This is a genomic window from Hydrogenovibrio sp. SC-1 (genome assembly GCF_002848135.1).
Taxonomy (GTDB): Bacteria; Pseudomonadota; Gammaproteobacteria; order Thiomicrospirales; family Thiomicrospiraceae; genus Hydrogenovibrio.
In genome coordinates this window covers 173,015-230,685 of record NZ_PKGB01000001.1, presented here as the reverse complement: position 1 = coordinate 230,685, position 57,671 = coordinate 173,015, and the positions used below count along the sequence as shown (strand labels likewise).

The 57,671-nt window shown below is 40.1% G+C and carries 56 protein-coding genes (2 of these 56 running past the window's edge); 3 read left to right on the top strand and 53 right to left on the bottom strand.

Annotation, left to right across the window (positions count from 1 at the left end):
• The 4 genes from ilvC to orn all read right to left on the bottom strand — a co-directional run.
• Positions 1-62, bottom strand: partial view of a ketol-acid reductoisomerase gene (gene ilvC / locus CYQ88_RS01045; protein WP_101839473.1) — the 5' portion only. The gene continues 955 nt to the left of window position 1, outside the view; the window shows 62 of its 1,017 coding nt (coding positions 1-62); the start codon lies at positions 60-62; its stop codon lies off the left edge, out of view.
• A gap of 88 nt (positions 63-150) precedes the next feature.
• Positions 151-642: an acetolactate synthase small subunit gene (gene ilvN, locus CYQ88_RS01040; RefSeq protein WP_101839472.1), complete on the bottom strand. Its 492-nt coding sequence runs from the start codon at positions 640-642 to the stop codon at positions 151-153.
• Positions 643-651: 9 nt separating this feature from the next.
• Positions 652-2,355, bottom strand: a complete 1,704-nt coding sequence (locus tag CYQ88_RS01035; protein ID WP_101839471.1) for an acetolactate synthase 3 large subunit — start codon at positions 2,353-2,355, stop codon at positions 652-654.
• Positions 2,356-2,630: 275 nt separating this feature from the next.
• Complete coding sequence (gene orn, locus CYQ88_RS01030; protein ID WP_101839515.1) at positions 2,631-3,182, bottom strand: oligoribonuclease; 552 nt, start codon at positions 3,180-3,182, stop codon at positions 2,631-2,633.
• A gap of 134 nt (positions 3,183-3,316) precedes the next feature.
• On the opposite strand from orn, the gene CYQ88_RS01025 reads away from it, so the two are divergent.
• From CYQ88_RS01025 to rsgA, 3 genes are read left to right on the top strand one after another with little or no spacing between them, the layout of a single operon-like run.
• Positions 3,317-4,582, top strand: coding sequence for a M48 family metallopeptidase (locus CYQ88_RS01025; RefSeq protein ID WP_101839470.1), 1,266 nt, complete (start codon positions 3,317-3,319; stop codon positions 4,580-4,582).
• Positions 4,569-4,919, top strand: coding sequence for a 4a-hydroxytetrahydrobiopterin dehydratase (locus CYQ88_RS01020; RefSeq protein ID WP_101839469.1), 351 nt, complete (start codon positions 4,569-4,571; stop codon positions 4,917-4,919). Before CYQ88_RS01025 ends, CYQ88_RS01020 begins: the two co-directional genes overlap by 14 nt.
• Before the next feature lie 30 nt (positions 4,920-4,949).
• On the top strand, positions 4,950-6,005 hold the full coding sequence (gene rsgA, locus CYQ88_RS01015; RefSeq protein ID WP_101839468.1) for a ribosome small subunit-dependent GTPase A: 1,056 nt from the start codon (positions 4,950-4,952) through the stop codon (positions 6,003-6,005).
• 17 nt (positions 6,006-6,022) lie between these two features.
• On the opposite strand, the gene CYQ88_RS01010 is transcribed toward rsgA, so the two are convergent.
• From CYQ88_RS01010 to CYQ88_RS00770, 49 genes are all read right to left on the bottom strand, one after another.
• Positions 6,023-6,622: a hypothetical protein gene (locus CYQ88_RS01010; protein WP_143483744.1), complete on the bottom strand. Its 600-nt coding sequence runs from the start codon at positions 6,620-6,622 to the stop codon at positions 6,023-6,025.
• A 15-nt stretch (positions 6,623-6,637) separates the two neighbouring features.
• Positions 6,638-8,557 carry a S8 family serine peptidase gene (locus CYQ88_RS01005; protein ID WP_101839465.1) on the bottom strand — a complete coding sequence of 640 codons (1,920 nt, stop codon included), beginning with the start codon at positions 8,555-8,557 and terminating at the stop codon, positions 6,638-6,640.
• Positions 8,558-9,328 (bottom strand): type II secretion system protein N, encoded by a 771-nt coding sequence (gene gspN / locus CYQ88_RS01000; protein WP_101839464.1) that lies wholly within the window; start codon positions 9,326-9,328, stop codon positions 8,558-8,560. It abuts the gene before it with no gap.
• Complete coding sequence (gene gspM / locus CYQ88_RS00995; RefSeq protein ID WP_101839463.1) at positions 9,325-9,828, bottom strand: type II secretion system protein GspM; 504 nt, start codon at positions 9,826-9,828, stop codon at positions 9,325-9,327. Before gspM ends, gspN begins: the two co-directional genes overlap by 4 nt.
• Positions 9,818-10,912, bottom strand: a complete 1,095-nt coding sequence (gene gspL / locus CYQ88_RS00990; RefSeq protein ID WP_101839460.1) for a type II secretion system protein GspL — start codon at positions 10,910-10,912, stop codon at positions 9,818-9,820. The genes gspM and gspL overlap by 11 nt, the downstream gene beginning before the upstream one ends.
• On the bottom strand, positions 10,905-11,876 hold the full coding sequence (gene gspK, locus CYQ88_RS00985) for a type II secretion system minor pseudopilin GspK (RefSeq protein ID WP_101839458.1): 972 nt from the start codon (positions 11,874-11,876) through the stop codon (positions 10,905-10,907). Before gspK ends, gspL begins: the two co-directional genes overlap by 8 nt.
• Positions 11,876-12,496, bottom strand: coding sequence for a type II secretion system minor pseudopilin GspJ (gene gspJ / locus CYQ88_RS00980; RefSeq protein WP_101839454.1), 621 nt, complete (start codon positions 12,494-12,496; stop codon positions 11,876-11,878). Before gspJ ends, gspK begins: the two co-directional genes overlap by 1 nt.
• Positions 12,493-12,867, bottom strand: a complete 375-nt coding sequence (gene gspI / locus CYQ88_RS00975) for a type II secretion system minor pseudopilin GspI (protein ID WP_101839452.1) — start codon at positions 12,865-12,867, stop codon at positions 12,493-12,495. The genes gspJ and gspI overlap by 4 nt, the downstream gene beginning before the upstream one ends.
• A complete protein-coding gene (locus tag CYQ88_RS00970; protein WP_143483743.1) occupies positions 12,854-13,348 on the bottom strand; it encodes a prepilin-type N-terminal cleavage/methylation domain-containing protein in 495 nt (164 codons plus the stop codon). The genes gspI and CYQ88_RS00970 overlap by 14 nt, the downstream gene beginning before the upstream one ends.
• Positions 13,349-13,849 (bottom strand): type II secretion system major pseudopilin GspG, encoded by a 501-nt coding sequence (gspG, locus tag CYQ88_RS00965; RefSeq protein ID WP_369827515.1) that lies wholly within the window; start codon positions 13,847-13,849, stop codon positions 13,349-13,351. It lies immediately after the preceding gene.
• A 76-nt stretch (positions 13,850-13,925) separates the two neighbouring features.
• Positions 13,926-15,140 (bottom strand): type II secretion system inner membrane protein GspF, encoded by a 1,215-nt coding sequence (gene gspF, locus CYQ88_RS00960; protein WP_101839449.1) that lies wholly within the window; start codon positions 15,138-15,140, stop codon positions 13,926-13,928.
• Between the two features lie 12 nt (positions 15,141-15,152).
• Positions 15,153-16,610 (bottom strand): type II secretion system ATPase GspE, encoded by a 1,458-nt coding sequence (gene gspE, locus CYQ88_RS00955; RefSeq protein ID WP_101839448.1) that lies wholly within the window; start codon positions 16,608-16,610, stop codon positions 15,153-15,155.
• Positions 16,607-18,685 (bottom strand): type II secretion system secretin GspD, encoded by a 2,079-nt coding sequence (gspD, locus tag CYQ88_RS00950; RefSeq protein ID WP_101839446.1) that lies wholly within the window; start codon positions 18,683-18,685, stop codon positions 16,607-16,609. The genes gspE and gspD overlap by 4 nt, the downstream gene beginning before the upstream one ends.
• A gap of 2 nt (positions 18,686-18,687) precedes the next feature.
• On the bottom strand, positions 18,688-19,536 hold the full coding sequence (locus tag CYQ88_RS00945) for a type II secretion system protein N (protein ID WP_101839444.1): 849 nt from the start codon (positions 19,534-19,536) through the stop codon (positions 18,688-18,690).
• Between the two features lie 130 nt (positions 19,537-19,666).
• Positions 19,667-21,856: a YjbH domain-containing protein gene (locus CYQ88_RS00940; RefSeq protein ID WP_143483742.1), complete on the bottom strand. Its 2,190-nt coding sequence runs from the start codon at positions 21,854-21,856 to the stop codon at positions 19,667-19,669.
• A gap of 76 nt (positions 21,857-21,932) precedes the next feature.
• Positions 21,933-22,922, bottom strand: a complete 990-nt coding sequence (locus CYQ88_RS00935; RefSeq protein WP_101839441.1) for a Wzz/FepE/Etk N-terminal domain-containing protein — start codon at positions 22,920-22,922, stop codon at positions 21,933-21,935.
• The gene (locus tag CYQ88_RS00930; RefSeq protein ID WP_101839439.1) at positions 22,922-25,768 is read right to left on the bottom strand and encodes an SLBB domain-containing protein; all 2,847 of its coding nucleotides are present in this window, start codon (positions 25,766-25,768) and stop codon (positions 22,922-22,924) included. The genes CYQ88_RS00935 and CYQ88_RS00930 overlap by 1 nt, the downstream gene beginning before the upstream one ends.
• Positions 25,769-25,999: 231 nt before the next feature.
• Entirely contained in the window at positions 26,000-27,838 is a 1,839-nt protein-coding gene (locus CYQ88_RS00925; RefSeq protein WP_233188773.1) for a nucleoside-diphosphate sugar epimerase/dehydratase, read from the bottom strand.
• 58 nt (positions 27,839-27,896) lie between these two features.
• The gene (locus tag CYQ88_RS00920) at positions 27,897-28,448 is read right to left on the bottom strand and encodes a sugar transferase (protein WP_101839437.1); all 552 of its coding nucleotides are present in this window, start codon (positions 28,446-28,448) and stop codon (positions 27,897-27,899) included.
• Positions 28,449-28,492: 44 nt separating this feature from the next.
• Complete coding sequence (locus CYQ88_RS00915; protein ID WP_101839435.1) at positions 28,493-29,446, bottom strand: NAD-dependent epimerase/dehydratase family protein; 954 nt, start codon at positions 29,444-29,446, stop codon at positions 28,493-28,495.
• Positions 29,443-30,681 (bottom strand): glycosyltransferase family 4 protein, encoded by a 1,239-nt coding sequence (locus CYQ88_RS00910; protein ID WP_101839433.1) that lies wholly within the window; start codon positions 30,679-30,681, stop codon positions 29,443-29,445. The genes CYQ88_RS00915 and CYQ88_RS00910 overlap by 4 nt, the downstream gene beginning before the upstream one ends.
• A gap of 3 nt (positions 30,682-30,684) precedes the next feature.
• Positions 30,685-31,815, bottom strand: coding sequence for a non-hydrolyzing UDP-N-acetylglucosamine 2-epimerase (gene wecB, locus CYQ88_RS00905; protein WP_101839432.1), 1,131 nt, complete (start codon positions 31,813-31,815; stop codon positions 30,685-30,687).
• A gap of 2 nt (positions 31,816-31,817) precedes the next feature.
• Positions 31,818-32,924 carry an NAD-dependent epimerase/dehydratase family protein gene (locus tag CYQ88_RS00900; protein ID WP_101839428.1) on the bottom strand — a complete coding sequence of 369 codons (1,107 nt, stop codon included), beginning with the start codon at positions 32,922-32,924 and terminating at the stop codon, positions 31,818-31,820.
• 2 nt (positions 32,925-32,926) lie between these two features.
• Positions 32,927-33,961 (bottom strand): polysaccharide biosynthesis protein, encoded by a 1,035-nt coding sequence (locus tag CYQ88_RS00895; protein WP_101839426.1) that lies wholly within the window; start codon positions 33,959-33,961, stop codon positions 32,927-32,929.
• 1 nt (position 33,962) lies between these two features.
• The gene (locus tag CYQ88_RS00890) at positions 33,963-35,111 is read right to left on the bottom strand and encodes an O-antigen polymerase (RefSeq protein WP_101839424.1); all 1,149 of its coding nucleotides are present in this window, start codon (positions 35,109-35,111) and stop codon (positions 33,963-33,965) included.
• A 3-nt stretch (positions 35,112-35,114) separates the two neighbouring features.
• Positions 35,115-36,059 (bottom strand): glycosyltransferase family 2 protein, encoded by a 945-nt coding sequence (locus CYQ88_RS00885; protein ID WP_158235986.1) that lies wholly within the window; start codon positions 36,057-36,059, stop codon positions 35,115-35,117.
• Positions 36,022-37,047 carry a DegT/DnrJ/EryC1/StrS aminotransferase family protein gene (locus CYQ88_RS00880; RefSeq protein WP_233188772.1) on the bottom strand — a complete coding sequence of 342 codons (1,026 nt, stop codon included), beginning with the start codon at positions 37,045-37,047 and terminating at the stop codon, positions 36,022-36,024. Before CYQ88_RS00880 ends, CYQ88_RS00885 begins: the two co-directional genes overlap by 38 nt.
• 86 nt (positions 37,048-37,133) lie before the next feature.
• Positions 37,134-37,562: a dTDP-4-dehydrorhamnose 3,5-epimerase gene (locus CYQ88_RS00875; RefSeq protein ID WP_101839422.1), complete on the bottom strand. Its 429-nt coding sequence runs from the start codon at positions 37,560-37,562 to the stop codon at positions 37,134-37,136.
• Positions 37,550-38,650 (bottom strand): CDP-glucose 4,6-dehydratase, encoded by a 1,101-nt coding sequence (gene rfbG, locus CYQ88_RS00870; RefSeq protein WP_101839420.1) that lies wholly within the window; start codon positions 38,648-38,650, stop codon positions 37,550-37,552. The genes CYQ88_RS00875 and rfbG overlap by 13 nt, the downstream gene beginning before the upstream one ends.
• On the bottom strand, positions 38,643-39,692 hold the full coding sequence (locus CYQ88_RS00865) for an acyltransferase (protein ID WP_101839418.1): 1,050 nt from the start codon (positions 39,690-39,692) through the stop codon (positions 38,643-38,645). The genes rfbG and CYQ88_RS00865 overlap by 8 nt, the downstream gene beginning before the upstream one ends.
• A complete protein-coding gene (locus tag CYQ88_RS00860) occupies positions 39,685-40,935 on the bottom strand; it encodes a glycosyltransferase family 4 protein (protein ID WP_143483741.1) in 1,251 nt (416 codons plus the stop codon). The genes CYQ88_RS00865 and CYQ88_RS00860 overlap by 8 nt, the downstream gene beginning before the upstream one ends.
• Entirely contained in the window at positions 40,917-41,693 is a 777-nt protein-coding gene (gene rfbF, locus CYQ88_RS00855) for a glucose-1-phosphate cytidylyltransferase (RefSeq protein WP_101839415.1), read from the bottom strand. The genes CYQ88_RS00860 and rfbF overlap by 19 nt, the downstream gene beginning before the upstream one ends.
• Positions 41,694-41,709: 16 nt before the next feature.
• Entirely contained in the window at positions 41,710-42,723 is a 1,014-nt protein-coding gene (locus tag CYQ88_RS00850; RefSeq protein WP_101839414.1) for a sulfotransferase, read from the bottom strand.
• A gap of 14 nt (positions 42,724-42,737) precedes the next feature.
• Positions 42,738-43,715, bottom strand: coding sequence for a class I SAM-dependent methyltransferase (locus CYQ88_RS00845; protein WP_101839413.1), 978 nt, complete (start codon positions 43,713-43,715; stop codon positions 42,738-42,740).
• Between the two features lie 213 nt (positions 43,716-43,928).
• The gene (locus CYQ88_RS00840) at positions 43,929-44,969 is read right to left on the bottom strand and encodes a hypothetical protein (protein WP_101839411.1); all 1,041 of its coding nucleotides are present in this window, start codon (positions 44,967-44,969) and stop codon (positions 43,929-43,931) included.
• A complete protein-coding gene (locus tag CYQ88_RS00835) occupies positions 44,962-46,803 on the bottom strand; it encodes a carbamoyltransferase (protein WP_101839410.1) in 1,842 nt (613 codons plus the stop codon). The genes CYQ88_RS00840 and CYQ88_RS00835 overlap by 8 nt, the downstream gene beginning before the upstream one ends.
• Positions 46,804-46,832: 29 nt before the next feature.
• A complete protein-coding gene (locus CYQ88_RS00830; RefSeq protein ID WP_101839408.1) occupies positions 46,833-47,624 on the bottom strand; it encodes a 3-deoxy-manno-octulosonate cytidylyltransferase in 792 nt (263 codons plus the stop codon).
• 25 nt (positions 47,625-47,649) lie between these two features.
• Positions 47,650-48,414 carry an HpcH/HpaI aldolase/citrate lyase family protein gene (locus tag CYQ88_RS00825; protein ID WP_199170134.1) on the bottom strand — a complete coding sequence of 255 codons (765 nt, stop codon included), beginning with the start codon at positions 48,412-48,414 and terminating at the stop codon, positions 47,650-47,652.
• Positions 48,407-49,681, bottom strand: coding sequence for an O-antigen translocase (locus tag CYQ88_RS00820; protein ID WP_101839407.1), 1,275 nt, complete (start codon positions 49,679-49,681; stop codon positions 48,407-48,409). The genes CYQ88_RS00825 and CYQ88_RS00820 overlap by 8 nt, the downstream gene beginning before the upstream one ends.
• Positions 49,671-50,771, bottom strand: a complete 1,101-nt coding sequence (locus tag CYQ88_RS00815; protein WP_101839406.1) for a DegT/DnrJ/EryC1/StrS aminotransferase family protein — start codon at positions 50,769-50,771, stop codon at positions 49,671-49,673. The genes CYQ88_RS00820 and CYQ88_RS00815 overlap by 11 nt, the downstream gene beginning before the upstream one ends.
• Before the next feature lie 9 nt (positions 50,772-50,780).
• Positions 50,781-51,335, bottom strand: coding sequence for an acyltransferase (locus CYQ88_RS00810; RefSeq protein WP_101839404.1), 555 nt, complete (start codon positions 51,333-51,335; stop codon positions 50,781-50,783).
• Positions 51,322-51,720 (bottom strand): FdtA/QdtA family cupin domain-containing protein, encoded by a 399-nt coding sequence (locus tag CYQ88_RS00805; protein WP_101839403.1) that lies wholly within the window; start codon positions 51,718-51,720, stop codon positions 51,322-51,324. The genes CYQ88_RS00810 and CYQ88_RS00805 overlap by 14 nt, the downstream gene beginning before the upstream one ends.
• Positions 51,717-52,589, bottom strand: coding sequence for a glucose-1-phosphate thymidylyltransferase RfbA (rfbA, locus tag CYQ88_RS00800; RefSeq protein ID WP_101839401.1), 873 nt, complete (start codon positions 52,587-52,589; stop codon positions 51,717-51,719). The genes CYQ88_RS00805 and rfbA overlap by 4 nt, the downstream gene beginning before the upstream one ends.
• Positions 52,590-52,591: 2 nt before the next feature.
• The gene (gene rfbB / locus CYQ88_RS00795; protein ID WP_101839400.1) at positions 52,592-53,728 is read right to left on the bottom strand and encodes a dTDP-glucose 4,6-dehydratase; all 1,137 of its coding nucleotides are present in this window, start codon (positions 53,726-53,728) and stop codon (positions 52,592-52,594) included.
• A 7-nt stretch (positions 53,729-53,735) separates the two neighbouring features.
• On the bottom strand, positions 53,736-54,428 hold the full coding sequence (gene pgl / locus CYQ88_RS00790) for a 6-phosphogluconolactonase (RefSeq protein WP_101839398.1): 693 nt from the start codon (positions 54,426-54,428) through the stop codon (positions 53,736-53,738).
• Between the two features lie 20 nt (positions 54,429-54,448).
• Positions 54,449-55,516 (bottom strand): 3-dehydroquinate synthase, encoded by a 1,068-nt coding sequence (locus CYQ88_RS00785; protein WP_158235985.1) that lies wholly within the window; start codon positions 55,514-55,516, stop codon positions 54,449-54,451.
• Positions 55,509-56,258, bottom strand: a complete 750-nt coding sequence (locus tag CYQ88_RS00780; RefSeq protein ID WP_101839396.1) for an SDR family NAD(P)-dependent oxidoreductase — start codon at positions 56,256-56,258, stop codon at positions 55,509-55,511. Before CYQ88_RS00780 ends, CYQ88_RS00785 begins: the two co-directional genes overlap by 8 nt.
• Positions 56,259-56,264: 6 nt before the next feature.
• Complete coding sequence (locus CYQ88_RS00775) at positions 56,265-57,194, bottom strand: phosphoglycerate dehydrogenase (protein WP_101839395.1); 930 nt, start codon at positions 57,192-57,194, stop codon at positions 56,265-56,267.
• On the bottom strand, positions 57,184-57,671 hold the 3' end of the coding sequence (locus CYQ88_RS00770; protein WP_101839394.1) for a Gfo/Idh/MocA family protein. The gene runs 520 nt beyond the window's last position; the window shows 488 of its 1,008 coding nt (coding positions 521-1,008); its start codon lies off the right edge, out of view; its stop codon occupies positions 57,184-57,186. The genes CYQ88_RS00775 and CYQ88_RS00770 overlap by 11 nt, the downstream gene beginning before the upstream one ends.

Genomic DNA, 57,671 nt, shown 5'->3' with positions numbered 1-57,671 from the left:
ACGGCCACTTTCATGCCCTTAATAATGGATAGATCACAATCTTTATCGTAATAAACTTGCATTGTTTTTCCTTAAATTGAGTTAAAAAATTTTATTGTTAAAAACGAATCATTGCGATAACCGCATAATTCTATTTGAATATTCTGTCTATTATAAATGGAGTGACTTCTCACCGCGCATTAATCCAACTGCACCTGAGCGCACAATTTCAACAATCAGTGCATCATCTATCGCATCGATAAACGCATCCAGCTTCTGGATTTCACCCACTAACTGGACGGTATAAATTGTTGAGGTAACATCGACAATTGTGCCTCGAAAAATATCGGCTAAGCGCTTAATTTCTTCCCGCATCACACCAGTGGCCTTTAATTTGACCAGCATCAGTTCACGCTCAATGTGCTCTCCTTCCGTGATATCCACGACCTTAACCACATCAATCAAACGATTTAAGTGCTTTACAATCTGCTCCACTTGTTGATTAGTACCACTAGTCACCAATGTTAATCGAGACAAGGTTTCATCATTGGTCGGCGCAACCGTTAAGGCGTGAATATTATACCCTCGCGCAGAAAAAAGACCGGAAACGCGTGATAATGCGCCTGATTCATTCTCGATTAACATCGAAATAATATGCTTCATCGTCGCCTCCTATACCAATATCATTTCGTCAAGGCCTGCACCAGCCGGAATCATCGGATAAACATTTTCTTGTTGATCCGTAATGACATCAATAAACACAAAACGATTTTTATATTTTTCAGAGAATGCCTCTTCCAATTGTTGTTCCATCGTTTCAGGGTTATCGATACGAATACCGACATGACCATAAGCCTCAACCAATTTGACAAAATCGGGCAATGAATCCATATAGGACATAGAGTATCGACGATCATAGAAAAACTCTTGCCACTGCCGAACCATGCCTAAAAAGCCATTATTCAAACACAATACTTTTATTGGCAATCCATACTGTAAACAAGTTGATAGCTCTTGAATATTCATTTGAATCGAGCCTTCACCCGTTACACACACCACGGTTTCTTCCGGGAATGCCGCTTGCACCCCCATCGCTGCAGGCAAGCCGAACCCCATCGTACCCAAACCACCTGAGTTTATCCAACGACGCGGCTTATCAAACGGATAGTATTGTGCAGTAAACATTTGGTGTTGACCCACATCAGATGTCACATAAGCATCCCCTTCGGTGATGCGCCAAACAGCTTCGACAGCTGCCTGGGGTTTAATTTTATGCCCCAACTGATCGTAACGCAGACAATCGGTCGCGCGCCAAGCTTCAATTTGAGACCACCAAGCTTGTAACACCTCATCATCCATTTTTATGCCAGTTTTTTTCAACAACTGGTTCATCTCAGCCAGTACTTGCTTAACTGGACCAACAATGGGAATATCGACCGCTACGTTTTTAGAAATTGAAGCAGGATCAATATCAATATGGATAACTTTGGCATCTGGACAGAATTTTTCTAAATTACCCGTGACGCGATCATCAAATCGGGCGCCGATCGCAATAATCAAGTCGGAATTATGCATCGACAAATTGGCTTCATAGGTGCCATGCATACCGAGCATACCGACAAACTGCTTATCACTGGCCGGAAAACCGCCCAACCCCATCAAGGTATTGGTTACCGGAAAGCCTAATTGGTGCGCCAATTCTGTTAAATCAGCAGAAGCACCACCCAACACCACGCCACCACCGGTGTAAATAATGGGTTGTTTAGCAGCCAGCATCATATCCAATGCTTTCTTAATTTGACCACTATGACCTTTTACAATCGGTTGATAGGAACGTAAACTAACTTCTTTAGGATATTGATAATCACATAACGCATTCTGCACATCTTTTGGCAGATCCACAACCACTGGTCCGGGTCTTCCTGTTGTCGCAATATAAAACGCTTTTTTCAGGGTGATCGCTAAGTCTTTGACATCCTTGACCAAGAAATTGTGTTTAACGATTGGCCGGGTTATGCCGACTGTATCGATTTCTTGAAACGCATCAAGACCAATCATGGCCGTCGCAACTTGTCCTGTAATTACAACCATTGGAATTGAATCCATATAGGCTGTCGCAATACCCGTGACAGTATTGGTTGCACCAGGCCCAGAGGTCACAAGCGCTACGCCCGGCAACCCTGTAGAGCGCGCAAACCCATCGGCAGCATGCACAGCAGCTTGCTCATGACGGACCAGAACGTGTTTCAGTTTTTTAGCATCGGTATCCAAGGCATCATATATTGGCAAAGCTGCCCCGCCCGGATAACCCCATATAAGCTCTACACCCTCATCTTCCAGGTAATGGATAAGAATTTGGGCACCAGTTAATTCCACAACAAAGGTCCTCCGATTGTTCCAAACAGGTCAGGCCTGGCCATATTTTAGCCACTAAAACCCCAATAACCGTCTGGAATAAAAATGAGTCAAAAAAACAAAGCCCTGATATAAACAGGGCCAAACTCCCAAAGTAAAATTTGGGGTAATTGGTAATTATAACCAAATCAACAGCTTTTATAAAGCATCAAACTCGAATTAATCACTGCAAACTCTCAGTATAGATGCCGTTTTACAGCACTCAAAACCACGCTCGTTTAAACCCATTGCACCCATTAGTGAAATTCGGGCAAAAACAGATATTGTCGGTAATGCTTCAGCTCGTCAATGGATTCATAAATATCATCTAATGCCAAATGCGCACCTTTTTTCTGATGACTACTATAAACCTTAGGCGCCCAGCGTTTGGCCAATTCCTTCAAAGTAGACACATCAAGGTTCCGATAATGAAAAAACCGCTCCAAAACCGGCATCTGTTCAATCAAGAATCGCCTATCCTGACAAATACTATTGCCACACATCGGCGACTTACCTTTTGATACCCAAGACTTCAAGAATTCAAGGGTTTCCAATTCTGCGTCCGCCATCGATACTTCGCTTGCTTGTACCCGAGCCGTCAACCCCGAATTGCCATGATGAGTGGTACACCACTCATCCATTCCATCCAAATAATACTGCTCGGTTTGGATAGCGACGACAGGCCCTTCAGCCAAGACATTTAAGTCCAAATCGGTTACCACCGTTGCAATTTCGATAATCTGGTCCGTCTTATGATCCAACCCTGTCATTTCCAAGTCAATCCAGATAAGGTTATTTTCTGACTTCATTGTGTCGCCCACTGCCATATTTAAATTAAGGCTAATATCTTAAACCTAATTGCCATTCGCCACAATCCGAGCGCAGCCATTGAATTTTTTTTCAGAACATGGGATAGTAGCGTTTTTTAAAATGAAATGCTTATATGAACCTCATTACCCCCCTTTTTATTTTTGCTTTGCTACTCAATCTAGTGATTGAAGTTTGGTTAAATATCAAAAACCAATTTCACATTAGTCAACACCAACACCAAGTTCCCGAAGACTTCAGCGACGTGGTTAGTTTAGAAGCGCATCAAAAAGCCGCGGCCTATAGCCGCACTAAACTCCAACTTGGCCGTTTTGTGTTATTTTTTGATGCTGCGATACTCGGATTTATGACCATCGGCGGCGGCTTTCAAGACATTTACCAACTTTGGCTCAATAGCAACTTTTCTCCTGTTTGGCGCGATGTCGGCTTTTTATTATCGACCTTCTGGTTTTTATCACTGTTGCACCTCCCTTTTAGCCTGATTAGCACCTTTAAAATTGAAGAAGCCTTTGGCTTCAATAAAATGACACCGCTCAAATTTATCTCCGATTTACTCAAACAATGGACACTCATGCTGGCAATCGGCTTACCTTTAACTTGGCTGATTTTAACCATTATGAATGCCTATTTTGACCAGGCCTGGTGGTTTTACACCTGGTGTGTTTGGTTAGCATTCAATTTAATTTTACTGTGGGCTTACCCCAAATGGATTGCACCGATCTTTAATAAATTCACGCCATTGGAAGAGGGTGAAATGAAGCAACGCATTGAAGCGCTGCTGGCTAAAACCGGCTTTGAATCGAATGGTATTTTTGTGATGGATGGTTCCTCACGCTCAGGACACGGCAACGCCTACTTCACCGGATTTGGTAAAAATAAACGCATCGTATTTTTTGATACCTTACTTGAAACCCTCTCACCAGAAGAGGTTGAAGCGGTGCTAGCCCATGAACTTGGCCATTTTAAACACGGCCATATTCGCAAACGCCTGCTGGAGTCTTTTGCCCTCAGTTTTATCGGTTTGGCCTTGCTAGGCTGGCTTGCACAGCAATCTTTCTTTTATAGCGGACTGGGCATCACCACTGAAACCCCTGCTGCCGCTTTATTACTATTTTTAACAGCTGTGCCAGTCATGTTCTTTTTTCTCAGCCCCATCAGCGCTTTTCAAAGTCGTAAACACGAATTTGAAGCCGATGCCTTTGCCGTGCAAGCCACTGGAGCTGCACCCCTAATCTCCGCTTTATTAAAGATGTACCGAGACAATGCCAGCAGCTTAACGCCCGACCCGCTTTATTCTAGTTATCATGATAGCCACCCGCCGGCTAAAATTCGAATTGACCACTTAAAACGATTACAGGAAAGCGAAGATGCTGCAAATTAATACAGAGATTCCCTTAAAAGACCAACCTTGCCAACCGATTACAAAGGGCAGCAAGCCCATGATTATTCCGCGCATTGAAACCCTGCTAACGGAACTGGATGATTGGGAAATTCCTTTGGATTACAAAACGCTTATTAAAACCTTTCAGTTTAAAAACTATCACCAAACTGTTGCTTTTGTAAACGCCGTGACTTGGGTTGCGCACAAAGAAGATCATCATCCGGAAATCTGCTTCGGGTATAATCAATGCCAAATCACCCTCACCACTGCGGCCATTAAAGGGCTCAGTGAAAACGACTTTATTTTGGCGGCCAAACTCGATGCGTTACTTGATTAAACCCTCTTTGATAAAACGATTCGACTAGCCATGGCGAAACGTAAACTGAGTCACCAGCAGCACCGTAGAGTGAAGCAAAAACAGCAGACTGAGCGTGACCAATCCTCCCCCTCTCTTCCAGAAACCGCGACCCGCTCAACAGAAGGTCTCGGTGAAAAACAACCAGGCCTGGTCATTACCAACTTTGGTAAACGTCTACTGATTGAAGATAACAATGGCCAATTACATCAGTGCGCTGTGCGACAACATCTCAGTAAATTAGTTGCAGGAGACCGCGTCACCTGGCAAGCCGATTGTGAAGCCAATACAGGCGTGGTGGTCGCCGCCGAACCACGAAGCCATGAACTGAGTCGCCCTGGTTTTCGCGGTCAAAAACGCATGGTGGCGGCGAATATCGATTGGCTTGGCATTGTTAGCGCGATTGAACCCGGCGTTCATCCCGATATGATTGACCGGTATTTAGTAGCCGCGCAACAACTTGATCTCCCTGTGCTCATTCTGATTAATAAAGTTGATTTAATCCAATCCGATGAACAATGGGAACTGTTAGCAGAGCAGCTTCTGCCCTATGTTGAAATGGAACTGGAAATTCTGCCAATTTCCGCAACCCAAGGCGAAGGCATGGATACACTACGGGAACATCTTTGGCAAAAAAACAGCGTGTTTGTCGGCCCTTCTGGCGCGGGAAAATCGTCGTTAATCCAAACGCTGATTCCCGATATTGAAATCAAAACCAATCAGCTATCCGAATCATCCGGCTTAGGGAAACATACCACAACCAACAGCATTTTATATCATTTACCCAGTGACAACGGTGAAGCTGCGGGCAACATTATTGATTCACCGGGTGTCCGTCAATTCAGTCCAACACCTTGCGAGCGCCATGAACTGGAGCAATACTACCCTGATTTCTCACCCTTCTTAGGCCAGTGCAAATACCACAACTGCACCCATACCATCGAGCCTAAGTGCGCCATTAAAGACGCTGTTGAAGCTGGAGATCTGCATTATTCTCGCTATCAAAGCTTCCAGAGATTACGTGAAGAATTTGAACAGGCACTGGATATTCACGCAGGCAAAAAATAAAAACCGATTTGATTGCCTTAGCGTAAATGATAGCGTTGCTCAATAAATACAGGCGTGAATTGGACAATTTTGGGATGTCGTTGTAAAAAGCCAACCGCTTTATCATAGGCATTGGATTGGGCATCTAAAGCGTCATATTGAAAAGTGTAACGATAGGATCCTAGCGATTGAGTTGACCCTGAAGCACGCAAATGCCAACCCTTTTCAGAAAAATCATCCAATTTTGTTGAGGCGACCCCTAAAAATTGCCCGGTAAAGATTGCCCAACGATTTTGGCGCTGATTTTTTAAAACGGGATAAAACAGAATCGGTTGAGACTCTCCTTTCGCAGTTTGAATGGCAAGGCGTTGTGGCAAACAGGCATCTCTATCTAGCGCAAATTGTTGGGTTCGGTAAAGTTGCCAGTTGCCAATCTCACCGACCAATTCGCCGTCCCAGTTGAGCGCCAGTTCACTCAGCGATTGCTGGGTCGCCAACAGTTCCCCTTGAGGCACATAACCCACCGCTTGGTCTGCAACGGCTTCACAGGCAACCAAAGCCGACTTGGCAGGCAAGGTTGCCACCCCAAATCCAATCACGACTGCGAACCACACTACTCTTTTCTTTGTCTGCGTCATGATTTCCTCAAACGATTAACTTGGCTCATGTCCATAGAGTCGCAGTGACCATTCCGTCAATTTTCCTTCTCCAACATGCTGGATTCGGTTTTGGGTATTTTGGTCGACATCGGTCACTTTTAACGTCCAGGTGCCTGCCGTATTTTCACCATAGAATGCATGGGTGGCTAATGGCAGTTCAATCATATCGTAACTCGTACGATAGGCGTTTAGCGGTGTCAGCACAATACTTTTAGTACCAGCAGGTGAAATCAATTCAATTAAATAATCACTGGCATCGATCTTATGATTGTCATTGCCCGACAAGGTCAGATCAACCAATCCTTTAATTGTCACGGTCACCACTGCAGTTTCTGCAATCAGGTTATCAGCAATCGTCACCGTTTTTTGCAAACCTGCCGCATCGAAATTGGCAATTTCATTATTCTGGGTTAATGGCTGTTTCAAAGTTTGAACCGTTTTTAAAGGTGGAAGAGTTTGATTGGAGGCTTGCCATTGCTGCGCCAGTTTTACCGCCTCAACGACCGAAAGCCCGCCAAAGCCGAAGGCATTACTATAGGCGATGCCTGCGGCGTTGGTGACCCAACCTTGCTCAATCGCAACCGTCTGACCGTTGACCGTACGGGTAATCGGGTTTAAATCCGGTTGCAATTGACGCGCTGTCATTGCTAGGAAGTGCTTAATATCACGCCAAGAAGCTTCAGGGTAGGCTTCTAATAACAGTGCAGCCGCTCCAGAGACCAAAGGCGCAGCCGCTGAAGAACCATTAAATGCCGAATAATAATCACAATTTTCATTGCCCGTATTGGCTTCACCCAAGTTGAACCCAATATTCGGTTCAACCAAACCACTACTGCGACTCAACCCCAAACCACACCCCGTCTGATCAGTGGAGACTAAAGCCGGTTGTTGCTCCCCCAGTTCGCCCCCTGGTGCAGCTATCCACAAACTCGATCCAGTATTGCTGTAAGACGAACGCCTTCCCTGAGCATTAAAGGCGCCCACTACTATTTGGTAAGGCGTATTATTTTCGGTTTCTTGGTTGACGTTATAGCAAGTAATGCCCGCAGCAATGGCTTCCCGGCACCAAGTGCTAGAAAAAACCGACCCACCTCGGTATTCATTCCCGCCAGCTTTGACATAAATCGCGCCTCGACCTTGTCGAGCGGTTTCTGACTGGACACGCATGATATCCAACACTTCAGTTACCAGCATGGCCGAATTGGAACCCGGCTCCGGTACAATATCTGGATTTTCCCCATAACTTTTATTAAAAATATGCGTTAGATCAGAGCGCAGGCCTGGGTAAATTTGACGGGCTTGTTCACTGCCTAAGCTAGCACGTTCCACATCAAACTCTCCAGTGGTCAGTAAATTAAAGCCCTGCAACTTCGCCAAGGGCGCCATCCCCCAAATGCCAATACCATTTCCACCACGTGCGGCCGCCAAGCCGGCGACACTGGTGCCGTGCAATCCGGTTATGCTATCGGTTGATGGAGTCGCACTACGGGTTTTAAAATCATAAGAACCGCTGGCCAACATATTGTCCTGCAAATCTGCATGGCTAATATCGACGCCATCGTCTAACACGCCAATAATGGCACCTCGCCCATAAACACCCATTGCATAGTCTTGTGCAGTGATCGTAGTCGTTTCGAATAGTTGAGCATCTTGATTGGCTACGCCACCCAGTCCACTTTTCGCCAAGGCTGATTGCCCCATATTGAGTAACGACCATTGATGCTCAAATAAGGGATCATCGATTGAGAAATTAGCCGGTAAAGGGTCAAGTGACGCGCCACTGGAGTCTTTGAGTATTGAGGACGTCGCTGAGATTGTATTATCTGAAGAAGATGAATCACCCGAGCAGGCACTTAACCCCATCACACACAATAAACTGATCGCTAACCAACGCGATAGCTTTATTGCCTGCATTTACCAACGGCCTCTTGCCTTCAGCACTGCTTGGGTCGGTTGTGTTTGACGCATCATCAACCCCACCCAGTCTGGCATGGATTGAGGAGAGTTAGCCATTAGGGTTAAATCATGTGCAAAAATGTGTTTAGGCGATACCCAGGTTTGTCCAGCTAAATTCCACCCTTTACCTTGCCCTTTAACCGATAATGTCAGTCCGCTTTCATCTAAGCTTGGGGTCGCTTCCACCAACGGCAAGTTCATGCCCATTGCTGAAAAGTCCACTAAGGCCAATTGGCCAGAGACTGCAGTCGGCCAAGGTTGCTGACTTTGGATACTGTCCCAAGGCACAGTAACAGAAAGCGCTTTCAATACCACTTCACCTTGTGCTTGGTCAAGCAATGCCAAAGCGGGAATATCGGCTAATTTAGCCATTTTCACAGCACCGGAAATGGACGTTAACTGTACCGAGTCCAATGTTACAGCGGCTTGCATCGTGAGCTGATTTTTGGGTGCCGACAGTTTCAAATCAACCGCTAGCACGCCGGCTAACATCGCACTGGGCTGCCATTGCCAGTCAATATGGCTCACCGTTTTGCCTTGCCACTGAATAGCAGTTTGGCCCTGCCACCAAGCCCCTTTCATTATTGTTAATGACAAGCCGGGAGGCAATTGTTGTTTAATGCCGGATTGCTGCCAAACCCAGGCGGCGGGTAAATGCCAAATAAAAGACACCAACACCACTAAACTCAAAAGGGTCATTCGACCCCAATACCGTTTTAGCCAGTTCATTTTGGCACCTCAAAGATCAATTGCGCTGACACCACACCCGTTTCAATCGGTTGAATATCGGCAGATGTCGCCACCAGCCCTTGGCGCTCCTGTTGCGACAGCCAACGAAATAACCGCGCGGCATCCACCATTTTAAAGGAAACCACCAGTTTTTGATTTCGCGTTTCCATCTGATCTAACTGTGGGTATAAATTCAATTGGCGCAGTTGGGTTTGCACATACTGCAGCAAGCCATTCACTTCACGTATTTTTTGTACGGGCAATTGCGGTGCGGGAGCCGATAATTTTGGCAGCTGTTCATTTAACCACTGCCACTTCGTTTGTGCTGACAGTAATCGTTGTTGTGATTGTTGCTTCGCATTTTCACTGGGCAACCAAACTGCCAAATACACCAATGCCAAGCCTAAGACGACGGCCAACATCATTAAAGCGCGTTGATCTTTAACACTTAGACTCTGCCAAAGCTGCTGCCATTGCAATTTCAATTCATTAAGAGACATCAATCACCATCTCCGCTGCGATATCGTTGGGTTGCATTTTTTTTATATTGAGCGTCACTTTCGCCTTATTTTGTAATTGGTTGATCAGCTGCTGTTTAAGCTGTTGTAAGGCGTTGCTGTCTTGGGACTTTAACAGTAATAGCAACCGATTATTTTGCCATTTAAACTGTTCGATTTTTACCTGCTTGGCCCGCTGAAAAGGAGATTCAATCAATAACGCCAGAGCAGCTGGCCCTATCAATGCTGTTGGCTGTTGCTGACGCGCTAGAGCGGTTTGTGTTTGCGCCTTAATATTGACAATACGCGTCACATTCGGAAACATTTGTTTAAATAATTGCTCGGTTGCAGATGCTAACTGCTGTCGCTCAGTGTCATATTGACTGGCTAGTAACCAATTTTGCGCCACCCAAAGCGTCAATACCAATACCGATAAAATACCCAGATTCCGTCCATAACGACCTAGGCGACTGACTTGTGACTGGGGTTGAAATCGACCTTGCCTCAAACCAAACGCTTTTATCTCAGTCAAACTCAGTGAACGTGGTTCACCTAGCTGACCAACTAAGGGTTCAAACTGAGGGAGGGATGCCCAGCTTTTTGGCAATGCCATTCCGCCCCATTGTCCGGTGCGAATTAAATAACCCGACTCAGTCTCAAGATAACAAGCCTGCTGGTCTTGGTGATTCATCCCAGACTCAGTTTCCCAACCACACTGGAAACAATCTGCTACCAGCTGTGCATTACTGAGCCCGGCGGCTTGCAATGCCTCGATCCAGTTTTTCATCAGCAGTTGATCGACCACGGCCACTGAGGTTAAACCTTGCTGTTCGCCTGACGTCTCGCGATTTAGGACGGCAATAAAGACCTCATCCAAAGGCTGACTAATCGACTCTTCCAAGGCATAGGGTAAGGCGCGAAGCCAATCAGACTTTCGCTTTCCAGGAACCACCACACCCGTCAATAGCACTTGCTGAGTCGGCACCCACACCACATCAATTTGCATATTTTCTGCGCCCGCAGGCAAATGCAATTGGCCGCTCACATCAAAAAACGCGCTTTGTGTGGATTCTTTGAGATTATTCATCTTTCACCTGACTAAACCATCTTTGCCATAAGGTCACTTTTTTGCTACTTTCTCTGTGTAATAATGCATCAACTTGTTGCTGTACGGAGCCATAATCAAATTGCCCGACCAATAAAAAAAATTCTGTTTCCACCGAAATAATCGAATCGGGCAAAGCCGTTTTTATTTCTTGAAGCTGAAACCCAGCTTCTGCTGCCAAAAAACTGCGAAAAGCGTCCACCTTGTCTGCTGGCTTTAATAAGCGTTTATCTAACCAGGCCTGGGCAATTTCAGGCGTCATCCAATCTGCCAAAGCCAATAAAACGGGTTTTGGCGCGGTATTAATATTAATTTTCGTTATTTTCGGCAAGGCCGATAATGCCGGCGCTAATTGTTTTCGTATTGCAGGGGTAAAGCCTTTTAATAAGGCCAACTCTTCCAACTGCGCCAACGGCTGATTACCGGCACGATAAGCAGGATTCTTTAATAAATAAAAATCCGATTCGGCGCCCATCAATCGCGCATTATTATCAGCATCCACCCAATCGGCTAACACCTCAGCCAACTCAATTGGCAGTTGAGCATTTCGCAATAACCGCTGTGCAATTTGTTGCCAGAGTTTTGCCTTCTGCTCATCCGTTTCCGCCAAGTTATTGACATTAAACCGACCTTGCAAATCTTCTAACCGCCCGGCAACTTGACCACCAGCAAATGGAATGGGCATCATCGGTTGCGCCCATTGCTCGCCCAAATGATCAATTTTATTTAAGCTGGCATCCAGCTTTAAGCCTTTTTTTACCCACGCTTCCAAGCCATTAGCCACCGCCAAAGACTGAGCTTGGTTCAATCGGGTTTCAGCTCGCTGAATATCCAACGCCTGCTGATACACTAATTGGGCGGCGATAATTGAAACAATCGCCACCACCAATAACACCGTAATCAGTGCAAAGCCAGCTTGTTTCTGGGTGCGATTGTCATCCGCCATTAACTGTCTGCTCCACGAATTAAGCGGCGCACCTGTCCCACACCTTCATATTCCAACACAATTTCGACCAGGCCTGGTAATTTTGGCGGAGGCTGTCCGTCTGTTTCCTGTCTAAGCGGCGGCCAATAAGATTGCCATTGCCGCTTTTCATCCATTTGACGAATTCGGAAAGACTTAACCCCATCCAGTAATTCCCACTGCTGAACTTGGGTATCCGGCGCGCGATCTAACACTGGCCACACGCGTCGGTATAACACCTCACCCTCTAGCCGATACCCCACTCGCACCAGACCACTTTCGCCATAAGGCGACGGATAGGTGGCAATCCGCGTCAAAGATACCTGTTGACCTTGCATTTGATAACTGGGCAACACCGATCCCAAACTATCCAGTACGGGTCGGGGCGTCATCTGTGAAAAGTCCTGCTCCATCCACCACAAGGCACGCTGCAGAGCGCTAAATCGTTCATTATTGGCTTCCAACCGACTCTTGACTTGCGTCACTTCATTGACCGCTTGATAAGACAAAATGGCTAGGATCGCAGAAATCGCCATTGCCACCAATAATTCAATCAACGTAAAACCGGCTTGATGATGCCGATAAGAGACCAACGGCTTCATTGTCCCACCACCGACACCAAATTGGCACTGGGATGAGACTCACCCTCCAAAGTCACACTCAAACTGGCTTTTTGAATACCGGGAATCAACGTCGGTTCTAGCTTCAATTCAACGATCCAGTCGGCGTTGGCCATCTGCACGGTTTGCTTTTTTTCTAAACGCTGACCATTTTGTTGAGCCTGCTGTAGCGCAATCATTTGGTTTTGCGCAACCCAAGTAGCCAATACCCGATTTTGCATTGACCCTTGCTGAAACACCGTTTGACTCAATGCCATACTAAGTGCCGACAAAGTGACCGCAACGATGACCAAAGCCACCATTACCTCAATCAAGGTAAATCCTTGATTGCGACGGTGTTTACTCCGTGTCATTGCTCCGACCTTGCAAAGCCTTGAATTTCATTAACGGCGTCCAGCTCAACTGTTTGCTAAGCTGATCCATCCGAATTTTAACCAGGCCTGGTAGAATTTCACCGGTTGGCCAACACAACCAACCGTCGCCAGGCAAACCAAAACGGGTCTGCACTTCCGGTTGTGACTCCCATGTCACCGTCACACCATCAACCCAAGGCACATCATCCATCGCATCCACGGTTTGCCATTGATTTCGGCTCAGAACCCGCATCGTCATCCCTTTTTTATCCACCAACAGCGCATGAATTTTTTGATGGAAAACGGCTTGATCACAGGTTTGCTGCAAAGCGCCTTTTAATTGCAAACTTTGCTGATTGAGTCGAGCAGATTCACTGGGGGTTAAGGCTAAAGTGGCGGCAGATAATACCACTGCCAAAATCACCACCACCACCATCAATTCAATCAGCGTAAAGCCTCTTTGCCGGCAGATTGTGCTCAATTACTCCGTCCAATTGCCTAGGGTAGCATTCACACCTTCACCACCTTCTTCACCGTCGGCACCCAATGTATATAAATCAAAGTCGCCATTTTGTCCTGGACTTAAATATAAATAATCGCGTCCCCAAGGATCTTTGGGCAATTGTTGCATATAGGGTTTCCAATTGGGTGCTTCCGGTTCCGATGTAGGCTGTGATACCAAGGCTTCTAAACCCTGTTCAGTCGTTGGGTAGCGGTAGTTGTCAAGCTTGTAAAGTTGCAGAGCCGAACTCATAGAGGCAATATCCTGTTTGGCTTTCACAAGCCGTGCTTCATCTGGACGATCCATAAATTGCGGGACAGCAATAGCGGCCAAAATGGCTAAAATCACCACAACGACCATCAGCTCAATCAAAGTAAACCCTTGCTGACGGTAGCGTGCCAAAGACTGGGCATCTACTTTTGGCTGGTGGTTAGCTATAGAATTTGATATGGAATTAGTTGTCTGATCCATTACAATCATGTCTTTCATCTCTTTTGTACTCTTTTTAGGCCATTTTAAATGGGTTATTTTAGATCAGTTTGGCTTAATCAAAGCTTTAACCAACCATTGAATTCATTTGGAAAATCGGCAGCATAATCGCCAATACAATGGTTAGCACCACGCCCCCCATCACCACGATCATTAAGGGTTCGAGCAGACTCACCAAAGTCGCTGCTGCCGATTCTACCTCTTCTTCATAGTGTTCGGCACCTTTTAATAGCATGGTATCAATTTGACCATTGCCTTCGCCAGTTTCCACTAAATTCAATAATAACGGCGGGAAAAACCCCGCTTTACGCATGCTGGCGTGCAACTTTTGGCCCTCTCGAACTTCATTGCCCATTTGCAATACCTTACGTTTTAAAGGCAACAGATTCATCACCTCCGCTGAAATTTTTAGCGCCTCCGTAATCGACACGCCACTGGCATGCAATACGCCCAAGGTTCTCGCCCAACGCGCCGCCGATGAATAAATTAAAAACTTTCGCAATGCAGGAAAAGCCAACCAGGCCTGGTCTCGTCGAAACCGCCAACGTTCATGGCGCATAAAAGCCTTATAAACCACACCTATCGAAAACATCCCCAACAAGAGTGCCAACCAATGCTGATCTAAAAAATCACTGCTATTTAATAGGCCTTGGGTCAGTGGCGGTAATTCCTGATCCATATTATCAAATACTGACACCACTTTTGGCACCACAAAAGTCATTAAAAACAAAATAATAGCCACTGCCATCACAATCATCAGCACCGGATAAATTAATGCCGAACGCATTTTCTTACGAATTTTTTCTTGTTTTTCAATCGACTCGGCCATGCGCGATAACACTTCGGTTAAATGCCCACTTTCTTCACCAGCTCGAATAGTCGCAATATAATCATTTGGTAGTTTAAAACCAGACTGCATTAAGGCCTGTGCGTAAGCATGACCTTCTGCCACCTTTTCATACACCCCAGTGGTAAACCGTTTCAGCAGTTTATTGTCTGCTTGATTGGCGACCGATCTGAGGGCATCAGCCAAAGGCATGCCTGCGCCCAACAAGGTATAGAGTTGTCGAGTCATTAACGATAAATCGGCAATGGGCACTTTCGTCGCAAATAAACTCTGACTCGATAACCGCTTACGCTTACCCGCCACTGGACTGACGTCCAATGGGATTAGCCCTTTATCTCGCAACTGCTGACGCACCTGACGTGCTGACTCGCCTTCTTGAGTGCCTTTCTGGGTTTTGCCTTGGGCGGTCAGCGCTTGATATTCAAAACTCGGCATGCCAGCTCATCCTTATTTCTGCACCACACGCAACACTTCTTCAAGTGACGTTTGCTGATCCAGAACCAGTTGCATGGCGCTTTGGTGAATGGATGGCGTTGATTGATGTACATAATCGGCAATGGCTTGATCCGAGTCGCCAGAGTGAATCATTTGCCGGACTTGATTATCGATTTCGACCAACTCATAAATCCCCACTCGCCCTTGATAGCCCGTAAAAGAGCAACTCTCACAGCCGACCGGATGTAAAATATCTGCCGACTCAACACCCAACAATTCACACTCTGTCGCATCGGCCGGTCGCGATTCAGCACAATCTGGACAAATACGTCGCACCAATCGTTGCGCCATCACCCCAATTAAACTGGATGACAATAAAAAGGGTTCTATTCCCATATCTTTTAATCGTGAAATCGCACCGACTGCGGTATTGGTATGTAAAGTTGACAACACCAAATGCCCAGTTAAAGAAGCCTGAACCGCAATCTCTGCTGTTTCGTAATCTCGAATTTCCCCAATCATCACCACGTCGGGATCTTGTCGCAAAATCGCTCTTAAACCCTTAGCAAAAGTCATTTCCGCTTTCGAGTTCACCTGAGTTTGATTGATTCCTTCCAGATTGTATTCCACCGGATCTTCAACGGTCATAATATTGCGTTGATTATCATTCAATCGCGATAAGGCCGCATAGAGGGTGGTGGTTTTTCCTGAGCCGGTCGGCCCTGTCACCAAGAAAATACCATGCGGTTTTTGCAATAGTTTTTTCATTAATGGCAATTGGGAAGCCGGCATCCCTAAATCGCTCAAATCCAAACGCCCGGCACTTTTATCCAACAAACGCATTACGACACGCTCACCAAAACTGGATGGGATGGTAGAGACCCGTAAATCAACCGCTCGCCCACCCAATTTTATGGCAATGCGTCCATCCTGCGGCAAGCGTTTTTCGGCAATATCCAATTTAGCCATGACCTTAATGCGCGACACCAACATATTGGCAAATTGCACTTTCGGCGTTAATACGACCTTGAGTTGTCCATCAATTCGAAATCGCACCCGTAATTGGGTTTCAAAGGGTTCAATGTGAATATCCGACGCGTTCTTACGAATGGCTTCTGCCAAAATCGCATTCAGTAATTTGATCATAGGTGCGTCATCATTGCTATTCAATAAATCTTCTGAAGTTGCGACTTCGGCCATGGCTTGGTCCAGGTCTGCGACCTCTAGATCATCCATGGCTTCCATTGAATCAGACGTTTGATTGGCATATTGGGTTTGTAACTGCTTCTCAAATTCCTCTGGCGACAAGGTTTTGAGTGTTAACGGCGATTCATTTAAATGACGTTGTACTTCCATCAGTACCGAAGGCGGGGTTGAAGGCAAGCAATAAACCACTCGGCCGAGATCAGGGTGCATCGTAGAGAGCACCCCTTGTTGACTGGCAAATGAGAATGGCAAGGCACCACTCATAGATCTTCAAACGCCTTTAAGTTAGACGGAACGGAAGAGTTTTCAACCTTTGGCTCCACAGGGGGTTCTGGGCGAACCGGCGCTGAATCATGCCATTCTTGTTCGGTACGCATTTTGGGACGTAACCCTTCCAATAAACTCTTATCGGTTTTCAAGACTTCCGCTTGTGCTTTTTGCATACTGGAGTACTTCAGACGGCTATAGTAACTACTCATTTCACTATTGCGCACAATCACTGGCCGTAAAAACACCATTAAATTAACTTTTTCACGTTGACTGCTAGTGGAGCGAAACAAGGCACCTAACCCGGGGATATCACCCAAAAACGGCACTTTTGATTCCACTTCGGTTTCTCTTTCAGTCAATAGACCGCCCAAGACAATAATATCGCCGTCACCCACTATGACACTGGTTTTGATTTGACGTTTAGAGGTTTGGATATCAACCGCATCACCTCTAGGTAGTACATCGGAAAGTTCTTGGTCAAGTTCTAAAAACACCTCATTGCCTTCATTTATCTGCGGCTTTACTTTTAAGCTCAAGCCTACATTCTTACGTTCAACAGTATTGAATGGATTCGTGGGGACACCTGCCGTTCCTGCCGTTCCAGATGAGGTATAAGACCCCGTCTGAAAAGGCACTTCTTTACCCACGACAATTTCGGCTTCTTCGTTATCCAATGTTAATAAGGTTGGGGTTGATAAAATATTAGCACCGGTATCACTATCCAATGCGCGAAGCAATGCGCCCCAGCCTCGACCATTAGCACCGATTTCTCCTGCAATCATATTGGAACCACGTTGTAATGCAGATGCTTGCGCCAGAGGATTGCCGATATTACCCAACAAAGCCGGTAAAGTACCGGAAAAATCAATTAAGCCAACCCCATTTGGACCCGCAGCCCCCCATTCAATGCCGAGTTCAGCTTGCTTGGTTTCGGTAATTTCGACTACGATTGCCTCAATCAACACCTGTGCTCGTCGAATATCCAACTGTTTAATCACTTGTTTTAACGCCATCACTACCGCTGGCGGCGCACTTATCACAACGGCATTAACCCGCTCTTCCGCTTCAATACTAATGCGAGATTTAATCGTTTTATCATCCAACTGATTGACCTGTGTCGCCGTATTGGACGAATCTGTTTTCGATACCTCAGCCGCTCCAGCACCAGCAGCAGCTTTTTCTGCTGTAGCACTATTTAATAACGAACGATTGACTGCCATTTTTTGTAAGACGGGTACTATATCTTTGGCCTTAGCATAATGCAAATAGACCACTTGCACCCGTCCTTCCGACGGTACTGACACATCTAAATCGGCAATCAAGGTGCGCACCTCTCGTCGTTTTTCTTTCACACCAGAGAGGATGATGCGATTGGTTCGCTCATCAAATGAAATCGTCAGTTGTGAACTATCAATCTTAGGCAGCATTTTTTTCACCACCTGAACTAGTTCACTGGCGGAAGCATGATTCAACGCAACCACTTCAAACCCTTCGCTTTCATCAATATCCACTCGCTTCAAAATCGCTTTAATGCGCTCAATATTAATGACACTGTCCGTTACTATTAGGCGATTACTATCTGATAACGCCACCAAATGCCCCTCTCGAGCCACCAATGGGCGCAACACAGCGACTAACTTTGTGGCATCCACTTTATGCACGGGTATCACTTCGGTGACCCAATCACTCTCTTCCGCATTGCGGTTTTCATATGGAACCTGATCACGTGCCAAATTAGCGGGCACAATTTGAATCGCTGTTTTGCCTTGTATCGCGACAAAACCATGAACCCGTAAAATCGCCAATAATGTTTCATACAAATCATCTGGATGCATCGTTCCAGGCGCAATCAAAGTCACCTTGCCTTTTACTCGTGGGTCAATAATAAAATTACGCCCGGTGAGCTTGGCAATTGCTTCAATCACGGTCTCGATTTCAGCTTGTTGGAAGTTTTGCTTCAGTGTTACGGCCCCAGCCGATGACGAAGGTGCGGCCATCACAAAGGATGCCTGTCCCAATAAACCCAGCCACAATACACAGCCACAAAAAAGTCGTTTGATGTTTTTCATAGTTAATTAAAATTTACCTGTAAGGTTTTCATTTCGCCCTGACGGTCTACCACCAGTTCAAATTCGCTCATCGTTAGAAACTGTTTCCAAAGAGTAGGATTTTTCGACATTTCTTGAATACTTCGCCCGTTGACCTGTTTCACCATATCGCCTTCTTTAAAGCCTAACGCTTTAAAAAGCGATTTATCATTTTTAGACCAAATTTTAACGCCGACCCATTGGCCCTTTTGATTAATCGGCTGAAAGCGCAAAAACTGTCCAATCGACATCGGTGACTTACGTAAGGTTTCACCAATTTCCGTCAATCGTTGCTGATCAAAGCCTGTTAACGGCTGCGCTTGAATCATTGCTACTGGCTCTGATGTAGTTAAATCCTGGTCTCCGGCTTTTAGAAGCAATTTTTCTGCCACTCCACGGTTATCCAATAAGACACCATTCGCCATAACCTTTACCAATCGCACTTGCGGCATGACCCATTCATTTTCCAGAACCACCTTCGTTTGACCATTTGCATCAATAATAGCCACGGCTTGATTAGCATCCACAATCACGCCCTGCAACGTCCAATTTAGCTTGGTTTTCGCAACTTGTTTCGTATCAGGAGGAGGGGTCGATTTGGATGTTTCTATCGGCGCATAACCAAATAACCCAGATGCTTGACCCTTAAGTAAAGGTGCGGTGGTTTGCTTTGGGTCGAGTTTGACAACAGGATAGTCTGGCACCACCGTCAAGCTGCTGGCAATTAGCTGTCCAAACAACCAAGCGCCGGTCAAACCTAGCAACCACGTTAACAGGTGAGACAGGTGTTCCATCGATATGGTTGAGTCAGAAAATGATAATAAACGTTTCAAAGTGGATTTCCTAAAAAGGTAGCCAAACGAGACAAAAACGACATTGTAACCAAAACCAAGCCGTTTGAAAAAGAAAAGCACCTCAAAATGCTTCTAGTTAGTCGATGAAACCAATAGAAAGCCCACTAAATTAATCAACTGTTTGGTACAAAATCCGTTTAATTCTTTGGTTGAGTTGATGGATGTGCGTGCGCATATAAGCTGGGGTAAACCGGCCAGAATCCATAAAGTGTTGATCTAATATCACCGGTTGCTTGGTTTCTGCGCCGAAATTGACATAACGAACATCCCCCAAGTTTAGATTCACCCCAGTATTATCAGGGTCAGAGATAATGGTTTCTATGCCATACGACCACTTATTTTCTCCACGAATGGTTAAGGCGCCTAATTTTGCAGCACGTTTAGTGGTAAAAGGAATTGTCAAGTTTAACCTTACCTTTTCATAACCCGTATCAGAACGCATTAATGTTGCCTGTAATTGTGAGTCACCCAAATACGATTTAAATGCCAGTTTGGTCGTTAAATCCTGATTCAGATAGACCCCTCTTTCAATAAATGCACCCATGCCTTGTTCAGGCCAGTAATATTCATAACCATAATAGTCACCTGACCAATCGTTGAGGCCAGTGGTTGCCAAAGGCGTATTGCCCATATGACGTGACCAATTACCATAAACTTGATGACGACCTTCGCCAAAATAATAACGGGTGCTGTTAATCATATGATCCGTCTTGTCACCTTCATTAAGTGCTAGCTGATAACTGAATACATTCACTAAGCCATCAATGGGCACCCAGGTCTGCGAGAAAGATAGCTCCTTCCACTGAGAAACCACCCGACTGTCCTCTAAAAATCCACCAGGCCTGAAATGATAGCTATTATAGAGCGGATCAATCCGAGAAATATGGGCACTAGCACCTTGCCATAGAGGCGCACTCAACTCTGACAAAAGCCCCAGAGACTGTTGATAAACACCAATTTCCGAGCCAATCGTAGAAACGATATAGGGCTCCATCTTTAAACTCAGCCACTCTGAACGACCACCAGTCACATCCGCTTGCCAAGTTGGCTCGGCTGTCCATTCAATGCGATTGAATTCTGGCAAATAATAAGCCGCTTTTGAATGATGCTTTTGAAGCTGCCCCAGTGCCCAAGCGGTTCCAAGCTTAACAGACATCATTGGAATTTGTTGATTAAGGATTTCAATTTCCAGATTCAGCAAGTCGTATTGATTCGCAAAAGGCGCTACTATGGCAATGGCTTGTGCCAAGCCATCAAACTGATTCAAGTCGTACAGTCGATTTTGGTACCGTAGTCTTAATATTGATGTATCTTCATCGACTTTTAAAGCAATATGCTCTAGGCCAGCTGCCATCAAGCGATCTTTTAGGGCTTTTAAGTTTAAAGGTCTGTCTAGTGGCACCACTTTATCAGCCGATGACTCGGAGTGACTAATCTGGGTTTTGTTAGCTGAGGCAGAGGGAAGACTATTTGAAGAGTAGTTTTTAAAATTAGGCAAATCACTCAACGAGTGTCTTGAAGAGTATGGGGATGATTGTCGATATCTAGCATCGGTTAACGCTTCTAATTTTGCTTTGGCACCCCCTCCAAGAGGGTAACTGATCGTCATTCCAAAACTAATAGATTCGCCCGCTTGAGTTGAAGCCAGCATAGTATCGAGATTCAACTGTAAATGCGTCCCCGCAATATTATGCAAACGCCCTCGTAATCCACCTCGAGTTGCAACCCCATCATAATCCATCAAAACCGATACATTGTAAGGCAAATACACTTCACCCCCTGCAAACAGGCCAGTTAAATGCTGCGAGACGCCAGACGACTTTCCCTTAACCGCATACCCAACCGTAGTGGCCAAATAGCGTGACGCATGGGTTACCACCCCGTACAAACGTTGATTTTGGATCGCCAGCCCCATCACATCCTGACCACCAATTGCCAATCGCCATTGACCTGACATTTTGATGCCATATTTAAAGTTACCCACCAAGTCACGATTATAAAAATCGCCATAGGCATTGGGGTTCGCTCCCTTAGCATGCAATTCATTCAGCCCAAACTGCACTTCTAATCCCCGCCAAACCCCTGCACTTAGATAATAGTTTTCAGCTTCAGCATCGGCAGGAGCGCCAGGCCTGGTAAAACTATTAAAGGTTCCAGCTAAAGTTCCATGTCTAATCAACTGTGCTGTCGGCACCATGATTAGACCTGTCGTACCATTCACAGTCATGCCAGTGCCATCAAGTAAATCAATGCCATAAAAATCACTAAAAGTGGATGCGAATACCGTTGGTGACAACATCAAACTGATCAACAGCCTTAAGCCAATAGAAAAAACTTGATGGCTTAACCTGTTACTAAAACTTGAAATCACCTGTTTAACAATCCTTCTCTAAAATCATTTTTGCATTACTATCTCTCCTGCCTTTAATCAGTGAAATAAAAACGCCTAAAATCCCACCGAATACGAATGCAACCACAACCATAACAAATCGATTAGGTCCTGACTTAATATCAGGAATTACCGCAGGGTCAATTATTTTAAATACATAATCTTTTTGAGTTTTAGCTAGGGTCATATTTTTTATATTATTCTCTATCAAATTATAAGCAGCCATTCTTATTTCAACTAATTTTGTATCCTTAAGCTGTTCTTGTAGATATTCAATAGTCTTTTGTGAATCTTCAATTTGCTCAAGTCGTATTTGAGTATTGATCCGATTTATAAAAGCTGTCACCCATTTTTGGGCTTGCACAGCATCTATCCATTCAATTGATACGGTGACCATTTCATTCTTGTTGTCCTGAACTATTGACAACATTTTTGAAAGTTTTTGAACTGCACTCCAATCAGAAGGTTCACCTAGTCCCGGTTTATCTATGACATTATAACTCGGCCTAGAAAGACCAACCCAATGCTTTAGGGAGTCCATAAGTGAAGAATTCAACTTCCATTGTGATCTATCAACATCCCAAGATTTTGAAAACAATTCCTTTTTTAGCTGATTTTCAGCAATAAATTCCCTTAAGAATTTTCGTGACTGCATCACAGCCAAAGCAGTTTGTATAGGAGAAGCCTCGCCACTTGGTAAAGAAATCCCAGCCAAACTAGCTAAACCACCATATTGAGATGCCAGTCCAGAGCTTCCCTCTGAAGAGGCTGGCGCCAGTAAGACAGATACAGTATACTTGTTTGGAATTGTTAAAGAGTAAGCCGCCACTACAACAGCCAGGCTTACTGCAAGACCTAATATCAATTTTTTACACTTATAAAGAACAGCCCACAACTTTGCTAAATCAATTTCATCATCATTATAGGATTCAGGATAAATGGGTTCTTGTGAAGTTTGCTTAGACGGTGCTGACATCAATTAAACACTCCTATCGCATTTAAGGTCGCTGCGGTCAACGCAAAATTGGCTAAGATAGAGGAAATACTGGTCCAAGAAACCAGTGGATTCATTCGCTCTATATCCAATGGCACTACAATGGTATCCCCTGGCAAAACCGTAGTTGATAAGGCGGAGTCAAACCAACCATCAGCAAACCTCTCCACTGATCCATCTCCATGCACGATATAAATCGAATCGTTATCCGCCCGCTTGGTCGCGCCACCGCTCCTTCCTAAATATTCAGACACGCTCATATTGGGTTGGTACACTAATGAAGCTGCCCGCGCCACTTCTCCTGTGACCAAAACTTCATAAGAACGCTTGGGCACATACAAGACATCGCCTTCTCGCAATTCCATATTCAAGGTTGAAGCATAACCGACCGGATCGTTTCGATCTAAGGTCACAACCAAACGACCAAGAGCTGGTGTCGACTTTAACCGAGATATCAAGCTTTGTCCTAATGCCAAAATGGACTGTGAATCACCTTTTATCAATCCAGCATCCGCTTTTAAACCCATTAACAGATTTTTCTCCAAGTCATTGGCCATCTGTTGCATTTCCATTGCTTCACGTTGTTTAAGGTTTTCACGGGTAAACACAACATTTTTAGGTTCTGCCCATTCGGTAAAGCCGCCTACCCGCTTTAACAAGTCTTGCATAGTATCACCAGGATTAATTCGATACACGCCAGGATATCGCACTTCGCCTTTTACAGTAACAGACACCGAGGTTTCATTCCACTGGGCAATCGGCTTCAGATTAATTTCATCATAAGGCTGCAATAGCAGATTATGTTGCTCATTATTCTGCAATGCTAACTGTGGGTTAAACATTAATCGATCCGATACTCGTTTTTCACCATTTTCTATACGATAGCGAAACAATTCGGCTTCAGTGCTTAGTGTTTTTTCAGTCAAACCGCCCGCAGCTAATAGAATGTCTGCAACTCGCCCTCTATCATTAATTGGAAATTTACCCGGAAATTTTACAACTCCCGTCACTCCTGCAACTAATGGTGGTTCACCCTTTCTCGACTGACTATATAAATCTCCTAACTCGGCTTCAATAATACCGGACCGGTCGTTTTTATCATGATCAAATAACAAAACTAAATCTTCAGGTTGTAAAACCAATCTTTTGGCTTGATCCAGCTTAAACTGCTCAAAATAAGCTTCTCCCGTTTCAGGACGTTTGCGCTTAATAAGACCATAGTCGCGATCCACATTCAGCCTTAATCCACCAATGGACTCAATAAAGCTTGCCAAATGGGTATTCTCTTGCAATGGGTAGGTGCCTGCAAACTTAACCCCACCTTTGATAGTTACTATGGCTGGCGGTTCTCCTAAGCTTGATTGCTCTCTTAAGATCGATACGACCTCATTCAATGCCGAACGACGTGCTTCTCCTGCTTGCTGAGACAAAACGATGACTTGGTCATTTGAATTCAATGGTAAATCTGAAGCTTGACCAGAAGCAATAGCTTGCCATGAAAAGGTTTGAACCGTCATCGGCTCACCGGGTGCCATTTGTCGTAAAATCAACACATAATTCAAATCGGCCTGACGCTTAAAGGCTTTAATATTAGGCAGTAAATCTAGTACCGTCATCTTCGGTGACCAAGCAAACAATCCATCTCGATAAACTTGACCAGACAAGGAAACGTATCTTTCAAAAGTTTGGTTGCCCTGCGAGACAGAAATCGCATCACCATCTTTCAAGGTAATATTTAAATCTTTTTTAAGGGTCAAATTCAAATCGGAAATAACGGAAAACCCATCTTTATTCAAACGGGTTAATTTAGCTTTTTGCTTCATGGCTTCATGAGTTAAGCCGCCAGCCAGATCAATTAAGTCAGCCACTTTTTTTTCCGACTTCAATTCATAGATAGCCGGACGCTTCACTTCACCACTAATCGAAACCGAACGGGAACGAACTGGAATAAACACTGTATCGCCCGGCTGCAATCGTACATCCTGCTTAGAGTTACCCGAAATCAATAAATCATACAAGTCCAATGATGCAATCAACTTGCCCTGGCGTTTAAGTTGAATATCTCGAAAGCTACCAATATCCGAAATTCCACCACTCACATAAAGCGCATGAGTTAATGTTGCCATTCCACTCACTAAATAGGATCCCGGATTACGCGACTCACCCATGACAAATACACGAAAAGACCGCAGCTGGCCTAAAGTAACACTGGAACTCACGCCAATGCCTAACTTATCAATTTCTTTTTTCAACACAGACACTGCATCTGAAAAAGACAAGCCCGCCAAACTCACAGGGCCGATCTCTGGCAAAGCCACAGAACCATTCCGATCAATCACCAACTGATATTCAGCACTTTTATTTCCAAATAACTGAATTTTCAACTGATCTCCAGGGCCTAAAATATAATCGGTGGGGATGGGAATATCATTGACAGGGGCAAAGGTGGTCGGGTTCCCCGCAAACAAAGAAGCACCAAACACCGGTAATTTCATTTTTTGACGTGCCGGTTCTTTTAAATAGCGACTTTGACCACCAAAATCAGTTTGTTGCACAGCTCTGACTTCAGCTGTTTGGTCTCTCAACACCTCTTTTTTAACAGTATCAATCGGATCTAGCTTCACTCTTTGAACCGTGTCTACCATGGGTTGTGGCATTTCTTGAACACCACCCGCACCTGGCAAGCTCACCCCTTGACTGGCAGCGATAGCCGCTTGCTGACCTGGAGACAAAGATTTAAATTGCGCAATCTGCTCAGGCGTGGGCGTGGCCGCCAAACTAGGCAAAGAAAAGAAAGAAAATAAAAAAACAACCAGAAAAGTTCGCATGAGACGCCTATATCAAAAAAATCAGTCTAGAAAATCCATCAAAAAAACCAAAAACCATTGGGAAACAAAGCATAAGAGAAAGCACACAAAGAGTCAATTTTTTATCCACTCAAATCAATTTACATATTAAAGCTTCATTAACTCATTGCGAGCCGAAGCCAATGAAATGTAACCTAGCGTAGCCTTTACCACCTAATAAATGGTTTGACCCGGCGTTTATACTGCGCCTGATTAACTTGGCTTATTCCCCAAATAATCCACCATCGCGCCCTCGTGTTTAAAACCGGATACAAACATTGTTAAATATTGAAAAACCTTATCCATTTCATAATGCGCTAAAGCAATATCCAGTTGCTGCAAAACTTTCACGAATTCACTATAGCTCAAGAAATCTTCATTTGCTTTCATAATGCGAGGATGTTCCGTGCCACCCACATTATTACCAATCAATAATTCTTCATATAATTTTTCTCCAGGCCTTAGTCCGGTATACTGAATTTCAATATCACCTTCACCTTGCTCATTGACCACACTCAACCCAGAAAGATTAATCACTTTTTGCGCTAATTCTGCAATCTTCACAGGCTCGCCCATATCCAATACAAATACATCTCCGCCTTTACCCATGGATCCGGCTTGAATAACCAAGGATGCCGCCTCTGGAATCGTCATAAAATAACGAGTAATTTCTTTATGGGTGACCGTCACGGGCCCGCCTTCAGCAATTTGTTTGCGAAACAATGGAATGACTGAGCCAGATGATCCCAGCACATTCCCAAATCGCACCATGACAAAACGTGTTTGTGGAAATTCAACTTGCAAGGCTTGCAACGCCATTTCAGCCAAACGTTTACTAGCACCCATCACATTAGTAGGTCGGACCGCTTTATCGGTGGAGATTAAGACAAAGTTTTTGATATGGGCTTGACCCGCAGTTTTTGCTAGTATATGGGTTCCAAAGGTGTTATTACGGAGACCATCCTCCATATTATGCTCAACAATAGGCACATGCTTGTAGGCTGCCGCATGGTAAATAGTATCGACAGAATATAAAGAAAAAAGCCGCGTCAATTTTGTTTCATCCAACACGCTGCCCAGAATTGAGATCAATTCAGTTGATTCAAACCCGTGAATGCGTTTCAGCTCAGATTCAATATTATAAAGTGCAAACTCGCTCATTTCATAGAGGATGACTACCTTGGGTGATCGCCTTAATACCTGGCGACAGAGTTCGGAGCCAATCGACCCCCCAGCTCCAGTAACCATAACTACCTTATCAGTAATGCAATAGGACAAGAGTGATTCCAGTGGAGGTACTGCATCACGCCCCAGCAAATCTTCAATCGCCACTTCTCGAATATCAGAAAAAGAGACCTTACCTGATACAATTTCATCAATACTCGGTAACGTTGAAACCTTTACAGGATATGGTTCAAGCCATTCAATGATATTTTTTCGAAGTGGTTGTGAAAGCGAAGGAATTGCAAGAAAAACCTCTGTCACACCATAGACTTCAATTAATTGAGTTAGGTCACTGCGACAATACACTCTAATCGCATCTATATCATGTTTTTGTAAGTGAAGATCATCATCTAAAAAACCAATCACTTTTATGCCATGAATTTTTTTTATGGCACTCAGCAACTGTTTTCCTGACGAACCCGCACCAAAAATTGCAACTGATCTCGGTTTGCATGCCGTACGTCTATTCACTAACCGATCAGATAAGGCCCAACGAGCTGCCAAGCGAGTAATACCAATAAAAAACAAGGCCAGAAGCCATGTGATAATTATTGCAGAACGAGGATATTTTAAATCAAATAGAAAAATAGCTGCTGCCCACAAAACAAACAGAACCGTTACGGAAGACAGTACCGTCATAGCAAATTGATAACCAATATACCGAATTACGGCACGATATAGTCCTCGTGTTATAAAAATTGGAAGTGCCAAAAAACCAAGCAGCACTATGGCTGGAACATAGCCTGTTATAGGAAAAACCGATTCTCCAAACCTCAACCAAATTGCTAGAACTGAAACAAACCATAAACCTAGCATATCAACTGACATTGATATTATTCGCTTATAAATACGCGGAACAGAAAGTAATTTTCGAGTAAATTTCATCTTATGGCTTCACCCTATCTCCTGAGCCTTTTCCAAGCACCGTCATAAATATATATGTAAAGTAATCTCTAATTGATAAACTTGCAATCATCTTAGCATCAGTTTCAGCGAGTAATTCAGGGGTAGACATATCAACTTCATTTACTTGTGCCAAACCTGTTATCCCTGGCCTAACTAAAAACACTCCCTGTTCTTCACGCGCTTCGGTCAGTTCTAGCTGATTAGGTAACCCAGGTCTTGGGCCAACTAAACTCATCTCCCCTTTCAATACATTCCACAACTGAGGCAACTCATCCAATTTTGTTTTTCTAAGGAAGCGTCCATATTTAGTAATAGAAGCGGTATTGGCTAGGTGCGATGCAACAGAGGCCGTATCGGTTTTCATGGTACGAAACTTAACCAGAATAAATCGCTTTTTATAACGTCCCAAACGCTCTTGACGAAACAAAGGGGATCCAGTATCGAACAATCCAATTATGTACAAAAGGACTAATATTGGAAGACCAATAATCATTCCGAAAAGTGAAAATATAATATCCAACAAACGAAGCATAACATTATCCAATATGTTAAATTGCACTAGCTGATTTTAGATAATCAACCATCCTCAGAGTTTACCATCTTTTTTAATTGATTATCCATACCAATAATGGGCTTCCAGCCTAATAAATCTCTCGCTTTTGAGCTATCGACCCGCAAATCCCCAAACAATTTTTCAGCACTATCACCCTTGCCTATTAAATGTGCAAGAAACCTCATCAAATATACAGGGACAGGAAATAGCCGAGACTTAACCCCATATGCATTTGCTATCTTTCGCAATAAGTTCGAAATAGAAACATCTTCTCCATCCGAAATTAAAAAAACCTCATTTTTAGCTTTTAAAGATCGCTCACGATCTGCACATAAGATCATAAAATCTACCAAGTTATCCAACGCCACCAATGAGCGCAAATTATGAACTGAGCCAAGCGGCAAGGGTACACCTTTTTTAATCCATTTAACCAAGCTACCAAATTTACCAGGCGCACCTAACCCGTATACCAAGGGAGGTCGAATAATCACTACTTCCATACAGGTTTGTTTAGCTATTTCCAACAAACCCAGCTCTGCTTCATACTTTGATAGAGAATAATTATCGTGCGGAAAAGGCACATCATTTTCAGTAAATGGCCAAGTATTCAAGTCACCATTCACTCCAATCGAACTAACAAATACAAAACGCTTAACACCAGCCTCTAATGCCAAACGAGCCAACTCCAAAGTCGCATCTCGGTTCACTTTGCGATATTCGTTCAAAGGATCAGACTCTTTACCATCCATAATATGTGCCCGAGCTGCAGTATGCACTACAACATCAGTATCTTTCAATGTCATCGCGAGGCCACTAGACTGTGACAAATTGGTCAAATCTCCCACAACCTGCTTAACGCCACTCTGCAACTGGATCGACTCATTTCGTACTAAAGCGACAACTTCCGAACCATTATCAATAAAACGATGTAATAAGGCCGAACCCACGAAACCAGTTGCCCCCGTCAAGAAAATCACGACCTATTCTCCTCAGGAGCTAAAACCACCTCTTCAAACCAGTTTTCTAACTGAGTTATCAATCTTTCCCTATCAAATTCCTTTTCAGCATACGCCCTCGCATTTTCACCCAATCTCATCAACTCATTTTGAGACAAACTCTCCATTTTTATTATATTCTCAGCAAGTTGCATAAAATCACCTGAATCAGCAACAAGTCCACATGAAGCTTCATTCACGACCCTAGAACCTTCACCAGTCAACATTGTCAAAATTGGCTTTGCTGCTACCATATAAGTTTGAACTTTACCTGGAATAGTCATCGCAAATGCCTTACTTTCTTTCAGAGAAACTAATAATGCATCTGCGGCTGCATAAAAAGCAGGCATATCAGCCAAGGGAAAGCGTCCTAATAAGATAACAATATCCGATAGTTTTTTTTCCTCAACCAATGCTTTAACACTTTCGAAAGCACGACCGTCACCAACGACAAATATTTTGACGTTTAGGTTCTTTATCTTAATCTCTTCAACCGCTGCAAGTATGGAGGGAAAGTCTTGCGCCTCACCAACATTACCCGCAAATAAAATTTTAAACGCATCCGTTTCCATTAAAGTGCCGACATTTGAATTTGTGGGTTGTAAGAAAACGGATTCTGACCAGCTCGGGAAATACCTGATTTTGCTTTTATCGCTACAATATTGAGCAATATCGTCATAAAAAGCTCTAGATTGACCCAAAATTAAGTTAGTCTTTTTATATGTATAGCTGACGAATTTTCCAATTAAATTTAATACAAACTTAGGCTTTGTAATACCCATGCTCTCTAAACTTTCAGGCCATAAATCCAATATCCACATTACTACTGGGATTTTCTTCCTATTACTAATAATAAGGCCAGGGAGAGCAATAAAAACAGGTGATAGCTGACAAGTAAAAACAACATCGAACTCATCATCTTTTAATCTCTTCATTCCATAAATTGATGCCATCAATGGATAAGACAGATAATTAAGGATAAGTTGTAATTTATTCCGACCTCTTGGAATAATTGGCACACGAACTATACGACATCCTTTGTATTCGTGATACATTTCTGGGCTTTTTTTATACTCAGAGAAAAACACACCTAAAGGATAATTTGGCTTACCTGTCAAAACGGTTACATCGTGACCACGATTAACCAGTTCTTCGCATAAATCGTTGATCCGAAAGTTTTCAGGCCAGAAATATTGGGAAACAACCAGAATTCGCATAAACTAATATTGCTTCCAAACTACGCGGTTCACATAATCGGTATAGCTATGAATAATACGCACCACTTTATCCGAGACGTTTGGCATCGAATAATCATAAACTTGACGAACTAAACGTTCATTATCCCTCGGTTGATTTTCGATAACCGCTAGACTTTGCATAATGCGGTCTTTTTGCAAGCCTGTCATAATAACCGCCGCCTCTTCCATCCCCTCAGGGCGCTCATGTGCTTCACGCAGGTTCAATGCCGGGAAGTTCATAATCGAAGATTCTTCGTTAATAGTACCACTATCCGACAGCACTGCATTGGCGCATAACTGAAGTTTATTATAGTCTTTGAAGCCAAGCGGTTTGAGTAACTGCACCATTGGATGAAACTCAACCCCCATAACATCAACACGTTTTTGGGTTCTTGGGTGCGTTGAAACGATCACTGGCATTTGATAGGTTTCCGCAATCGTGTTCAGTGATTCAACCAAATTTAAGAAGTTCTTGTCTGAATCAACATTTTCCTCACGATGTGCACTAACCACAAAAAACTGATGTTTTTTCAGGTTCAGGCGTTCGAGCACATCCGACTTTTCAATACCTTCGCGATAACTATTTAATACTTCAAACATTGGGCTGCCGGTTTTGATAACCATATCGGCAGGCAAACCTTCCCTCAGTAAATAATCACGGGCAATCGTGCTGTAGGTCAAATTGATATCGGCCATGTGATCCACTAAACGGCGGTTAATTTCCTCTGGCACACGCTGATCAAAACAACGGTTACCGGCTTCCATGTGGAAGGTTGGAATTTTACGGCGCTTAGCAGGCAATACCGACATACAACTATTGGTATCCCCTAGCACCAACAAGGCATCAGGTTGAATTTCGGCCAAGACTTTATCAACCGCAATAATGACATTGCCAATGGTTTCAGCACCACTCGCACCAGCAGCCCCTAAAAAATAATCTGGTTTACGAATCCCTAAATCATTAAAAAATATTTCATTCAGCTCATAATCGTAATTTTGGCCTGTATGCACTAAAACATGTTCGCAATATTCATCTATTTTTTTGATCACACAAGCAAGCCGAATGATCTCTGGTCGCGTGCCAACAACCGTCACCACTTTTAATTTTTTCATTATCAAACCTTAAAATAAACTGTATCGGGGCGGGCTTTATCAAAATTCTCATTCGCCCATAACATTACCACTAATTCATCATCACTAACATTAGTCACATCGTGTGACCAACCAGGGACTGTTTCAACAACTTCTGGTTGCTCACCACTGGTAAAAATTTCACATACTTCATCTGTAACAATATGCCTAAAACCAAATCGTGCTTGGCCTTTGATCACCAAAAACTTTTCAGTTTTAACATGATGATAGTGTCCGCCACGCGTTACCCCTGGGTGGGCAGTGAAGAATGAAAATTGCCCAGAATCTTTAGTCTTCAACATTTCTACAAAAGAACCCCGTGCATCTTCATTTTTCGTTAACGGATAGTTGAATTCGTTGGGAGGTATATAACTAATATAGGTTGCATAAAGTACCCGAGTAAACCCATCACCAACCGGTTCGACCACTAGACTTTCACGGCTCTCTTTAAACTTGTAAAGCTGATCTGCAAGTTCACCTAAAGTTACTTCATAAACTGGCTGAACGTCAATATAGAGTTTATCTTTCGGTAAAGACTGCATCACATCCAAAAACGATGTCACAACAGCACCAATATGAACTAATTTAAGGACAGCAGATGAGTCATTAATTTGAATAGGTAAGTTGTGGCTAATATTATGACAAAACGTCGCTATAACCGAATTGTAGTTCGGCTTACACCACTTACCGAATACATTAGGGAGTCGATAGATATAGACATTATTACCCGTTTCCATATAGAGGCTCAGTAAGTGCATCTCAGCCTTAAGCTTACTTTTGCCATAGGCATTTGGACGCTCTGCCTGGATAGATGAAGTCAGTACAATCGGAATATTTCTTCCTGTTAACTTTATTGCTTGACACAAAGATTCGGTTAAATCTGAATTTCCACTAAAAAACTCTGTATCGTCTTTAGGTCGATTGACGCCAGCCAAATGAAAAATAAAATCAACTTTTTCGACCAGGCCTGGGAGATCTCCTATTGAATCCTGCCTTGAAAAACGAATGATTTCAATCTCAGTATTTCGGGACAAACTCACACACAAATTTTTACCAATAAAGCCTGCAGCTCCGGTTACCAATACTTTCATCACTACTCCTCCGCCAAAACATTTTCACCATGCATAATCGCCTGCATAAAACTGAGTTTTTGTAAGAGTAATTTCATACCTTCAACATCTAATCGTTGTGTGTTGTGTGAATTATAATCCTCCAGTTTCGAGACTTTCTGATCACCTTCTTCTACAAATTTAGTATAGTTTAGATCCCTCAAATCAGGCGGTACACGATAGTAGTCTCCCATATCCTGGGCACAAGCCATTTCTTCTCGGCTGAGTAAAGCCTCAAACAATTTTTCACCATGACGAGTACCAATGATATTAATCGGATGTTCTGGCAGCTCGATCATTTCACGCAAAGCAATCGCTAAGGTTTCAACAGTAGCTGCAGGTGCCTTTTGTACAAAAATATCACCGTTATTTCCATGTTCAAATGCATACAGTACCAAATCAACTGCATCGGAAAGTGTCATCATAAAACGAGTCATATTTGGGTCGGTAATTGATAAAGGAGTGCCAGAACGCATCTGATCAATAAATAATGGAATTACAGAGCCTCTCGAAGCCATAACATTACCATAACGTGTTCCACAAATCACGGTTCTTGATTCATCAACGTTACGAGATTTTGCAACCATAACCTTTTCCATCATTGCTTTGGAAATGCCCATCGCATTTATTGGATAAACAGCCTTATCGGTACTCAAACATACGACTCTTTTTACATTGTTTTGAATAGCCGCTTCAAGCACATTTTCAGTGCCCAATACATTGGTATTCACTGCCTCCATAGGATGAAACTCACAAGAAGGAACTTGCTTCAAAGCCGCAGCATGAAAAATAAAATCAACACCACGAGTTGCATTCAAAACTGAGCGAAAATCCCTCACATCACCAATATAAAACTTCAATTTCGGGTTTGCATACCGTTTTCGCATATCATCTTGTTTTTTTTCATCACGAGAAAAAATACGAATTTCTTTCAAGCCTGAATCCAAAAAACGCTTAAGAACGGCGTTACCAAAAGAACCTGTACCTCCTGAAACTAACAGTACCCTATCTTTAAACATATCAAAAACCCTTAATTCTCAAAAAAATGACAAATTGTAATAGCATCTGAAAAACATAAACCTGTATAGCAAAAAAATCTGAAAACACAGAAAGAGCTATTGAGTGTAATAAAATTACTAAAACAAACCCATGAACCAAACTACGACGCTTAGCATAAGCGTAAAAAATATACATTGGAAATAATGATGCTAAAAAATAAAAGAATAATGACCCGATCACACCAAATGCAGACAAATAATTTGGCATGAATGAAGAAACGTTAAACGCAGACAGAACCAAATCAACTTTAACTGGCTGATCCAATGCATCTCGAATAAAAGAAGGAATTAAACCAAACATAGCTTTATATGGTTCAAAATTTAATAATGAGTATGAGTTTATAACATTTTCAATATTATTTAATGATGATGTTAAATACATGTAAACCCAAATGGTTCCCTTCGGCAACCATTCTGGAAAATTATCAGAAATATTAAATACATCGTAAACTTGCTCCCCTAAGCCTAGGGTACGATTTTCTCCAAACCATGCAAAAATAAAAACAAATAAAACAAAAAAGACCATTAACTTAATCAGTAGCCTAAAGGACAACCCCCTAAAGACAAGTATGACAAAGAAACTTTGAACCAACATCGAAGTCAACCCCCCCCTATTCATTCCTACAATAGGAACAAGAAGTGTTAACAAATAGTACAAAATATAGATCTTTCTATTTGTTCTTAAATAATTGTATAGACTGTACATTGAAAGAGATAAAACTATGGCATTTAAAAAACCGTGAAGACTTGGTATTCCGAAATCTTGATAAGTAATCACACCAAGACCAAAAACAGCCAAAATTGGCAAATCCCTAAAATATACCACTTCTAACAAGAACAAAAATATCCCAAAATATAAAAGCATTTTTATTTTTATTCTTGCATGTAAAGAAAATTGAACAAGTTCTGCTGGCACTATTTTTCGAAGGTACAACCTTCCAGATATAACAACAAATAATAACCAGCTGAGAATAACACTAACATTAGCAGCCACTAAGTAATTTAATGTAAAATCTGATAATGGCAAAAAAATATTACTATAATATCTCGTATACAAAAATAACGATAATGACCAGACAAAAATGAACACAAATGCAGGATTAATTAACATATTTTAAATATTACGACCATACTTCATCCTTTGCATTTTGTTCCACACGCCTGGAAAAAATTTTAAAAGGATAAACAATAGAAAATACTTATAACCCTTAAAAGCACATGGTCGCAACACACGTTCAGCAGACTTCTTATCTTGTATTGACATAAAGTATTGAGCATCGTAATAGGCAGCTCTAGAAAAAGCTTCATCAAATTCTGAAGAATATTCTTCTCTAATAGCAGAGTTTTCTGAAATTATTTTGTTTAATGTGTACCGTCTTTCATCACCCCACCTAGAAATAGACTTATTAGTTAAAGAGTTATCATGTATGCGATATTTAACAAGAACATCATCAATTACTGAAAACTTGTATTTTGCAGCCAACTGCATAAACAGGCAATATTCCTCAGAAGCAGTCACATTCGGATCAAACTTTAGACCTGAATTTGATAAATGTTTTTTTGAAAGCATTGTAGTTACAATTGGAACATCAAATTGCTTCAATAGACTTCCAAAGATAAATCCACTTTTTTGTTTGGGCCTCATTTCGCCGATTGTTATTCCACTAGTATTTATATTTTCCTGCCCTCCATAAACTAGTGCGTAATCTCCAGACTTAATTTCAGAAAGCTGCTTCTCTAAAGTTGAAGGAAACCATATGTCATCAGTATCTAAAATAGCAATGTAATCCCCTGAACAATGAGAAATACCAAAATTCCTCGCTGCACCTAAAGGAATATTTTTTTCTGTCCTAACGACTTTAACCTTTTCACCAAAACTACTAGCTATTTGGGCACTGGAATCAGAAGAGCAATTATCAACAAAAATTAACTCCCAATCAGTGAATGTTTGTTGAAATACACTTTCAATAGCTTCGTTCAAATAAGTTTCACTATTAAAACAATTCATTAAAATTGATACTTCAGGCTTCATAGAACTCTCTAATTTTTGTAATGACATATTCTTGCTCATCTTCTGTAAAATCAACATGACAAGGCAGAGTTAAAATTTTTGTATAGAGTTGTTCTGTTACTGGAAGACAACAATTACATTCATATTTTGTTAATAAGTGATTAGGCTTATAATGAATCCCGCACTCTATTCCACTCGCGAGCAAGAAATCCCTTAATGCATTTCTTTGCTCAACTTTAATCACAAATATATGTGAAATAAGCTCATCATAGTTAAAATCCAGTATTTCAACTTGTTTAATTTCCAGAAGATCGCTTAAATACTTAAAAACAATTAACTGACGCTTAGTTTTAAACTCTTCGATACGGTTTAATTGTTCAATACCAATAGCGGCATGAACATTACTCATGTGATATCGAAACCCTTGGAACTCTACATCAAAATCCCAACTCCTCTGACCAAGGTATCGTTTCTCGGTATCTTTTTTAACACCCAATAAGCGGCTATCTTTTAATTTATCAGCAAGAGTGGTATCTCCGGTAACAATTGCCCCCCCTTCTCCTGAAGTAATATTCTTTATACCATCAAAGCTGAAACAAATAACATCACCTGACACACCTACTTTTTCACCTTGCCTAGAGCAGCCAAAAGCCTGAGCTGCATCTTCAACGACCCTTAAGTTATATTTAGTGGCCAAATCATATACTTCTTCCATCCCTTTAGATGAACTCGCATAGTGAACAGGCATAATAACCTTTGTTCTTTTCGTTATTTTTTGTTCTGCATCGTTAATGTCCAAAAAAAGTGTTGTTGGATTAACCTCACATGAAATTGGTACAGCTCCTGTCGCGGAAATTGCCTGAAAAGAAGCTACATACGTTAATGAAGGAACCAACACTTCATCACCAGCAGATAATCCGAGACACTCTAGAGCCAAATGTAAAGCAGAAGTTCCAGTACTAACGCAAATAACATCAAACTGAGTATCAAGGTAATTCTTAATTAGTTTTTCGAACTCAGAAACTTGTTCACCCATTCCCAAATATTCTGACTGAAGGACTTTAGAAACAGACTCGATCTCTGCATTTGATATCGAACACTTTGACAACCTAACTTTCAAAATCAACTCCAATCATATGGTATTAACTCTAATGCACAGTTTTCAGCCTCATCAGGATCATGTGCTATTGATGCAATATTTAGTAACATATTCCGTGTATTACCGACACCTTTAAAAGCGACCCAAACACCTGGAGGCACAGTCAATCTTTGATAATGACTTAAAGACAATGTCACTTCAAGAAAGCTGCCCTTTGAAGATGAATTAGGCCTTTCGTCATACAGAACAAACTCGACCTCTCCTATTGGCACAACTAAATTCAACACCATTACGGTATGTTTTTTCCAACCTTTGATTTCATTATAATTAATCTCAGAAAAATACGCCTCACCAAAACCACAATACCCTGTGTCCGTTTTTTTAATTGCGTGTAAAACATCTCCCTTCGGGTTAGGAATTTGTCTTAAAGGTGTCAAGATTACTCCGTCCATATTAGACCTTTTCTCTTAGCAATTGATTGATACTCATTAATTTGAGCAATAGTTTTCAAATAAATATCATTCTCATTTTTATAAAAATCATAATACCACTCACTAGTAAATCTAATAGTATCAGAGTAATCTAACGTTGCTTGCCACTTCAAAGAAAATAAAGCTTTATCACAATTCAACTTCAATAAACCAGCTTCATGAAACGGGATATTATCCGTTATTTTAAACGCAGCGTCAGGGTTTTTAATATCCCAGTACTGGCTAAGATCTTCAAGTAATTGCTTTACAGTATGATTTTGTTCTGCTCTTGGACCAAAATTGAATGCTTCACCATTAAGGTCATCTGCCAAAAACAACGCCTGCCCTAAATTCAAATAACCACTTAGCGGCTCTAGAACGTGTTGCCATGGCCGCGTTGCACTTGGACTTCTGATTTCAACTTTGTCTCCTCGACTCCATGCCTCCATGCAATCGACAACAATTCGATCTTTTGCCCAATCCCCTCCACCAATCACATTTCCAGCTCGACCTATACCTAACTTAACATTACAATCTGAGTTATTGAAAAAAGAGTAAAAATAAGATTTAATAATTAATTCAGCAGCTCCTTTTGAACCACTATATATATCCTTCCCACCCATTTTGTCATTTTCTTTGTACCCCCACACCTGCTCAACATTGTCATACGCCTTATCACTTGTAATAACAACAGCAACACACGGGTGGTTAGACACTTTTAAAGCCTCGAGCACATTGGCTGTACCCATAACATTTGAAGATATGGTTTCAATTGGGTCTGAATAAGACGTCGAAACAATTGGTTGTGCCGCTAGGTGAAATACAAAGTCAGGCGTTTCTTTTAGAAGAATATTCGTTAAGCTATCAAGCTCTCGAATATCTTCAAAGTAGTGTTTGATCTTAGCTTCCATTTCAACTTCTTCAAACATTGAAGGTTTCGTTGGAATATCCTTAGATACCCCAACAACGTGAGCCCCTAATTGCAACAACCAACTAGATAACCAAGACCCTTTAAAGCCAGTGTGTCCAGTAACTAAAACTTTTTTATCTCTATATATATCGTTAAACACCACTATTCCCTTTTATGGATATAAAAAATTGATCAAACTTTCTTTTCTGTTTTAGCATCGGCAACTCTAGAAAAAAATAACTTAAAGTAGAGACTGCTAATAAAATCAAGAATGCTATACACAGTCCAAAATAAACGTTATCAACTAATGCCTGTGCTGTTTGGGTTACCGGCCAAGCATAAATATAAAACCCATAACTAAGATCATACTTACTAAACTTTGGAAAAAGATTCTTGACGTAAAAACCTACAAATAATATTAATATAATAAGTAACATTCCTAGAAAAAATTCAGAAAAACTACCTTCAAAAATAAAAATCAAAAGCACGGATACCAATAGGCTTTTCATTCCCTGATTACGGAATAATAATTGGTATGTTGCTACACCCATTAAAAAATAGGCCAACACCCTCAAAAAATCGAATCTAAATCCATTTTCTGACAAAACTCCTAAATTGGTAAGGAAATATAATCCAGCAACAAACAGAAATGCCTTTAGCAAAATTGATATTCTTGGAGTTAAAATTAAAGGAACAATAAATAGATAGCAAAAAAATTCAAATGGGATTGTCCATATAGGTGTATTTACAACTCCTGGCTGTCCAGAACCTAACCATATTCCTGGAATCCCTCCATATTGAATTTGTTGAAGAGGAAAAAAATTAGTAAATATGAAATTAAATGCATTAGACATAAACCGCAAGTCAATATCTACTTTATCAAATAGCACAATCATCAATACAGACAAAAACAATGATAATATAAAAGCAGGAAACAATCTTAATACTCTCGCTCCAATATATGAAATAAAGCTCCTTTTTTCAAAACTCTGAGAAATAAGAATACCACTTATGAAAAAAAAACCATTTACAGAATACCATCCTAGAGAGTGTCCACCAGGATATAGACTCGGTTCATTTAGTTTGTATATTGAAAAAGTATGGCTATAAAAAACAAAAAAAGCTAATACATATCTTATTAACAACTGATTATTATCAAATTGAATAATATTTCTGTGTATTACCTCATGAACTTTAGCCATTACGAGCTTTAACCTTAGTCCATAAGCTATAAATAAAACTGGTTTGTAGTTTTTTATTCTTCAGATCACCCCAAGTCAGATCGCCGCGGCCAAGATAATCGATAAACAATTTTGCGCTATTTGAAAGGGAGTGATTATTTATATAGAATTCGTATGTTTTCCTGGACATTTCACTCATATTTGCTTCCCATTCGACCATTAAATCATCAAAGGTGTGGAAACCATTCTGAAAACAGCTTCCGCCAATTTTTTCTCCCAAACTAAAACCATGGATTTCATAAAAAAATTTATAGCGATATGATTTTGGAATTTCCAAATAACTGTAATCTAATCGAACAGTTGGTACACCTAGTTTTGCGCCATCCAAAGCGGATGTTCCCATCGCAAACAACATGCCTAAGGACAGCATGAACTTATTCAACTCCGAGGGTTTGATATATGAAAGTCTATGAATAGTAAAGTAATTTGATGATAAGTCGATAAGACTCGATGCATATTCTCCATCACCTACTATATAAAACTCTACCTTTTTTTTATTCTCATTAGAAAATCTAAAGGCATCCTTAACCACCCTATTTAAAATTGATATTTTAAAGTCTGACAAACGACCAACCCAACCTAACTTTATAACATCAGAAGGCGCTTCAAAGCTTTCAAAGAATTCGTTCTTTCGAGAATCTTCACTAAATAATGGTAAAAATTGACAGGAATTCAAATGCACTTTTAAACTTTTTTCAAGATTACAAGAAATATTAGCGTCCAAAATGGCATGAGATCTTGTTCTCTCAATAAGATTCAAAAACTTTTTTGATTTTAAGTATTCATTTAATAAAAAGGTCTGCCAAAGTACTTTTGCAATAACCCCACCCTCATACATTTTTGTACGAAACCTTCCTGGCAACACTGGATAAAAGTTTGCCGGCAAAGTTGTAATAAAAAAAACATGAGTATTTGGAGGGATATCCAACATTGGAAAAATTGACCATGGAGTCATCGATTGAAAAATTAGAATGACATTGTCAGGTATCTGCGCAGCTCTATCATCATCGTACGAAATGAGCTCTAGGCCTTCATCATTATTATTGGCCATATCTCCATCGGGGTAATCAACAATTGCCACTTGATAGTTTTGCCGACTCAAATAGTTTGCAAGCCTTAAAAAAAGCATATTTACCCCTCCTGGACCATGTCTGAAGGGAAAGCAAAAAATAAGCTTTTTGGATATTAAGTCCATTGTCGCCATGGTGCCTTATTTTCATTCCACATTTTCACGAGAGTGTGTTTGTCTCTTAAAGTATCCATTGGCATCCAGAACCCATTATGCTTATAAGTATAAATCTGTCCATCTCTTGCTAAATTTTGCAAAGGCTTCTGCTCAAAAACCGTTGAGTCTCCTTCGGTTATATAGTCAAAAACCTGAGGCTCACAGACAAAAAAACCGGCATTAATCCAACTACCGTCACCTTTTGGTTTTTCTTTAAACTCATTAACCCTATTATCATTTGAAATATCTAAAGCCCCAAATCTTCCATCGGGCTGAGCAGAAGTCATTGTCATCAGTTTACCATGAGATTTATGAAACTCTACTAACTTGCCAATATCAACATCGGAAACGCCATCACCATAAGTCAACATAAATGGCTCATTTCCAACAACATTTTGAGCTCTTTTTATTCTTCCACCAGTCATAGAGTCTAAACCGGTATCAAGTAATGTTACCTTCCAAGGTTCACAAGAGTTATTTAGTATTTCCATCTTATTTTTTTGTAAATCAATAGTAACATCGCTTTGATGGAGAAAGTAATTTGCGAAATATTCTTTAATGTAATAACCCTTATAACCAAGGAGAACGACAAAATCATTAAACCCATACTGACTGTAAATTTTCATAATATGCCATAGTATTGGTTTCCCCCCTATTTCAACCATAGGTTTTGGTCGTAAATCTGTTTCTTCACTTAATCTCGTTCCAAAACCACCAGCCAAAAGTAATACTTTCATGTCCTTTTATAACCTCTTATAAATCTATACAATACTGTTTTAATTCTTTTGCGATCATATCTGATTCAATTTTCAAATCACCTTTAGCAGACTTCCACATACCAACACCGTTTTTAGAAACTTGGGGTTTAAAAAAAGTTTTAGCAAGCTTATGCTGATTTTCATCAACACCTAAAAATCTAAATATTTCGCTTTTCGATTCATCATAATTTAAAACCAAGTCTTCAAAATAAACCCTGAGCTTATTGTCACTATTGGTACTATGAAGATCATTTTTCTTCATAGATTTATATTTCTGAATAAAACCAAGAACACCATTGCCAGTTGTGGCATTCCAACCTTTTTTTCCACCTTTAGAATAGTTTTTAGCCGACAAATAAACATCTCGTGGATCTCGATCAACTACAATCTGTTTTAACTCAGGAAAATACGGGCTTGTCGCACCGCACAAAAAAGGTTCAAGAGCATTATGAACAACACGAGTATGAAAAGATGATTTATCAATCGTGTCACAAATTATTAAATTCAAAAATTCTCTGGTTTTTGTGATAAATTCTTCTTCAGTAGGTGAACTGTGGTATATATCGAACTCAGTTGCTTTAGAAAAACCAAGTTTTCTTAATAACTTCCTTACAAAAATCTGCATTTTATTTAGATTTTCGTATGCATAAGGCCACTCCCCTTTCCACTGATCCTCAACTAGAGAGTCTATATATTTTTCCGCTTCTATTGAAAAGCCTGGGAACTGCAAATCATAATTAAATCCAGCTCGGAATAATTTATCTCTAACAAAATTAGAACCTGAAAAAATGTTTACTAAATGCTTAAACCGTCTAATTGCCTCGCTACTTCGGACTGGTGACCAACATTTAACCAAGTCATTATGTAAAGCAATTATCCCGCCGGATGTTCGAATCAGATCAAATTCAACATCACTAGGGGGGACATAAATACCATCAATCTCTCGAAGTAAATCGCTTAAGGCTGATTTCCCACTAAAACTGAAGCCAGACAAATCTACTATTTGCATATTTACTTGCTCTACTACAGCTTTTTACAAACAACAAGCATATGGGAACTAAAGCCACTATCGGAAATAGACTTTTGCATCATATCAAATTGTTCTTCAGAAGCGACTTTCAAGAATTTTCGCCAGAAACTATCATTGATATATTTTGAATTGTTTTTCATTATATCTAGATCAAGCTTTCCTGGCGTTGTAACACCCTCAATAGTAAAGCCGATCCTTTTTAAGAGAAATTTTATTGAACTAGGATTCAAAAAATTTAAATGCTGTGGCGGAGAAATAGACTTTGAGTGTTTACCTAATGTTTGTATATCTACACCTAAACCACTTAATGTAGAAAATATAAAAATATCACCAGAACCCATCAAACAATATAAGTTATCTAAAAATGCTTTCGGGTCATATAAGTGCTCAAAAAGCTCAAAACTAACAAAGCATTTAGTCTGAGCTGATTCAAAATCATCAGTTCTTAAATCTTCTAAAAATGACTCTAAAACCTTGAAACCTTTGTCTCTGCATATTTTAGCTAAGTGCATTGAAGGCTCAATAACAGTCACTGACGCATAATCTAATGCTTCGAGTTCTTCAGCAAAAACCCCATAACCTCCGCCGATATCATAGACATTTTGAATATTGTAGTTTTTTAAAAGTACATTTATTTGCTGAGCTTTTGGTTTCCAGATTTGTTCTCGACGAGATACTTCAGTTTCTTTATAAAATGTAGTAGCCCAAAACTTTGAAGACTTCGAATCAGAGTAAAACTTTTTAAAATACTTAAACTTTGGACGTGGGTTAACATACAAAGTCAAACACTCTTCGCACTCACTAACACCAAATCCATCTTTTTCGTAAACAACAGGAGATGCGCCTGAATTACATGCCGGGCATGGCATTTCTTGCGTTTCGCAACCATTAAATATTTCAGAAACATCTTCTTGGATTAATCCCAAAAATGTATCAAAAATTTTCTTAGGACGGATATCTTCTTCTTTCACAATTCACCTAGTTTATTTTAATAGCCAAGATATCAACCCTATAGAAAATAGTAAAAAACTAACATAATTAAAAAATCATTTAAGAACTAATTTTTTGGATAACCTGACTATTCATAAAAAAATACAATCACCACATTGGGTAGTTATCGTTCTGCTTCTTTTTTTTCTTAAATAAGCTCTTAACAGCTTCATAAAGTTTTATGAAAATTTTCTTCATGTTGTTATTGCCTTTGCTAAAATTATTTTACTCATCAACTGATTACCGTCATCATTCAAATGTACTGCATCGACAAATAAGGTTCTATTCTCATTAAAATCTTCATTTGCATCAACGAATCTTAGATCGTTTTTTTCACCCATCATTCTCAATTGACTACTATAGAATTTGTATAAAGACAAATCCATCTTATCTTTATATACACTCCATGCCGTTCCTTTTTGAATGCGCTCTAACTCATCAAACACTTCAAATTCTTCAGTTGAGGTTTTTTTCTGTGTCCAATTAAAAAAAGGCTGTAACACGAAACTAACATTACATTCTAATTGTTTTTTTAAAGCCGAATATAGAAAAAAATTTCGATTATAATTCTGTACTAGATTGTTCATTTTATCATCGAAAGTTAAACTTTTTTCTTCATTGATTGATTTTTTAAAAAGGCTTAATAAAATATCTGAAATACTTTTTTCAAATAGATACTTTTTATCAGTTCCAGTAATTTTTGCAATTAATCCTACTATAATTCTTCGCTTACATGAATAGACTGCATCTAACGCATCAATCTCTCCAAATCTACGATCAAAACCATCATTAAATTCTGAGACAAGATTAATATATAAGTCATTATTCCCAGATAAAAAAACTATATTATTAACCTTCTTAGCTTTATAAATAAAGCGAATTAAATGAATATACTCTTGGATTGATACACCACCTCGAAGGCCAAAATTTAACCATACCTGCCCTGTTTCTTTAGCCAAATAGGATGAAATTGTTTGTGAATCAGAACTTGCCCCAACACCAAATACTGTTGAACCACCAATCAAAATATTTACATGCTCATATTTTTCAATATCTTCAACTTTAAATATCTCAGTACGACCCTTTGTCCAACGGAAACCGCTTACATCTGTATTAATTACTGAATCGTGATAATCTATCGGCCCTGATAGCATTGCATATGGTGCAAAAGTACCTGCAGCCATTTTGTCATAATTTTCCATACAAGGAAAAAATTTATAACGCTTATTAGTCAAGCTGGAACTCCTCTTTCCAGTTAGTGTCATTTTCTAGTTTTGGTTGATTTTCTTTTAATAAGACATAATCTCCAATCACTAAGATATCCATTTCAGTTCTCATAAAACACCGGTAACTGTCTTCAGGAGTACATACAATTGGCTCACCTCGTACATTAAAAGATGTATTCACCACCACTGAACAGCCGGTTTTTTCTTCAAATGCCTTAATCAAACTATAATACCTAGAGTTTGTTTCAGGATGTACAGTCTGAATTCTAGCCGAATAATCCACATGAGTTACAGCTGGAATTGTACTTCTATTAACTCTTAACTGCTCGATACCAAATAAGTTTTGCTCTTCTTCGGACATTTTAATTGTCAAATCCTCCTTAATAGGAGCAACTAAAAGCATGTAAGGACTATCCACATCAATCTGAAAATAATCAGAAACCTTTTCTCTTAATACTGAAGGAGCAAATGGTCTAAAACTCTCCCTATACTTAATCTTTAAATTCATAACCGTTTGCATTTTTTGACTTCTTGGATCACCTAAAATACTTCTATTACCCAATGAACGTGGGCCAAACTCCATTCTCCCTTGATGCCAACCTATAACTTTTTCATCTGCAAGCCCATCTGATACACAATCAAGAAGACTGCTAAAGTCATCATAATAAGTATATACAGCATCAACACTGTCTAAATATTCAGCGATATCTGTTTTTGAAAAACTAGGCCCCAAGTATGACCCCTTCATAGAATCACTTTTATCATCAGCAACCCTAGGATTTCCAGCCTCTTCATAACAATACCATTGTGCGGCTCCTAGAGCCCCTCCAGCATCACCAGCTGCCGGTTGAATCCAAATATTATTGAAGATATTTTCTCTTAAAAGCTTGCCATTAGCGACACAATTTAATGCTACACCACCTGCTAAACAAATATTTTCCAAGCCAGATAGCTTTTTAGCTGATCTAGCTAATTTAATAACAATTTCTTCTGTAACATCTTGAATAGATCTAGCCACATCCATTTCAAATTGACTAATCTCTGTTTCAGGTTCTCTAGGAGGTCGTCCAAAAAGTTTATGAAACTTTGTGTTTGTCATATGATTTGCAAACGGAAAATCGAAATAATCCATATCGAGTTGAAACGTACCGTCTTCGGAAACGTTGACTATCTCATTCTTAATTAAATCAACATATTTAGGTCGTCCATACGGAGCCAACCCCATTACCTTATATTCCCCACTATTAACTTTAAACCCAATATAGCTGGTGATCGCTGAATAAAGTAACCCTATTGAATGAGGAAATTCTACACTTTCTATTTTAGTAAGTTTATTCCCTTCTCCTTTCCATAAGGTTGTCGTTTCAAACTCCCCTACACCATCTAAAACTAAGACTGCTGCTTTATTAAATGGAGAAGAATAAAACGCACTTGCAGCATGGGAGTGGTGGTGAGTCGTATTTTTAATTTTCTCTTTTGGGACATCTACACCTAATTCTTGTCTAAAACTTTGAATCAAATTTGATTTCCAATAGAGTTTTTTTGTTAACCAAATAGGTAGTGACTTAAAAACGAAGGGTAAGCTTTTAGGAAAAAAATTCACATAGGTCTTTAAAATTCTCTTAAATTTTAAAGACGGATCATCATAAAAAACTATTGCATCGACTTGATCTAAGCTAATACCAGCTTCAGCTAAGCAATATAGTATTGCATTTTTAGGAAATCCTGAATCCTGTTTTATTCTTGTGAACCTTTCTTCTTGAGCAGCCGCTATTATTTCATCATTGCGTAAAATTGCCGCTGCTGAATCATGATAATAAGCCGAAACACCTAAAATATACATTTTTAAGGTACCTTTTTTTAATTTAATTTTTAAATAGAAAATAATGTTTTTTTATATAACTTGTCATTGATCATAAGAGACTCTACGACCCCGATATCCTCTGGAATATCTACAGCTTTAACAACATAATTTGTCTTGATCATCTTTAACTTATATCCATTTTCAAGCACTCTCAACATATCAACTGATTCAATAATCTCTAACTCTGTTGGGGTCATTTCATTATATTTAATTAGAAAGTCACGCTTGAATGGGATGACAGGAATTTGTTTATACTGAGGGACTTCTCCTGAAAACTTCTTTTTAGAAGGAATGGGTTCTCGAGAAAGGTAAAGTGCATTCCCTTCCTTATCCATAACCACCTTCACTTCATTGGGACTGTTAAACTCGTTATCAGTTTTAATCTCACCTGTTAAATTTGTGATCAGAACTGAACTATCAGATAACATTGGAGAGAGCGCTTCATCAATCATATCAGGGTGCGTTAGTGGCTCATCACCTTGAACCATAACTAAAATATCAACTCTTTTCCCAGTAGATTCTTCAATTTTCAACATAGCCTCAGCGCAGCGATCACTACATCTTTCATGACAATCGGATGTCATGACTGCTTTTCCATCGATAGATTCTACATAATCAAAAATTTCTGCATCACATGTCGCGACATAAACGTCTGAAAGAGATTCAGCTAGGCTAACCCTTTTAAAAACATGTTCTATCATTGGAATATCTAGAATTTTTGCCATTGGCTTACCAGGAAAACGGGTCGCTGCCATTCGTGCAGGAATTACAGCTACAATGTTAAGTTGTTTTTTACTCATAACGTTTCTCTATTATAAAAGTTTTTTATTTAACTAATGACTCTCTTATCGAGGCCATCCCACTCTTAGAACAATCGCCTAAAAAGAAAAAATCTGTACTGTATGCAAGGAAGGACGCCCCTTCAAGTATTCTCTTCTTCATATGCTCGGGCTCTGACTGAATGACATGAAATCCATATGGCTTATTTGCTTCTTTACAGGCTTTTTTAACCTTGTCAATTGCTTCCTTAACATCATCCCTCTCGAACTGTCCAGGAAAACCAAGACTTCCAGACAAGTCATATGGACCGATTATTGTCCCATCAATCCCATCTACTGCTAAAATATTTTCAATATCTTTAACTCCATCAACATGTTCAATTTGGGCTATTATAATAGCTTCATTTAAAACCCATTCCTTGTACTCATTAAAACGCTCACCATATCCTTGTGCCCTTGACAAACCAACACCTCGAGTTCCATATGGCGGATACCTTACAAAACCAACTGCCTGTTGCGCATCTGCTTCTGAATTAACCATGGGAATTATTACTCCATCCGCCCCCATATCCATGACTCGTTTAATGACAACTTCTTCATTTTTGCTTACTCGGACTAGAGCTTTCATATTTGAAGACTGAATAGTAATAATAAGTTTCTTAGTTGCCTCCAAATCAATACTAGTATGCTCAATATCAATACACAGCCATTCAAAACCTGCTTGAGCCATAATTTCAACAATATTGGTTTCGTTCATTGTTAGCCAAGAACCAATTGTAAGCTCATTATTTATTAATTTGTTTTTAAGCACCCTTTTTCTCCAAAAGTGTATCTATATTTAAGTAAAATTGTATCGTATAAAGAAAAATTAAAACATTACAAAATAAATAAACATATCCCAATAGAACCATACCATTATCAGCAAACAGAAAATAGACAAGTGTTATAAAAACACTGCCGTATACGATATCCAATAATATAAGTCGGAATAAAAATTTCTTAGCAAACATCAAATTTACAATAAGATATGCAAGAATTCTAAAAATATCACCAATCAACATCAACACAACTAAAGGTGCAATTACTAGAAACTCTTTTGACAACAAGAGCTCAATAAAGAACTCTTTAAACAACCAAAATACAAAAGCCCCAAACAGGGCAAATGGTAAAAAAAACACTACGGATTTTAAGAATAAACTTTTAATTTTTGAAACTGACTTCAGCTCAGCAAACCTCGGTAAATAATAAATACTGGCAGGCAACAAAAAAAGCATTGTAAAATAAGTTGATATTTTCATCAAAGCTTCCCAATAACCTGCAACATCCAAATTTGCTGAGTTTACGACAATATTTCGAACACCAATTTGAGTCAAGCTTAAAACAACCCCTGAAATAAATGAAACCATACCAAACTGTAATAGCTTTTTTACAGTATCTTTTTCAAAAACTTGTTTAAATCTCCCAAAATAAAAAAAGCGAACCCCATATCTTGAATAAAAAATTAGAGAAACAAATATAAACACAACAAATTGACAAATAATTATCGAATATAATGCGCCATCCAAACCAAAGTCGATAGACATCCAAACCGTAATAACAGTTGTCAAAACACTAATTACAATATTGGTAATAATAAAAACTTTTAAATCCTGCAACCCATTTAAAATCGATAATATGAACATATAAATGACTTGAAAAACCATCGTTAAGGCTAACATGGCGATTAAACTTGTATATTCTTGTGAGAACAATATTAGTTCACTAAAAAATTCTGCATTTAAACTAATAAAAACAATAACTAGTCCAGATAATATTAAACTTAAATAAAATCCATTGCCCCATATCTTACGGCGTTTTTCATGATCGTCACTGTATTCAGCAGTATACTTAACCAACCCAGTATGAATTGAACCTGAAGCAACATTAATGACTAATGATATAAAGTTCTGAAGTTGGCCGACAACAGCCAAACCTGCAGGACCAAGGTAAACAGCAAAAACTTTATTGATCAGAATTCCAGATAAAAGCTTTACTACAGTCTGAAATGTTGTCAGAACAAAGATGGTATTAATATTCATTAATGAGTTTAGATATTATTTCAATGGATGTTTGTCCCAGAGTAGGGTAAATAGGCAAGCTTAATACTTCTTTATGCAACATTTCAGTAGTTGGCAATTCAAGTTTAAAAAATTTACTGTAGGCTTTTTGATGATGGGGAGGTATTGGATAATGAATAAGCGTCTGAACGCCTGCATTTTGCAAATATTGCTGTAACTCATCACGCTTAGAAGTACGTATAACAAACAAATGAAATACATGACTATCTTCTTCGTCATTAATAATCGGTAACTGTATTTTTGGGTTACTAATTCCATCCAAATATGCTTTAGCAACAGATCTTCTCTTCTCAGTTTCGATATCCAGATATTTCAACTTTACAGTAAGCATGGCAGCTTGTATTTCATCTAAGCGGCTATTTACACCTTGATAAATATTTTCATACTTTTTATTACTACCGTAATTACCAAGTGCTCGAATAATATGGGCCAACTCGTCATCATTAGTAGTTACGGCCCCCGCATCACCTAACGAACCAAGATTTTTTCCAGGATAAAAACTAAAACCTGATGCATCACCCCAACTACCAGCCTTTTGTCCATTAATACTAGCCCCGTGCGCCTGAGCAGAATCCTCAAGCACCAATAGGTCAAATTTTTCAGCAATAGCATTAATTTCTAACATAGGAGCCAATTGGCCGTATAAATGCACTGCAAGAATTACTTTAGTCTTAGACGTAATCGCTTTTTCGACTAAAGCACCTGATAAGTTGTAGGTTCTCTCATCTGGTTCAATCAAAACAGGAGTTAAGCCATTTTCAGTAATAGCTAAAATACTTGCTATATAGGTATTTGCAGGAACAATAACCTCATCACCTTCTTGCAACCTACCCAATTCCTTCCATGCACGTAAAGTTAAGATTAAGGCATCTAACCCATTAGCTACACCAATACAATGCTTAGTACCACAATAGTCAGCAAATTCGCGCTCAAAAGTTTCAACATAATTACCTTGAATATACCAACCCGAATCAATCACATCTACTGCAACTTGAGCCAACTCTTCTCTATATTGAGCGTTAATGCCTTTTAAATCTAAAAATGGAATCAATTTTAATACCTACTGTATTTTATTTAAAACATTATCTACCATGCGAAAATGATTATTACAATTTGGACATATAAAATTCTGAAGCTTAGAACCACAGTCACAAACATAACCATACTGTTTGGCTGGATTACCATACACCAAAGCGTATGGAGGTACATTTTTAGTAACCACGCTACCGGCACCAACCATGGCGTAAGCACCAATAACAAGCCCACCGATAATAGTTGCGTTAGCTCCAACTGAGGCATGATGCTCAAGAGTTGTTTTCAAAAATTCCGTTGGCTGATGCTTTGATCTTGGAGTGAAATCGTTAGTAAAAGTGACATTGGGACCAATAAAGACATTGTTACCAATACGTAAACCATCCCAAATTTGGACACCTGATTTTACTGTAACATTATCACCTAGAACCACATCATTTTCAATTAGGGTTAATGCATTAATATTACAATTAGCGCCTATTATAGCGCCTTTTAATACCACACTAAACTGCCAAATAGTCGTATTTTCTCCAATCCTATCGGTTTGTACATCAGCAAGCGTGTGAATTTTAAAATTTGCCATTGACGATACTCAGGAACTCTTGGTAATTGGTAATATAATCTGATGATTCATAAAAATTATCTGCCAAGACAAGGAGCACACAATCGCTTGAAAAGTCATGCATCGTCCCCCATATTAAAGCATCTTGAAATACTCCCTTGTTGGGTGCATCTAAATCATAGGTAATTTCCTGCCGGCCATCATTCAAAGTGACTTTACACTTTCCATTTACGGCAATTAAATATTGCTTGGTTTTATAATGTGAATGGTTTCCTCGTGGCGTATCTTGTTGTGTTCCATAAATGTAAAATACTCGCTTTATTTCAAATGGAACTTGACGATTCGATTCGATAGCCACTAGCTTCCCTCGGTGATCTCCTAAAACCTGATGCTCATAGGCAATCATAACTCGCCACCGACCATATCGGCTAAGTATTGCCCATAACCATTCTTAGATAGGACTTTAGCGGCTACTAGCACATCATCACTGCTTAACCAACCATTACGCCATGCAATTTCTTCAAGGCAGGCGACCTTATAACCTTGACGTTTCTCGATAGTTTCAACAAACATAGCAGCTTCTAATAGACTCTCATGAGTACCCGTGTCAAGCCAAGCAAAACCTCGACCAAGCAATTCTACATTTAAATCACCACGCTCCATGTACATTTGGTTGATAGAGGTAATTTCTAATTCTCCTCGAATAGAGGGTTGAACTTGTTTAGCCATCTCAATCACGTCATTATCAAAAAAATACAAGCCAGTTACAGCATAATTTGATTTTGGTTTTTTAGGCTTTTCTTCAATACTAATGGCCTTTTTATCTTTATCAAACTCCACAACACCAAAACGTTCAGGATCTTTGACTTGATAACCAAAGACAGTAGCCCCTACTTGCCGTCCTACTGCTCTCTTGAGAACAGGACTAAAACCCTGCCCCCAGAAAATATTATCACCTAGAACCAAACATACACTTTCATTACCGATAAATTCTTCACCAAGAATAAATGCTTCTGCCAAACCATTAGGTGCAGGCTGAACTGCGTAGCTGATATTAACACCAAAATCTCTACCATCGCCAAGCATACGAATAAAGCCAGCTTGATCTTCTGACGTGGTAATTATCAAAACATCCTGAATGCCTGCAAGCATCAACACACTTAACGGATAGTAAACCATTGGTTTATCATAAATTGGTAACAACTGTTTAGATACGCCCCGTGTAATGGGATAAAGCCGTGTACCGGAGCCTCCGGCTAAGATAATGCCTTTCATCATTAATTTCCTAGTCTTTCTCTTTGATAACTGCCATCCTGCACATGTTTACACCATGCTAGGTTATCCAAATACCACTGTACAGTTTTTCGAATACCACTTTCAAATGTTTCTTGTGGGGTCCAGCCAAGCTCTCTTTGTATTTTACTAGCATCAATAGCATAACGCATATCATGACCAGGCCTATCACTTACGAATGTAATCAGTGAATTGTATGTAGTGAGCTGCCCGCCATCTTTAGTTCGTAAACCTAGATCAAATGGAGGAATTAATTCATCAAGTATATTACAAATAACTTTGACTACTTCGATGTTTTGTTTCTCATTATGTCCACCTATATTATAGGTTTGCCCAGTTTTTCCCTTAGTTGCAACCAACACTAAAGCTCTGGCATGATCTTCAACATAAAGCCAATCACGAATTTGATCACCCTTTCCATAAACAGGAAGAGGCTTCCCTTCGATTGCATTTAAAATCACTAGTGGAATTAATTTTTCTGGAAAATGATATGGACCGTAATTATTAGAGCAATTCGTAACAAGAGTGGGCACTCCATAAGTTCTGTGCCAAGCCCTTACTAAATGATCTGAGCTCGCTTTACTGGCGCTATACGGAGAGCTTGGCGCATACGCTGTTTTTTCAGTAAACAGAGGTAAGACCTGATCATATATTTGTTTATTTCTAATCTCATTAGGATGAGGTAAATCACCATACACTTCATCAGTTGAAATATGGTGAAAGCGAAACTTTCTTTTTTTATCACAATCTAACTCTGACCAGTAAGCTCTTGCTTGTTCCAGTAAAGTATATGTGCCCACAATATTCGTTTGAATAAAATCACCAGGCCCATCAATTGATCGATCAACATGCGATTCTGCAGCCAAATGCATAATAATATCTGGCTTATATTGATTAAAAACACGTCGAAGTTCTAAAGCATCACAAATATCGAGTCTTTCAAAATAGTAACGATTACTTAACTCAATAGAAGTAAGTGACTCTTTATTTCCTGCATAAGTTAATTTATCAACGTTCACTACAGTGAAATCGGTCTCATTAATGAGGTATCGGATGACTGCTGAACCAATAAATCCAGCACCTCCTGTGACCAGTATGGTATTACCATTATTCAAAAGCATATTCCTTTCAACATATAAACCAAGTCAAAGTACCATTTTCTATATTAACTCGACTTATTGGCAAAGACATGTTCTCTTTGGATTTGCATGATTCTACGACCCATGACTTATCTTTACCTCGTGAAACAACAACACCGTGCTTGAACTTATTAATCAAGGGTAATGTCATTGAAATTCTATTTGAGCCCAATTTTTCGACGTACTCATGTTTAATCAATTTGTATTTTTCAGCTAAAACATTACCTTCTGGAAAGATGGAAGCGAAATGCCCATCAGATCCAATACCAATTAATGCGATATCAAAAACCGGGATTTCATTATTTTTTGATATATTCCTACGAATCAGCTCTTCATACTCTAAGGCAGCTTGAGAATACTCCCCACTTGTATACATAGGATAATACTTTGGTTTTTTCCTAAGACGATCGATCAAGTGACGTTTAGCCACACCAAAATTGCTCTCGGGTGAATCTTGACTTACACAACGTTCGTCCAGCCAATAAATATCAACTTTTGACCAATCAAGTTTATTTTCGTTTTCAACAAATTGGTCAAAAATGCCTAACGGCGTCCGACCACCACTCAAGACAAACCTGCACAGCCCATTTTCTTGAATTGCACGATTTATCTCTTCAATTAAACATGTGGAAACAGTTTTGAAGAATATTTCTTCATTAATCTCATTAAACTGTACATTCATAACGACACTTAACCTTACTACTACTCAACATTCGCCGAATAATATTTAGTAAAATATTCACGAATCATACTGTTATTTATTTGGTTCATCTCAAAAAACTTAAGCTCTACTTCCCCTTGTGAAACAGGAACTATTAAGCCATAAAAACCTTGTTTATTTTTCTTATCCTTCTCAAGAGCCCTAATAAATTCGTTAAAATTAAAATCTACAAAGTCGGAATCTATAAGATTTAAAGTTAAAGTAGAATGTAATCGATCAAATAAATGATGTTCAATTAGCCCTTGCTTTAAGGCAAAATAATTTGCCACATCTAAACCTATTGTTACGGCTATACCATGAGGAATACCAAAATGTGTAGCAGCTTCTAAAGCGTGACCGAAAGAGTGACCATAATTCATTTTCAATCTCAAGCCGTTATCGAGCGCATCCACCTCAAGAATGTTATTTTTTAACTTTAGAGATTCGAAAATCAGGGACTCAAGAACTCTTGAATCATTTTGATAACAATTCATTTGTTCAATTAAACGTTCTAATGATTCCTGGCCAGAAAGCATAAAGACCTTTAATATCTCACCAATTCCTGAACGAATATCATCATCAGTTAAGGTTTCTAGAAACTGGCTCTGAATATATATTCTTTTTGGGGTATAAAAATTTCCAAGAATATTTTTCCAAGATTTAAAATTAATTGAGCTTTTTCCACCTATACAACTATCTGCTTGCGATAGCAGCGTTGTTGGGTACAACACCCAATCAATACCTCTCATGTAAATACTTGCAGCAAACGTTACCAAATCCTGAACAACCCCTCCACCAATGGCAACAATAAAAGCATCACGAGTAACTCCTGCCAAAACCATTTCTTCACAAATATCTAATGCAGTTTGAGGTGTTTTAATATCTTCAGACACCTTTATTTTAATTATTTTTTTATCTTGTATATTGAGAATTTCTCCATACAAACCAAACACCTTATCGTCAATAATTACAGCTGCACACCTATCAATATCAGTTCTAATCTCATCCCAATTTGAACTAAAGAATAAATCATAAGTTGCGGAATCTGAAAAAATCTTTAGCTCATTCACAGACAAACCCTCCATCTACGGTTATATTTTGACCAGTCATATATGTGTTTTTATCACTTGCTAAAAACAATACATAATTTGCTATTTCCTGCGGTTTACCGAGTCGATTCAAAGGTATTCTTTGCTTCATCTCAGCAATACCTTCTTCACCCAAAACTCTTTCAGTTAGCTCTGTCTCAATAAAACCTGGTGAAACAGCATTCACCAAAACCTTGCTGGAAGCCAAATCCAGAGCCATCGTCTTTGTTACACCAATCAATCCTGATTTACTTGCTGTATAGGCACTTCGTTTTTCTTTTGATACCACTCCAAAGATAGAAGCTATATTTACGATACGACCATACTGCTTCTTCTCCATTTTTTTAGAGACGATACCACTAATTATTATTGGCGACTGTAGGTTCACCTTCAATATTTCTTGAATTTTATCAACAGGAAATTCTGATAAGTGATGAATCGAGTTAATTCCAGCATTATTTACACAAACATCAAAACCATCATATTCATCAACAAGTTTTCGAAAACTGTCTTCCCATCCTGTTGTGGCTAAATCCATAGAATGATATTGAATTTCAATTGATTTTTTTTGGAAACTTGTTATCCAATCAGGTATTGATTTTGACTGCCCAGTAACGACAATTTGATTACATCCTGACTCAATAAAAAGTAACGCAATTTGTTTACCTATTCCACGACTTCCACCAGTTACCAGAACTTTTTGATCTCTAAAACTTATTAACATCAGATCTCACTCAATAGCATTAATCAAATTCGTGATTGCTGCCATTCCCATAGCGACGACGGCTTCCTTGGCGTTGCCACCAATATGTGGCATGCACATTAGGTTAGGAATTTCTAACAACGCTTTATCTTCTGCAGGCTCAACTTCATATACGTCCAATGCTGCTCCGGCTATTTTATTATCCAATAGAGCTCGCTTTAGAGCATTCTCATCAACAATCCCACCTCTAGCCGCGTTAATAATTATTGCATTACTCTTCATCATCGCTAATGTTTCGGTATTTACCATGTGTTTTGTTTGTTCATCAAGCGGTGTATGAATAGAAATAACATCACACTTTTGAAATATTTCTTCTTTCGAAACAGCCTTGGCACCTACAGAAGCATAATAGGCATCTTGTTCAATAATATCGTTAACCAAAAGTTCACAATTAAATGGCTTCAGAACTTCAATCAAATCTTTTCCAATATGACCCACACCGATAATGCCAAAGGTGGTATTCGTTAACTGTCTACCTCCTTGAACAAGCCACTCCCCTTTTTTAAGAAGATTTGAAGTAACATACAGGTTTCTTAGCAAGGATAGTGATGCGCCTAAAACCTCTTCAGAAACTGATCTTTTATTCACTCCTTTCGGATACACAACTTTTACACCATGTTTCGCACAGGCCTTGAAATCGATATTATCCAAACCCACACCATACTTAGATATCACCTTCAATTGTGGGCATTGAGACAAAACATCATCGGTAATTTTATCCAAACCGATAATCGCATAATCACAGTGTTGCAAAAAAGGGATTAACTCTTCTGGCGTAAAACGAACCTGTTTTTCGTTAATTACTACATCACCATCAAAACTTTCCCTTAGATACTCAATTCTCTCTTGATCTCTGGAAAACGCCACCGCCGTTACACCAACCACCTTACTTGTCATTGTAAAACCCCGAACACTCATAAATATCTTCAACCAACTTCAAGGCATTAAATGCATCAGAGCTTGTACCGTTTTCAATTTCACCTCTACCTTGAATTGCATTAAGAAACTCTTGCACCTCATACTCCCAAGAGCGATCATATTCAAACCATGTAGTAGTTTCTTTAGGCTTACCCATCGCATGGGTTACATCCTCAAACTCCCTTCTACCAACCACGAGCGTTTCTGGCGCATAACTCCTAGTTCCTGATAGGATCCCATCCAGGTTTATATAGCCTTCTTCGAAACACATTTCTAATAAAAATTTATGTTTCCACTGAGTAGCGGAAGAATGTAGCATTGCTGTAACACGGTCTTTATTTTGCATAATTGCAAAAGCATTATCTTCAGCCTCTACATCCCAAAAAGCGGTCGTGACAAAACTATTAATTTTTTCAAAAGTTCCACCCGAAAAATACATCATTAAATCAAGCATAT

Bases quoted from the DNA above. Each gene is read 5' to 3' on its own strand.
- CYQ88_RS00805 (WP_101839403.1), bottom strand. From the start codon at position 51,720: ATGATTGCCTATGAGCATCAGGTTTTAGGAGATCACCGAGGGAAGCTA.
- CYQ88_RS01025 (WP_101839470.1), top strand. From the start codon at position 3,317: ATGAACCTCATTACCCCCCTTTTTATTTTTGCTTTGCTACTCAATCTA.
- CYQ88_RS00820 (WP_101839407.1), bottom strand. From the start codon at position 49,681: ATGAATATTAATACCATCTTTGTTCTGACAACATTTCAGACTGTAGTA.
- CYQ88_RS00860 (WP_143483741.1), bottom strand. From the start codon at position 40,935: ATGGCGACAATGGACTTAATATCCAAAAAGCTTATTTTTTGCTTTCCC.
- gspE (WP_101839448.1), bottom strand. From the start codon at position 16,610: ATGAGTGGTGCCTTGCCATTCTCATTTGCCAGTCAACAAGGGGTGCTC.
- rfbF (WP_101839415.1), bottom strand. From the start codon at position 41,693: ATGAAAGTATTACTTTTGGCTGGTGGTTTTGGAACGAGATTAAGTGAA.
- CYQ88_RS00935 (WP_101839441.1), bottom strand. From the start codon at position 22,922: ATGTCAGCACCGTCTAAGCAAACTTCACAAGAACCCATTTATCCTGAA.
- CYQ88_RS00830 (WP_101839408.1), bottom strand. From the start codon at position 47,624: ATGAGTAAAAAACAACTTAACATTGTAGCTGTAATTCCTGCACGAATG.
- CYQ88_RS00775 (WP_101839395.1), bottom strand. From the start codon at position 57,194: ATGACAAGTAAGGTGGTTGGTGTAACGGCGGTGGCGTTTTCCAGAGAT.
- gspL (WP_101839460.1), bottom strand. From the start codon at position 10,912: ATGAATAATCTCAAAGAATCCACACAAAGCGCGTTTTTTGATGTGAGC.
- CYQ88_RS00780 (WP_101839396.1), bottom strand. From the start codon at position 56,258: ATGTTAATAAGTTTTAGAGATCAAAAAGTTCTGGTAACTGGTGGAAGT.
- CYQ88_RS00890 (WP_101839424.1), bottom strand. From the start codon at position 35,111: ATGTTAATTAATCCTGCATTTGTGTTCATTTTTGTCTGGTCATTATCG.
- CYQ88_RS01005 (WP_101839465.1), bottom strand. From the start codon at position 8,557: ATGCAGGCAATAAAGCTATCGCGTTGGTTAGCGATCAGTTTATTGTGT.
- CYQ88_RS00895 (WP_101839426.1), bottom strand. From the start codon at position 33,961: ATGTTTAAAGATAGGGTACTGTTAGTTTCAGGAGGTACAGGTTCTTTT.
- rfbB (WP_101839400.1), bottom strand. From the start codon at position 53,728: ATGCTTTTGAATAATGGTAATACCATACTGGTCACAGGAGGTGCTGGA.
- CYQ88_RS00850 (WP_101839414.1), bottom strand. From the start codon at position 42,723: ATGCAAATAGTAGATTTGTCTGGCTTCAGTTTTAGTGGGAAATCAGCC.
- CYQ88_RS01010 (WP_143483744.1), bottom strand. From the start codon at position 6,622: ATGACGCAGACAAAGAAAAGAGTAGTGTGGTTCGCAGTCGTGATTGGA.
- gspG (WP_369827515.1), bottom strand. From the start codon at position 13,849: ATGATTGTAATGGATCAGACAACTAATTCCATATCAAATTCTATAGCT.
- CYQ88_RS00920 (WP_101839437.1), bottom strand. From the start codon at position 28,448: ATGCTTCGTTTGTTGGATATTATATTTTCACTTTTCGGAATGATTATT.
- CYQ88_RS00880 (WP_233188772.1), bottom strand. From the start codon at position 37,047: ATGGGTGAACAAGTTTCTGAGTTCGAAAAACTAATTAAGAATTACCTT.
- gspI (WP_101839452.1), bottom strand. From the start codon at position 12,867: ATGACACGGAGTAAACACCGTCGCAATCAAGGATTTACCTTGATTGAG.
- CYQ88_RS00900 (WP_101839428.1), bottom strand. From the start codon at position 32,924: ATGAAAGTATTGGTAACCGGAGCTGCAGGCTTTATTGGTAAAAATTTG.
- rsgA (WP_101839468.1), top strand. From the start codon at position 4,950: ATGGCGAAACGTAAACTGAGTCACCAGCAGCACCGTAGAGTGAAGCAA.
- gspJ (WP_101839454.1), bottom strand. From the start codon at position 12,496: ATGAAGCCGTTGGTCTCTTATCGGCATCATCAAGCCGGTTTTACGTTG.
- CYQ88_RS00940 (WP_143483742.1), bottom strand. From the start codon at position 21,856: ATGTTGTCACCAACGGTATTCGCATCCACTTTTAGTGATTTTTATGGC.
- gspK (WP_101839458.1), bottom strand. From the start codon at position 11,876: ATGGCGGATGACAATCGCACCCAGAAACAAGCTGGCTTTGCACTGATT.
- CYQ88_RS00835 (WP_101839410.1), bottom strand. From the start codon at position 46,803: ATGTATATTTTAGGTGTTTCGGCTTATTATCATGATTCAGCAGCGGCA.
- orn (WP_101839515.1), bottom strand. From the start codon at position 3,182: ATGAAGTCAGAAAATAACCTTATCTGGATTGACTTGGAAATGACAGGG.
- gspD (WP_101839446.1), bottom strand. From the start codon at position 18,685: ATGAAAAACATCAAACGACTTTTTTGTGGCTGTGTATTGTGGCTGGGT.
- CYQ88_RS01020 (WP_101839469.1), top strand. From the start codon at position 4,569: ATGCTGCAAATTAATACAGAGATTCCCTTAAAAGACCAACCTTGCCAA.
- ilvN (WP_101839472.1), bottom strand. From the start codon at position 642: ATGAAGCATATTATTTCGATGTTAATCGAGAATGAATCAGGCGCATTA.
- gspM (WP_101839463.1), bottom strand. From the start codon at position 9,828: ATGTCTCTTAATGAATTGAAATTGCAATGGCAGCAGCTTTGGCAGAGT.
- CYQ88_RS00865 (WP_101839418.1), bottom strand. From the start codon at position 39,692: ATGGCTAAAGTTCATGAGGTAATACACAGAAATATTATTCAATTTGAT.
- gspF (WP_101839449.1), bottom strand. From the start codon at position 15,140: ATGCCGAGTTTTGAATATCAAGCGCTGACCGCCCAAGGCAAAACCCAG.
- CYQ88_RS00875 (WP_101839422.1), bottom strand. From the start codon at position 37,562: ATGGACGGAGTAATCTTGACACCTTTAAGACAAATTCCTAACCCGAAG.
- CYQ88_RS00925 (WP_233188773.1), bottom strand. From the start codon at position 27,838: ATGTCAGTTGATATGCTAGGTTTATGGTTTGTTTCAGTTCTAGCAATT.
- gspN (WP_101839464.1), bottom strand. From the start codon at position 9,328: ATGAACTGGCTAAAACGGTATTGGGGTCGAATGACCCTTTTGAGTTTA.
- rfbA (WP_101839401.1), bottom strand. From the start codon at position 52,589: ATGAAAGGCATTATCTTAGCCGGAGGCTCCGGTACACGGCTTTATCCC.
- CYQ88_RS00930 (WP_101839439.1), bottom strand. From the start codon at position 25,768: ATGCGAACTTTTCTGGTTGTTTTTTTATTTTCTTTCTTTTCTTTGCCT.
- wecB (WP_101839432.1), bottom strand. From the start codon at position 31,815: ATGAAAAAATTAAAAGTGGTGACGGTTGTTGGCACGCGACCAGAGATC.
- CYQ88_RS00910 (WP_101839433.1), bottom strand. From the start codon at position 30,681: ATGCGAATTCTGGTTGTTTCCCAATATTTCTGGCCTGAAAACTTTCGG.
- pgl (WP_101839398.1), bottom strand. From the start codon at position 54,428: ATGAATGTACAGTTTAATGAGATTAATGAAGAAATATTCTTCAAAACT.
- CYQ88_RS00810 (WP_101839404.1), bottom strand. From the start codon at position 51,335: ATGGCAAATTTTAAAATTCACACGCTTGCTGATGTACAAACCGATAGG.
- CYQ88_RS00885 (WP_158235986.1), bottom strand. From the start codon at position 36,059: ATGTCATTACAAAAATTAGAGAGTTCTATGAAGCCTGAAGTATCAATT.